The 54648-nt window shown below is 57.0% G+C and carries 62 protein-coding genes (2 of these 62 only partly in view); 29 read left to right on the top strand and 33 right to left on the bottom strand.

The window, feature by feature from the left end; genetic code table 11:
* On the top strand, window positions 1-334 hold the 3' portion of the coding sequence (locus tag ACR0L9_RS02955) for a J domain-containing protein (protein WP_480894702.1). Its footprint begins 329 nt before the window's first position; 334 of the gene's 663 nt are visible here — the last part of the coding sequence; its start codon lies off the left edge, out of view; its stop codon occupies window positions 332-334.
* A 61-nt stretch (window positions 335-395) separates the two neighbouring features.
* Here the strand turns inward: ACR0L9_RS02955 and ACR0L9_RS02950 are convergent, their stop codons facing one another.
* Window positions 396-914 (bottom strand): YHS domain-containing (seleno)protein, encoded by a 519-nt coding sequence (locus ACR0L9_RS02950; protein WP_170420652.1) that lies wholly within the window; start codon window positions 912-914, stop codon window positions 396-398.
* 243 nt (window positions 915-1157) lie between these two features.
* On the opposite strand from ACR0L9_RS02950, the gene yghU reads away from it, so the two are divergent.
* Complete coding sequence (gene yghU, locus ACR0L9_RS02945) at window positions 1158-2033, top strand: glutathione-dependent disulfide-bond oxidoreductase (RefSeq protein WP_170625217.1); 876 nt, start codon at window positions 1158-1160, stop codon at window positions 2031-2033.
* A gap of 9 nt (window positions 2034-2042) precedes the next feature.
* Here yghU and ACR0L9_RS02940 read toward each other — a convergent pair whose 3' ends face one another.
* Together ACR0L9_RS02940 and ACR0L9_RS02935 are read right to left on the bottom strand one after the other, a co-directional pair.
* Entirely contained in the window at window positions 2043-2831 is a 789-nt protein-coding gene (locus ACR0L9_RS02940) for an SseB family protein (RefSeq protein ID WP_480894699.1), read from the bottom strand.
* A complete protein-coding gene (locus ACR0L9_RS02935; RefSeq protein ID WP_480894698.1) occupies window positions 2824-3411 on the bottom strand; it encodes a uracil-DNA glycosylase family protein in 588 nt (195 codons plus the stop codon). The genes ACR0L9_RS02940 and ACR0L9_RS02935 overlap by 8 nt, the downstream gene beginning before the upstream one ends.
* Before the next feature lie 208 nt (window positions 3412-3619).
* On the opposite strand from ACR0L9_RS02935, the gene ACR0L9_RS02930 reads away from it, so the two are divergent.
* Genes ACR0L9_RS02930 through ACR0L9_RS02915 form a run of 4 tightly spaced genes read left to right on the top strand, consistent with a single transcriptional unit; the run spans window position 3620 to window position 8194 of the window.
* Window positions 3620-4279 (top strand): ABC transporter ATP-binding protein, encoded by a 660-nt coding sequence (locus ACR0L9_RS02930; protein WP_170392311.1) that lies wholly within the window; start codon window positions 3620-3622, stop codon window positions 4277-4279.
* Window positions 4257-5843, top strand: a complete 1587-nt coding sequence (locus ACR0L9_RS02925) for a KpsE/RkpR family capsule polysaccharide export protein (protein ID WP_480894697.1) — start codon at window positions 4257-4259, stop codon at window positions 5841-5843. The genes ACR0L9_RS02930 and ACR0L9_RS02925 overlap by 23 nt, the downstream gene beginning before the upstream one ends.
* Window positions 5844-5848: 5 nt before the next feature.
* On the top strand, window positions 5849-6682 hold the full coding sequence (gene kdsA / locus ACR0L9_RS02920; protein WP_480894695.1) for a 3-deoxy-8-phosphooctulonate synthase: 834 nt from the start codon (window positions 5849-5851) through the stop codon (window positions 6680-6682).
* A 15-nt stretch (window positions 6683-6697) separates the two neighbouring features.
* On the top strand, window positions 6698-8194 hold the full coding sequence (locus tag ACR0L9_RS02915; protein WP_480894693.1) for a phosphomannomutase/phosphoglucomutase: 1497 nt from the start codon (window positions 6698-6700) through the stop codon (window positions 8192-8194).
* A gap of 51 nt (window positions 8195-8245) precedes the next feature.
* On the opposite strand, the gene ACR0L9_RS02910 is transcribed toward ACR0L9_RS02915, so the two are convergent.
* A complete protein-coding gene (locus ACR0L9_RS02910; protein WP_480894691.1) occupies window positions 8246-10174 on the bottom strand; it encodes an AsmA family protein in 1929 nt (642 codons plus the stop codon).
* A gap of 93 nt (window positions 10175-10267) precedes the next feature.
* Here ACR0L9_RS02910 and rimO point away from each other — a divergent pair, with 93 nt between their 5' ends.
* A complete protein-coding gene (rimO, locus tag ACR0L9_RS02905) occupies window positions 10268-11665 on the top strand; it encodes a 30S ribosomal protein S12 methylthiotransferase RimO (RefSeq protein WP_480894689.1) in 1398 nt (465 codons plus the stop codon).
* Between the two features lie 16 nt (window positions 11666-11681).
* Here the strand turns inward: rimO and ACR0L9_RS02900 are convergent, their stop codons facing one another.
* Window positions 11682-12038, bottom strand: a complete 357-nt coding sequence (locus ACR0L9_RS02900; RefSeq protein WP_480894687.1) for a diacylglycerol kinase — start codon at window positions 12036-12038, stop codon at window positions 11682-11684.
* A 135-nt stretch (window positions 12039-12173) separates the two neighbouring features.
* Window positions 12174-12362, bottom strand: a complete 189-nt coding sequence (locus ACR0L9_RS02895) for a hypothetical protein (protein WP_255611743.1) — start codon at window positions 12360-12362, stop codon at window positions 12174-12176.
* 215 nt (window positions 12363-12577) lie between these two features.
* Here ACR0L9_RS02895 and ACR0L9_RS02890 point away from each other — a divergent pair, with 215 nt between their 5' ends.
* Window positions 12578-12820 (top strand): CDGSH iron-sulfur domain-containing protein, encoded by a 243-nt coding sequence (locus tag ACR0L9_RS02890; protein WP_170401738.1) that lies wholly within the window; start codon window positions 12578-12580, stop codon window positions 12818-12820.
* Window positions 12821-12823: 3 nt separating this feature from the next.
* Here ACR0L9_RS02890 and ACR0L9_RS02885 read toward each other — a convergent pair whose 3' ends face one another.
* From ACR0L9_RS02885 to ACR0L9_RS02865, 5 genes are all read right to left on the bottom strand, one after another.
* Window positions 12824-13081, bottom strand: coding sequence for a DUF6455 family protein (locus tag ACR0L9_RS02885; RefSeq protein WP_480894685.1), 258 nt, complete (start codon window positions 13079-13081; stop codon window positions 12824-12826).
* Window positions 13082-13085: 4 nt separating this feature from the next.
* The gene (locus tag ACR0L9_RS02880; protein WP_370644304.1) at window positions 13086-13349 is read right to left on the bottom strand and encodes a DUF6455 family protein; all 264 of its coding nucleotides are present in this window, start codon (window positions 13347-13349) and stop codon (window positions 13086-13088) included.
* A 17-nt stretch (window positions 13350-13366) separates the two neighbouring features.
* Window positions 13367-13618: a DUF6455 family protein gene (locus tag ACR0L9_RS02875; protein WP_170420623.1), complete on the bottom strand. Its 252-nt coding sequence runs from the start codon at window positions 13616-13618 to the stop codon at window positions 13367-13369.
* A gap of 68 nt (window positions 13619-13686) precedes the next feature.
* The gene (locus tag ACR0L9_RS02870; protein ID WP_170392333.1) at window positions 13687-14055 is read right to left on the bottom strand and encodes a YigZ family protein; all 369 of its coding nucleotides are present in this window, start codon (window positions 14053-14055) and stop codon (window positions 13687-13689) included.
* Window positions 14055-14756 (bottom strand): M48 family metallopeptidase, encoded by a 702-nt coding sequence (locus ACR0L9_RS02865; protein ID WP_480894683.1) that lies wholly within the window; start codon window positions 14754-14756, stop codon window positions 14055-14057. The genes ACR0L9_RS02870 and ACR0L9_RS02865 overlap by 1 nt, the downstream gene beginning before the upstream one ends.
* 121 nt (window positions 14757-14877) lie before the next feature.
* On the opposite strand from ACR0L9_RS02865, the gene ACR0L9_RS02860 reads away from it, so the two are divergent.
* The 3 genes from ACR0L9_RS02860 to ACR0L9_RS02850 all read left to right on the top strand — a co-directional run bounded on the left by ACR0L9_RS02860 (window position 14878) and on the right by ACR0L9_RS02850 (window position 16536).
* Window positions 14878-15126 carry a hypothetical protein gene (locus ACR0L9_RS02860; protein WP_170392337.1) on the top strand — a complete coding sequence of 83 codons (249 nt, stop codon included), beginning with the start codon at window positions 14878-14880 and terminating at the stop codon, window positions 15124-15126.
* 136 nt (window positions 15127-15262) lie between these two features.
* A complete protein-coding gene (locus tag ACR0L9_RS02855; protein WP_170392339.1) occupies window positions 15263-15841 on the top strand; it encodes a nitroreductase family protein in 579 nt (192 codons plus the stop codon).
* Window positions 15838-16536, top strand: a complete 699-nt coding sequence (locus ACR0L9_RS02850; RefSeq protein WP_170732989.1) for an EI24 domain-containing protein — start codon at window positions 15838-15840, stop codon at window positions 16534-16536. The genes ACR0L9_RS02855 and ACR0L9_RS02850 overlap by 4 nt, the downstream gene beginning before the upstream one ends.
* A 1-nt stretch (window position 16537) precedes the next feature.
* On the opposite strand, the gene ACR0L9_RS02845 is transcribed toward ACR0L9_RS02850, so the two are convergent.
* Together ACR0L9_RS02845 and mce are read right to left on the bottom strand one after the other, a co-directional pair.
* Window positions 16538-16813: a DUF1467 family protein gene (locus ACR0L9_RS02845; protein WP_170392343.1), complete on the bottom strand. Its 276-nt coding sequence runs from the start codon at window positions 16811-16813 to the stop codon at window positions 16538-16540.
* Window positions 16814-16818: 5 nt separating this feature from the next.
* Entirely contained in the window at window positions 16819-17223 is a 405-nt protein-coding gene (mce, locus tag ACR0L9_RS02840; protein ID WP_010441821.1) for a methylmalonyl-CoA epimerase, read from the bottom strand.
* 134 nt (window positions 17224-17357) lie between these two features.
* On the opposite strand from mce, the gene ACR0L9_RS02835 reads away from it, so the two are divergent.
* Window positions 17358-18074, top strand: a complete 717-nt coding sequence (locus tag ACR0L9_RS02835; RefSeq protein ID WP_170609476.1) for a response regulator — start codon at window positions 17358-17360, stop codon at window positions 18072-18074.
* Between the two features lie 232 nt (window positions 18075-18306).
* Here ACR0L9_RS02835 and aspS read toward each other — a convergent pair whose 3' ends face one another.
* The 4 genes from aspS to ACR0L9_RS02815 form a co-directional block, all read right to left on the bottom strand.
* Window positions 18307-20082, bottom strand: coding sequence for an aspartate--tRNA ligase (aspS, locus tag ACR0L9_RS02830; protein ID WP_480894680.1), 1776 nt, complete (start codon window positions 20080-20082; stop codon window positions 18307-18309).
* Window positions 20083-20161: 79 nt separating this feature from the next.
* Window positions 20162-20833 carry a CPBP family intramembrane glutamic endopeptidase gene (locus tag ACR0L9_RS02825; RefSeq protein ID WP_480894678.1) on the bottom strand — a complete coding sequence of 224 codons (672 nt, stop codon included), beginning with the start codon at window positions 20831-20833 and terminating at the stop codon, window positions 20162-20164.
* Entirely contained in the window at window positions 20830-21477 is a 648-nt protein-coding gene (locus ACR0L9_RS02820) for an aminotransferase class IV family protein (RefSeq protein ID WP_480894676.1), read from the bottom strand. The genes ACR0L9_RS02825 and ACR0L9_RS02820 overlap by 4 nt, the downstream gene beginning before the upstream one ends.
* Window positions 21432-22559 carry an aminodeoxychorismate synthase component I gene (locus ACR0L9_RS02815; RefSeq protein WP_480894923.1) on the bottom strand — a complete coding sequence of 376 codons (1128 nt, stop codon included), beginning with the start codon at window positions 22557-22559 and terminating at the stop codon, window positions 21432-21434. Before ACR0L9_RS02815 ends, ACR0L9_RS02820 begins: the two co-directional genes overlap by 46 nt.
* A gap of 177 nt (window positions 22560-22736) precedes the next feature.
* Here ACR0L9_RS02815 and carB point away from each other — a divergent pair, with 177 nt between their 5' ends.
* Together carB and ACR0L9_RS02805 are read left to right on the top strand one after the other, a co-directional pair.
* Window positions 22737-26081, top strand: coding sequence for a carbamoyl-phosphate synthase large subunit (gene carB, locus ACR0L9_RS02810; protein ID WP_170625208.1), 3345 nt, complete (start codon window positions 22737-22739; stop codon window positions 26079-26081).
* A gap of 102 nt (window positions 26082-26183) precedes the next feature.
* Window positions 26184-26594 (top strand): VOC family protein, encoded by a 411-nt coding sequence (locus ACR0L9_RS02805; RefSeq protein ID WP_170401773.1) that lies wholly within the window; start codon window positions 26184-26186, stop codon window positions 26592-26594.
* On the opposite strand, the gene ACR0L9_RS02800 is transcribed toward ACR0L9_RS02805, so the two are convergent.
* The 3 genes from ACR0L9_RS02800 to ACR0L9_RS02790 are packed head-to-tail and all read right to left on the bottom strand — an operon-like array spanning window position 26595 to window position 31148.
* A complete protein-coding gene (locus ACR0L9_RS02800; protein WP_480894673.1) occupies window positions 26595-29636 on the bottom strand; it encodes an efflux RND transporter permease subunit in 3042 nt (1013 codons plus the stop codon).
* 10 nt (window positions 29637-29646) lie between these two features.
* Window positions 29647-30684 (bottom strand): efflux RND transporter periplasmic adaptor subunit, encoded by a 1038-nt coding sequence (locus ACR0L9_RS02795; RefSeq protein ID WP_170564087.1) that lies wholly within the window; start codon window positions 30682-30684, stop codon window positions 29647-29649.
* Window positions 30681-31148: a MarR family winged helix-turn-helix transcriptional regulator gene (locus ACR0L9_RS02790; protein ID WP_170420601.1), complete on the bottom strand. Its 468-nt coding sequence runs from the start codon at window positions 31146-31148 to the stop codon at window positions 30681-30683. The genes ACR0L9_RS02795 and ACR0L9_RS02790 overlap by 4 nt, the downstream gene beginning before the upstream one ends.
* Window positions 31149-31302: 154 nt before the next feature.
* Between ACR0L9_RS02790 and ACR0L9_RS02785 the strand changes: the two genes are divergently transcribed.
* Both ACR0L9_RS02785 and ACR0L9_RS02780 read left to right on the top strand, forming a co-directional pair.
* Entirely contained in the window at window positions 31303-32427 is a 1125-nt protein-coding gene (locus ACR0L9_RS02785; RefSeq protein ID WP_480894671.1) for a beta-ketoacyl-ACP synthase III, read from the top strand.
* Window positions 32428-32584: 157 nt separating this feature from the next.
* A complete protein-coding gene (locus ACR0L9_RS02780) occupies window positions 32585-33184 on the top strand; it encodes a hypothetical protein (protein ID WP_480894669.1) in 600 nt (199 codons plus the stop codon).
* A gap of 121 nt (window positions 33185-33305) precedes the next feature.
* On the opposite strand, the gene ACR0L9_RS02775 is transcribed toward ACR0L9_RS02780, so the two are convergent.
* The gene (locus tag ACR0L9_RS02775) at window positions 33306-33767 is read right to left on the bottom strand and encodes a hypothetical protein (RefSeq protein ID WP_170392365.1); all 462 of its coding nucleotides are present in this window, start codon (window positions 33765-33767) and stop codon (window positions 33306-33308) included.
* A 355-nt stretch (window positions 33768-34122) separates the two neighbouring features.
* Between ACR0L9_RS02775 and ACR0L9_RS02770 the strand changes: the two genes are divergently transcribed.
* Window positions 34123-34701, top strand: a complete 579-nt coding sequence (locus ACR0L9_RS02770; protein ID WP_170401790.1) for a thymidine kinase — start codon at window positions 34123-34125, stop codon at window positions 34699-34701.
* Here ACR0L9_RS02770 and ACR0L9_RS02765 read toward each other — a convergent pair.
* From ACR0L9_RS02765 to ACR0L9_RS02745, 5 genes are all read right to left on the bottom strand, one after another.
* Window positions 34698-35648: a 2-hydroxyacid dehydrogenase gene (locus ACR0L9_RS02765; RefSeq protein ID WP_170594589.1), complete on the bottom strand. Its 951-nt coding sequence runs from the start codon at window positions 35646-35648 to the stop codon at window positions 34698-34700. The genes ACR0L9_RS02770 and ACR0L9_RS02765 overlap by 4 nt on opposite strands.
* On the bottom strand, window positions 35648-35986 hold the full coding sequence (locus tag ACR0L9_RS02760; RefSeq protein WP_170392371.1) for a tRNA-binding protein: 339 nt from the start codon (window positions 35984-35986) through the stop codon (window positions 35648-35650). The genes ACR0L9_RS02765 and ACR0L9_RS02760 overlap by 1 nt, the downstream gene beginning before the upstream one ends.
* Window positions 35979-36794: a pyrroline-5-carboxylate reductase gene (gene proC, locus ACR0L9_RS02755; protein WP_480894666.1), complete on the bottom strand. Its 816-nt coding sequence runs from the start codon at window positions 36792-36794 to the stop codon at window positions 35979-35981. Before proC ends, ACR0L9_RS02760 begins: the two co-directional genes overlap by 8 nt.
* Before the next feature lie 33 nt (window positions 36795-36827).
* Window positions 36828-37328, bottom strand: coding sequence for a type III secretion system chaperone family protein (locus ACR0L9_RS02750; protein WP_010441802.1), 501 nt, complete (start codon window positions 37326-37328; stop codon window positions 36828-36830).
* 314 nt (window positions 37329-37642) lie between these two features.
* Entirely contained in the window at window positions 37643-37891 is a 249-nt protein-coding gene (locus ACR0L9_RS02745; RefSeq protein ID WP_170512483.1) for an accessory factor UbiK family protein, read from the bottom strand.
* 97 nt (window positions 37892-37988) lie between these two features.
* Here ACR0L9_RS02745 and lgt point away from each other — a divergent pair, with 97 nt between their 5' ends.
* The 4 genes from lgt to ACR0L9_RS02725 all read left to right on the top strand — a co-directional run bounded on the left by lgt (window position 37989) and on the right by ACR0L9_RS02725 (window position 42201).
* Window positions 37989-38876: a prolipoprotein diacylglyceryl transferase gene (lgt, locus tag ACR0L9_RS02740; RefSeq protein WP_480894664.1), complete on the top strand. Its 888-nt coding sequence runs from the start codon at window positions 37989-37991 to the stop codon at window positions 38874-38876.
* On the top strand, window positions 38873-39940 hold the full coding sequence (locus ACR0L9_RS02735) for a class I SAM-dependent methyltransferase (RefSeq protein ID WP_480894661.1): 1068 nt from the start codon (window positions 38873-38875) through the stop codon (window positions 39938-39940). The genes lgt and ACR0L9_RS02735 overlap by 4 nt, the downstream gene beginning before the upstream one ends.
* Window positions 39937-40695: a peptidoglycan editing factor PgeF gene (gene pgeF / locus ACR0L9_RS02730; RefSeq protein WP_170392381.1), complete on the top strand. Its 759-nt coding sequence runs from the start codon at window positions 39937-39939 to the stop codon at window positions 40693-40695. Before ACR0L9_RS02735 ends, pgeF begins: the two co-directional genes overlap by 4 nt.
* 723 nt (window positions 40696-41418) lie before the next feature.
* Window positions 41419-42201 carry a Hint domain-containing protein gene (locus tag ACR0L9_RS02725; protein WP_170392383.1) on the top strand — a complete coding sequence of 261 codons (783 nt, stop codon included), beginning with the start codon at window positions 41419-41421 and terminating at the stop codon, window positions 42199-42201.
* Window positions 42202-42319: 118 nt separating this feature from the next.
* Here the strand turns inward: ACR0L9_RS02725 and ACR0L9_RS02720 are convergent, their stop codons facing one another.
* Window positions 42320-42820 carry an Lrp/AsnC family transcriptional regulator gene (locus tag ACR0L9_RS02720; protein ID WP_170392385.1) on the bottom strand — a complete coding sequence of 167 codons (501 nt, stop codon included), beginning with the start codon at window positions 42818-42820 and terminating at the stop codon, window positions 42320-42322.
* 227 nt (window positions 42821-43047) lie between these two features.
* Between ACR0L9_RS02720 and trxB the strand changes: the two genes are divergently transcribed.
* The 4 genes from trxB to ACR0L9_RS02700 all read left to right on the top strand — a co-directional run bounded on the left by trxB (window position 43048) and on the right by ACR0L9_RS02700 (window position 48126).
* Window positions 43048-43989: a thioredoxin-disulfide reductase gene (gene trxB / locus ACR0L9_RS02715; protein ID WP_170512491.1), complete on the top strand. Its 942-nt coding sequence runs from the start codon at window positions 43048-43050 to the stop codon at window positions 43987-43989.
* A 1-nt stretch (window position 43990) separates the two neighbouring features.
* On the top strand, window positions 43991-44449 hold the full coding sequence (locus tag ACR0L9_RS02710; RefSeq protein ID WP_480894659.1) for an RES family NAD+ phosphorylase: 459 nt from the start codon (window positions 43991-43993) through the stop codon (window positions 44447-44449).
* A 102-nt stretch (window positions 44450-44551) separates the two neighbouring features.
* Window positions 44552-46207 (top strand): adenylate/guanylate cyclase domain-containing protein, encoded by a 1656-nt coding sequence (locus tag ACR0L9_RS02705; RefSeq protein ID WP_480894658.1) that lies wholly within the window; start codon window positions 44552-44554, stop codon window positions 46205-46207.
* A gap of 200 nt (window positions 46208-46407) precedes the next feature.
* Window positions 46408-48126 (top strand): bifunctional sulfate adenylyltransferase/adenylylsulfate kinase, encoded by a 1719-nt coding sequence (locus tag ACR0L9_RS02700; RefSeq protein WP_170609491.1) that lies wholly within the window; start codon window positions 46408-46410, stop codon window positions 48124-48126.
* Between the two features lie 72 nt (window positions 48127-48198).
* Here the strand turns inward: ACR0L9_RS02700 and ACR0L9_RS02695 are convergent, their stop codons facing one another.
* The 3 genes from ACR0L9_RS02695 to ACR0L9_RS02685 all read right to left on the bottom strand — a co-directional run bounded on the left by ACR0L9_RS02695 (window position 48199) and on the right by ACR0L9_RS02685 (window position 49804).
* On the bottom strand, window positions 48199-49077 hold the full coding sequence (locus tag ACR0L9_RS02695) for a PhzF family phenazine biosynthesis protein (protein ID WP_480567349.1): 879 nt from the start codon (window positions 49075-49077) through the stop codon (window positions 48199-48201).
* 83 nt (window positions 49078-49160) lie between these two features.
* A complete protein-coding gene (locus tag ACR0L9_RS02690) occupies window positions 49161-49385 on the bottom strand; it encodes a DUF1150 family protein (protein WP_170392397.1) in 225 nt (74 codons plus the stop codon).
* Window positions 49386-49390: 5 nt separating this feature from the next.
* Window positions 49391-49804 carry an Hsp20 family protein gene (locus ACR0L9_RS02685; protein ID WP_010441788.1) on the bottom strand — a complete coding sequence of 138 codons (414 nt, stop codon included), beginning with the start codon at window positions 49802-49804 and terminating at the stop codon, window positions 49391-49393.
* A gap of 165 nt (window positions 49805-49969) precedes the next feature.
* Between ACR0L9_RS02685 and ACR0L9_RS02680 the strand changes: the two genes are divergently transcribed.
* From ACR0L9_RS02680 to ACR0L9_RS02665, 4 genes are all read left to right on the top strand, one after another.
* Complete coding sequence (locus tag ACR0L9_RS02680; RefSeq protein ID WP_010441787.1) at window positions 49970-50194, top strand: YdcH family protein; 225 nt, start codon at window positions 49970-49972, stop codon at window positions 50192-50194.
* Between the two features lie 76 nt (window positions 50195-50270).
* Entirely contained in the window at window positions 50271-50756 is a 486-nt protein-coding gene (gene purE, locus ACR0L9_RS02675) for a 5-(carboxyamino)imidazole ribonucleotide mutase (protein ID WP_170392399.1), read from the top strand.
* A complete protein-coding gene (locus ACR0L9_RS02670) occupies window positions 50753-51508 on the top strand; it encodes an NAD(P)-binding domain-containing protein (RefSeq protein ID WP_170818832.1) in 756 nt (251 codons plus the stop codon). The genes purE and ACR0L9_RS02670 overlap by 4 nt, the downstream gene beginning before the upstream one ends.
* Before the next feature lie 2 nt (window positions 51509-51510).
* Entirely contained in the window at window positions 51511-52578 is a 1068-nt protein-coding gene (locus ACR0L9_RS02665; protein ID WP_170392403.1) for a 5-(carboxyamino)imidazole ribonucleotide synthase, read from the top strand.
* Between the two features lie 62 nt (window positions 52579-52640).
* Here the strand turns inward: ACR0L9_RS02665 and ACR0L9_RS02660 are convergent, their stop codons facing one another.
* The 3 genes in view from ACR0L9_RS02660 to ACR0L9_RS02650 are tightly spaced (at most 38 nt apart) and all read right to left on the bottom strand, a layout consistent with a single transcriptional unit that may run on beyond the window.
* Window positions 52641-53792 carry an alpha-D-ribose 1-methylphosphonate 5-triphosphate diphosphatase gene (locus tag ACR0L9_RS02660; protein ID WP_480894655.1) on the bottom strand — a complete coding sequence of 384 codons (1152 nt, stop codon included), beginning with the start codon at window positions 53790-53792 and terminating at the stop codon, window positions 52641-52643.
* The gene (locus ACR0L9_RS02655) at window positions 53789-54562 is read right to left on the bottom strand and encodes an alpha/beta fold hydrolase (RefSeq protein ID WP_170818834.1); all 774 of its coding nucleotides are present in this window, start codon (window positions 54560-54562) and stop codon (window positions 53789-53791) included. The genes ACR0L9_RS02660 and ACR0L9_RS02655 overlap by 4 nt, the downstream gene beginning before the upstream one ends.
* A gap of 38 nt (window positions 54563-54600) precedes the next feature.
* Window positions 54601-54648: the end of a DMT family transporter gene (locus ACR0L9_RS02650; RefSeq protein ID WP_480894653.1), read on the bottom strand. It continues 795 nt past the right edge of the window; the window shows 48 of its 843 coding nt (coding positions 796-843); its start codon lies beyond the right edge, outside the window; it ends in the stop codon at window positions 54601-54603.

Raw genomic sequence — 54648 nt, 5'->3', positions numbered from 1 at the left:
ATCGGAACTAGGTGAACCGGACGCCGCCAAAAGCGCCCGCGAATCTTCGGACCATGTTCCTGATGCAATCGGATGCTTCGGGCGCGATCTTACTTACTTCGTTGCATCGTCAGTCTGCGAAGGGTCTAACCGCGTTGCATTGCCAACCTCGGTCCTTTCCGGCTACCGCAAGTCAGAAACAGAGATTCTGACCTTTCGGTCCAAGGGCTCGGGCTCCGGTGAGATTGTCATTCCTGACCCGATACGCGAGAGGAAATTTCCCGGTGCCAAGAGTGTAACAATACGGTTCGAAGCGGATCAACACATGCGGGATATGTTCGAGTTGGCGGGGTGAGAGAACCCGCCAGCGAAAAAAGCCCGGCCTTAGTGGCCGGGCTTTCTTTCATTAATCGGAATCAGTTGGAAATCGGGCCTTCTGATGTGAATTTCGGGATCACGCTGGTCGAAGCGGCATCCCCTTCGATTCCGGGCCAGTTGCCTTCCGCCAGGTCGATGTTGGCCGGAACATCCTCTTCCCAGAAACCAACAACAACATCAGTGATGTTCAGATAGAGCTTGTCATCGACAATACGCCACAGATTTGGGTTGCCCGGAACCTTGCCGCCTTTCGACACGCCGTATGCACAATGGCCATCATATTGCGGTGCGTAAAAGGCCGGGTTTTCCAGAAACTTGTCACGGTTCTCTTCGGTCGCAAACGCCCAGGTTACACCATTATAGTCTGCGGTGATGTCGGCCCGACCGCGAACAGCCTCGGGTTGCGACTGGCCTAAGGGCACCTGATCCAGGCTGCGGTAAGCAACAACGTCGTATCCCGATACGGCAAATCCGGTGCCATCAACATATTGTTCTCCGGCGAACGCGGGCACGGCAAAAGCCATCGTCGCGGCAAGGGTCAGCGCAAAGCGTTTCATGTGATTGGTCCTCATGTCCTTACGGTTTCTGGTCACCCGAACTGCGGGTCTGGTCAAACAATAGGTAATTTTGGCCCGGCGCGAAGACCCCCTCGCGCCGCTGTGAAAACCAGAGGGGTTTTGTGAGGTGAACGAGGTGCAATGTTACAAATATCTCGCCACATCCGGGGTTGGACTTTGAGTTTTGCAATATTAGCTGTGAAGGCGGCGGCGTTTTGGCCAAATGATGCAGAAAGGCAAAAGATGAGCGAACAATCCACTTACACACCCCCAAAAGTCTGGACTTGGGACAGCGAAAGCGGGGGACGCTTTGCCAATATAAACCGGCCCATAGCTGGTGCGACCCACGAAAAGGATCTTCCGGTCGGGAAACATCCGCTCCAACTGTATTCGCTCGCCACCCCGAACGGCGTCAAGGTTACGGTCATGCTGGAAGAGCTGTTGGCATTGGGCCATTCCGGGGCCGAATACAATGCGTGGCTGATCAACATCGGTGAAGGTGATCAGTTCAGCTCGGGCTTTGTCGGGGCCAATCCTAACTCGAAGATACCGGCGCTGTGGGATCATTCAGGTGAAACACCTGTGCGCGTTTTCGAGAGCGCCTCCATCTTGCTGCATCTCGCTGAGAAATTCGGTGAGTTTCTGCCCGCCAGCGGTGCCGAGCGGACAGAAGTGATGAACTGGTTGTTCTGGCAAATGGGCAGCGCGCCATATCTGGGCGGTGGCTTTGGCCACTTCTACGCTTATGCGCCTGAGAAATGGCAATATCCGATCGACCGTTTCGCGATGGAGGCCAAACGCCAGTTGCATGTGCTGGAACTGGAACTTGCCGATAAGCCTTATATTGCAGGTCAGGACTATACCATCGCCGACATGGCGATCTGGCCGTGGTACGGGCAGCTTGTTCTGGGCCGTCTATACGATGCGGCAGAATTCCTGGATGTCGAAAGCTATGAAAACGTGATGCGGTGGGCCAAAGCCATCGATGCTCGCCCCGCCGTTCAGCGCGGCCGGATGGTCAATCGTGCGTTTGGAGAGCCGCATACGCAGTTGCACGAACGCCATGACGCCAGCGATTTTGAGACGCGCACGCAGGACAAACTGGAAGCGGCAGACTAACGCCCTGCGCTACTTCAATATTGGGGGCCGCTCGGGATCACTGCCCGGCGCGGCCCTTTCCATTTGGGGCGCTTGAGGCTGGGGCAAATCGAACCGCAGCCCAACCTTTGCCAAGGCAGAAGTAGCCGGATCCTGCACTTCAAAAAAGCCAACATCCAGCGCTCCGGCCTCGATCCCCGAAAAGGTCAATGCCTCGGATACGGCGCGTGCAAGCGCTGGCTGCGCGCCTTCGACCGCTGAAACAAAACCCAATAAATGGCCCTGCCCCCCATCTTCAGTCTTTGTCCCAACCAGAAACGCCGCCGCAGCCAGACCTGCAGCCGTCGCCAGCTTTGCATCAAGCGCGGTCAACAGAACATCTGGCAGACCGGAGGGCGGATAGAATTCGGCAAGTCGCTGCTGCACCTCCTTAGGACCATGCTGCAGCGTGTCAGACAACCAACCGAGCGCTTCAGCGGGGATCAACATCGACGACGGTGCAACATCAAGGTTCAGACCCAGCCCGACCCCCTGCCCCGACAACATCCCTGAAAGAACACGACCCGACAGAGCGACATAGGGGACCGGCCGACCCGCAAATGCCGCCAGTCGTTCCTCAAGATCAAACACCAGAACAAAACGACCATCCGCCACATCGAACAGCTCGGGCGAGATGTTTTCATCCTTCGCTTCCTCGGTCAGCATCAGGAACAGCTCGCTATCGGCCAGTCTTTCGAAAAAGCGTAGTCGAGCGTTGTCGTCTTCCGGGGCCGCCTGCATGGCGTCATGTGCAGCATCCAAAGCTGTGGCTTCAGTCATTCAGAACCTCGTGCACCCGTTTCTGTAGCACCGGCAACAGCTCGGCCTCGAACCAGGGGTTTTTCTTCAGCCAAGCCGTATTGCGCCAGGACGGGTGAGGCAAGGCAAAGACGCGCGGCGCATGGTCTCGCCAAAGACTAACAGTCTCGGTGACCGGTGTGTTCACGCCAAGATGATATTTATGGGCATGACCCCCGACGAGGATCGTCAACGGTACTTCTCCCAACGCAGCCATCACCTTGTCATGCCAGGTGCGCCCGCATATCGGCGGCGGAGGCAGGTCGGCCTTGCGCTCATTGTATCCGGGGAAGCAAAACGCCATCGGCACGATGGATACGCGCGAACGGTCATAAAATGCGTTCTCATCCAGTCCCAGCCAATCCCGCAGCCGGTCACCCGAAGGGTCGGTGAAAGGCTTCCCTGAAGCATGGACGCGCGCGCCCGGTGCCTGACCTGCGATCAAAATGCGCGCACCGGGGCGAAACCAGACCACCGGGCGCGGCTGGTGCGCAGTCGCGGTCTGCGCGAACCTGTCCGCACACAAACGGCAGGCTTGGATGTCCTCAATCAGCGAATTCATCGGATCAACAGGCTTTTGCAATGTTCATCGATGAAGATAGGCATCATCTACCCTCGAGCCAATGAAACCGTCCTTGCAACACATCAATGTCATGAACGCGGATGCGCATTGATCATTTGTTTCATATTTCGACATAATGTGGCCAACATGGATCGGTAGCACACCGATCCTCAAACCGTCAAAACCCCGAGCGATCTGCAGGCCGCACATGCTGGAATTCGAAAATGTCAGCAAGTCTTTCTGGACCGGAACCCGCCGCAAGGTGATTCTGGATCGGGTCTCGTTCCGGGTCGAGCTTGGAACATCTCTTGGCGTGCTGGCCCCGAACGGAACCGGCAAGACCACGTTGATCAACATGATGGCAGGGCTGGAAAAGCCCGACGAAGGCGTGATTCGGCGCGACTGCCGCGTATCCTTCCCCATGGGCTTTGCAGGAGGTGTGGCCAAGCGCCTGTCCGCGCTGGAGAACGCACGCTATATCGCGAAGATCTACGGCATGGATCCCGACTATGTCGAAGCCTACTGCAAATGGCTGTGCAACTTGGGTGAGTATTTCGACCAGCCGCTCGGAACCTATTCGTCAGGAATGCGGGCCCGGTTTACATTTGCACTGATGCTGGCCCTGGATTTCGATATGTATCTGATTGACGAGGGGATGCCCTCGACAACCGATGTTGAGTTCAACAAGAAGGCGGGCGACATTCTGAAAGAGAAGCTGCGCACGACAACCTTGGTGATCGTATCGCACAACCCTTCGCTTCTTGAAAAATTCGCGCGGCAGGCTGCGGTATTGGTAGACGGCCAGCTTTACATGTTTGAAACCTTGGAAGAGGCAAAGCAGCTCTATGACTACCAAACCCAAGGCTAGGAAATACAATCCCGACCGCACGGCACGCGGTTCTGGCACTGCCGAGGCACGCTCGGACGCCATTTCGCGCATCCGAAAGGCGACCCAAGGCACAGACTCGGCTGAAGACACTCAGCAACCGGGCAACGAGTTGGATGCGATCAAACGCGAAGGTCTGACAGGGCGGCAATTGCGCGTCGCGCGGCGTTTGGCGCACAAGAACGGGCTTGCGGCGACGTCTGACTACGATGCGGTCCGGCTGTTACGAAAGAAAGGAATTGATCCGTTTCAGCGCACAAACCTGCTTGATCTGGCAGCTCCTGACAAAGGCAAGCCAACTGGTGATGACGCCGCGCAAGACAATATAAAGATTCACCTGCCGCAAACGACCAGAGACTCGCAGAAGAACCTGCCAGGACCCGAACTCAGCCCGGCCGAACGTCGTGAATATGAAATCGGGCAGATCCAGAAAGACATCGCCCGCCGCCGCCGCCGCAAGCTTGCCGGGCTATTCGCACGATTGACGGTGTTCGTATTCATTCCAACGTTTATCGTGGGCTACTATTTCTATCGCGTGGCGACGCCGATGTATGCCAGCGACTCGGTGTTTTCGATCTTGCAAGCGGATGGCGGCGGTGCCTCGTTCGGTGGATTTCTGGCGGGCACGCAGTTTGCGACGGCGCAGGATTCCGTGTCCACTCAGGAATTTCTGGAATCCAAGGATGCATTGGAACGGCTTGAGCGTGATGTCGGATTTACTGAGTTTTTTCGGCAGGATTGGATAGACCCGATCCAACGATTGCCGGCTGATGCGACGCTTGAAGAAACCTACAAGCTTTATAAGCGTATGATCACAATCGGATATGATCCTAGTGACGGCGTCATCCGAATGGAGGTCGCAGCGCCGAGCCCCGAGATAGCGGTCGATTTGTCCAGGCGGCTTATCTCTTACGCGGAAGAGACCATCAATGGTCTGACTGAATTGAAACGCGAAGACCAGATGCGCGATGCCTTGGCGAGTTTTGAGGCTGCGCAAGAGGCACGCAGACAGGCTCAGGAAGACCTGATCGAACTGCAGCTACAAGGTGCGATACTGGACCCGCAAAGTGTGATCGCCAGCCTGCGAGGAAGGATCGATCAGTTCGAATTCGAGCTGCAGGACAAAGAACTACAATTGGCCGCGCTTCTTGATAATACGCGCCCAAACCAGGCCAAGGTGGATGGTACACGGGCGGATATCGCGCGGCTGCAAGCGGTCCTTGATGAGTTGAATGCCGAGATGCTGGATGTGTCGGCGGGCGAAAATTCGCTGGCGCGTTTGAGCGTGCGAATCCAGATGGCTCAGGCCGATCTGGCGGCGCGTGACATGATGCTGCAAACGGCAATGCAGCAAATGGAAGCCACGCGGACCGAGGCCAATCGGAAAGTGCGGTATCTGACCGTCTCGGTGAACCCGGTCGCCAGCCAGGAACCCAGCTATCCGCGCAAGTTCGAAAATACGATTTTGGCATTCCTGTTATTTGCTGGTATCTACCTGATGATCTCGCTTACCGCGTCGGTCCTTCGTGAACAGGTATCCTCGTAAGACTCATGAAACATGTAAAAATAGCCGACCTGACGGTTGGCAACGACCTTCCGCTGACAATCATTGCCGGCCCTTGCCAGCTTGAAACCGCCGATCACGCCCAAATGATCGCCGGCACCATGAAAGAGGCATGCGACGCCGTAGGTGCGCAATATGTGTTCAAGGCCTCGTATGACAAAGCCAACCGGACCTCGCTGTCCGGCAAGCGCGGCATGGGCATTGAGTCCGGGCTGCAGGTGCTGGAAGATATCCGCAAGACCATGGGCATACCGGTACTGACCGATGTCCATACCGAAGCGCAATGCGCGATTGCGGCTGAGGCGGTCGATATTCTGCAAATCCCTGCGTTTCTGTGTCGTCAGACGGACATGCTGCTGGCGGCGGGCAATACCAGCAAAGCGGTCAACGTAAAAAAAGGGCAGTTTCTTGCCCCGTGGGAAATGCCGAATATCGTCACAAAGATCGAAAGCACTGGCAATCAGAACATCCTGCTGACCGAGCGTGGAACTTCGTTTGGCTACAATACGTTGGTCGCGGACATGCGGTCGCTGCCGCAGATGGCGCAAACCGGATATCCGGTCGTCATGGACGCGACCCACTCGGTGCAACAGCCCGGCGGCCAAGGTGGTTCCTCGGGTGGACAGCGTGAGTTTGCGCCGGTGATGGCGCGCGCCGCTGTATCTCTGGGCGTCGGAGCCGTTTTCATAGAAACCCATCAGGATCCCGACACCGCCCCCTCAGATGGGCCGAACATGATCCCTCTGGATCAAATGGGCCATCTGGTTGACACATTGATGCGATTTGATGCGCTGGCCAAAAAAAACCCAATTCAGATTTAACGATTGAGATTTGTGATGACCAAGCCTTTGCCTGAGGTGACCCCAAACACCTGGAGCTTTCTGCGCGATCCGATGATCAAGCCCACGGGCTTTCGCGAATATGACGCGCGGTGGAAATACCCCGATGAGATCAATCTGCCAGGCATGACGGCCCTGGGTTTGGGTCTGGGCACACAGATGCTCAAACGCGGGATCGAACCCGTGATTGCAGTGGGAAATGACTATCGCGATTATTCCCTGTCGATCAAAAACGCTCTGATCGTTGGACTTATGCAGGCGGGTATTCAGGTGAAAGATATCGGCCCAGCGCTCAGCCCGATGGCGTATTTCGCGCAATTCCACCTGGACGTACCGGCGGTTGCGATGGTCACGGCAAGCCATAACCCGAACGGTTGGACCGGCGTCAAAATGGGCTTTGACCGCCCACTGACCCACGGCCCTGACGAAATGTCGGAACTGCGCGATATCGTCTTGAATGGGGAAGGCGTCGCGCGCCCGGGCGGGTCATATGAATTCGTCGACGGTGTGAAAGAAGCCTATATCGACGATCTGGTCGGTGACTTCAGAATGTCACGTCCGCTGAAAGTGGTCTGCGCCACCGGAAACGGCACCGCCGCCGCCTTCGCGCCCGAGATTTTCGAAAGGATCGGGGTTGAGGTTGTGCCCAGCCACACACGGCTGGATTACACATTCCCCAATTACAACCCGAACCCGGAAGCCATGGAAATGCTGCATGACATGGCCGACACAGTCAAATCCAGCGGCGCGGACCTGGCGCTAGGGTTTGATGGTGATGGCGATCGTTGCGGTGTTGTGGATGACGAAGGCGAAGAGATATTTGCCGATAAGGTCGGCGTCATCATGGCCCGTGATCTGGCCAAGCTGCATCCAGGTTCGACCTTTGTAGCCGATGTGAAATCCACTGGGCTGTTCGCCAGCGATCCCGAGTTGCAAGCGCTTGGGGTCAAAGCCGACTACTGGAAAACCGGCCATAGCCATATGAAGCGCCGCGTCAAGGAAATCGGTGCGCTGGCTGGGTTTGAGAAATCGGGACACTATTTCTTGGCGGAACCGGTCGGGCGCGGATACGACTGCGGAATGCGCGTGGCGGTGGAAATCTGCAAACTGATGGACCGCAACCCGGACAAAAGCATGTCAGACCTTCGGAAAGCACTACCAAGGACATGGTCGACACCCACCATGTCTCCGTACGCAGCGGATACGGAGAAATACGATATACTGCAGCGCCTGGTCGGCAAATTGGTTGCCAAAGCCGACGCCTACGAACGCTTCGCAGGGCGGGCTATCAAAGAGGTCGTGACCGTCAATGGAGCCCGGGTCATTCTGGACAATGGCAGTTGGGGACTCGTCCGCGCGTCATCCAATACACCCAATCTGGTCGTCGTCTGCGAAAGCAGCGAAAGCGAGGATGAAATGCGCGCGATCTTCGCAGATATCGACGCCGTCATTCGAACTGAACCCGGCGTGGGCGAATACGATCAGACAATCTAACTGACACTATGAAGGGCGCCCATTTCGGCGCCCTTTGTTATCGCGCTTAGATCAATCCCCGCCAAACAGCTTGAGCAGGCCTTTCTTGGCCTCATCCTCAAGCTTGTTCTTCAGCGCGTCTTCGATGTGATCGGAATCCGTCACCGTGGTATCCAGTTCTTTACCAACCTTTTCCAAAACCTTCTTCTTTGCGTCGTCTTCCAGTTCTTTAACTTTGCCTTCGGCTGCCGCCTCAATGACTTTGGTAAGGTCCGGTTTGATCGACGGGTCGCTCCACGGACCTTTAATTCGGACGGGTACCGATATCCCCTGCCCTGAGTTGGCGCGCAGGGCGACCGGTGTGAACAGATAATCGATATCGCGAGCTCCTAAGCCGATGCGGCCCGTACCGTCCGCCCGGAAATTATCCAGCTGCATCAACAGGTCCTTGTTGGTCAAGTCGCCATTCTTCATCGTAAAGCTCGCCGTAAGGCTGTTGAATACGGTCGTACCACCCGATCCCTTTCCCCGCCCCATAAGGCGGTCAAGATCCAGTCCCGAGATAATGCCCCGCCCGACCTCGATATCTCCTTTGCCGCTGAGCGATCGCATGATCTGATCTTCGCTCTGTCCGACGCCCAGAAATTCAAGATTGCCTGAACCGGTGCCCGAAAGCCGTTTGATATCCCCCAGCGTTTCGAGCGCCTCGTTGATATCGATATTGGCGGCTTTCAGATTTCCACCAACCGACAGACCGTTGCGATTATTGGCGACCACCTGGCCATTCAATTGCCCCGAGAACAGCGAGGCCGGGTGCATCTGCAATACAGCCCGCGACCGATCAAGGCTGAGTGTGAGATCACTTTTCCCAAAGGTCATACCCGGAACCGCAATCGAGGTGGCTTGCAAGCGGATCTTGCCATTTGCCAGCGCCAGAAACGACGCATCAATTGGGGCTTTTGACCACCCTTCCGTATCTGAGGTGCCGTCAGAAGCGTTGCCTCCGCTTACCTTCGATAAGTCGAGATCGCCTGCGTTCAGACGCGCAGTCATCTGGGGTGGATTTGAAATCTGGATATCAGCTTCCCCCTCAAGCCGGTTTTGATCCAGAACCGCGATCATGTTGCGCAATGAAATCCGCCCGTCCCGGGTATAGGTCATCTGCCCGGATACGCTCGCGACCTGTCCTAGTCCCTCCGGAACGGTGACTCCTCCCTGACCAAACGCGGCCAGCATCCTTTGGGTGTCCTTGGCCGTGACCGTCGTCTTGCCATCCATTTCGCCGGCCAGATTCACCCGGCCCGAGAACTGAATATCTCCGCCAGGCGCGGTTAGGCTCAGCTGCAACGGCGTGACAGCGCCGCTGGAAAATGCGGGCAAGTCGGGGATAGTAAGGTCCACTGCGACGCTGCCTCCGGGGACGGACATACTGGCTTGCATTTCCATTGGGGCCGTTACGTCAGGCCAGCGGGCCGAAAGATCGACATCGGCAAAATCCATACTAACCGCGCCATTCTCAAGATAGATTAGGCGCGCATTGGTCAGTTCCAACCGCTCGAGCGTGATGGGTCGGCTTTCAACGGCTTGCGCCGTAGCGCCCGTTTGCGAGGAGTTACCTGGCTGATGTAGCTCCCAGTTGCCGCGCCCATCGGCGCGTTCAAGGCGTAGAACCGGGCTATCGGCCAACACCCGTTTGATCCGGATATTCCCAGACAACAACGCCGAGGCATCGACCCCAACCGCGAGGCTTTGGGCGCTAAGCATCGGTTCCGGCCCGGCCCAAGGCGCATTGCCAAATGTCACAGGGCCGGTTTCCATCCCCAATACCGGCCAAAATGACAGTTTGACGTCACCGGTCAACTCGAGATCGCGGCCTGTTTGCGCCTTGACTTGTTCAGCAAGTATTGTCGCCAGTTTTTCGCCTGGCATCAGCAGCAAGGCACCAATGACCAGCCCGAAGGCTGCAACTATGAGAAATAGAAAACGAATGAGCCACTTCATGGGTCTGCCTTTCCGGCCTTTCTGCTCTGTTTCAAGTCAGCCCCGAGCGGGCGGGATTTGCAAGGGGAAGCTTTCCCCTCTATATGCCCGGCCATGAACACGAACCCACCGAACCTCCGCCCCGATCTAGCCCCAGAGGCCCGGATCGCCGAGACGCCCCGCCGTGGCCAACCGACCCTTGGAATGGTGTCGCTGGGTTGTCCAAAAGCGCTGGTTGACAGCGAACGTATCCTGACCCGGTTGCGGGCCGAGGGGTACGGTATTTCGCCGGACTACACGGGTGCTGATGCCGTTATTGTGAATACCTGCGGGTTTCTGGACAGCGCCAAGGCCGAGTCGCTGGACGCAATTGGCGAGGCATTGGTTGAAAACGGCAAGGTCATTGTGACCGGCTGTTTGGGGGCTGAGCCTGACTATATCCGGGAACACCATCCGCGCATTCTGGCGGTTACAGGACCGCATCAGTACGAACAGGTGCTGGACGCAGTACATGCAGCCGTACCACCCGACCCAAACCCTTATGTCGATCTGCTGCCCGCTTCGGGCGTCAAACTTACCCCGCGCCACTATAGCTATCTCAAGATTTCCGAGGGCTGTAATCATAAGTGCAAGTTTTGCATCATCCCCGACATGCGCGGTAAACTCGCAAGCCGCCCGGCCCATGCAGTGCTGCGCGAGGCCGAGAAACTGGTCGACAGCGGCGTGCGCGAACTGCTTGTGATCTCACAGGATACCTCGGCCTATGGGCTGGATCGTAAGTATGACGTGAACCCATGGAAAGATCGGGAGGTGCGCAGCCATATCACCGATCTGGCGCGTGAACTGGGCCAGTTCGATGCGTGGGTCAGGCTTCATTACGTCTATCCCTACCCCCATGTGCGCGATTTGATCCCGCTGATGGCAGATGCGGGTAGCAATGTGCTGCCGTATCTCGACATTCCATTCCAACATGCGCATCCCGATGTTCTGAAACGTATGGCCCGCCCTGCCGCCGGGGCAAAAACTCTGGACGAGATTGCCAACTGGCGCGCTATTTGTCCGGATATCACTTTGCGGTCCACGTTCATCGTCGGCTACCCCGGCGAAACCGAGGCAGAGTTCCAGACGCTCCTGGACTGGATGGACGAAGCGCAGTTGGATCGTGTCGGCTGTTTCCAGTACGAAAATGTCGATGGCGCCCGCTCGAACGACCTGCCGGATCATGTCCCGGCCGAGGTCAAGCAAGAGCGATGGGAGCGTTTCATGGAGAAAGCTCAGGCCATTTCTGAGGCCAAGCTGGCAGCAAAGGTTGGCCAAAAACTCGATGTCATCGTAGACGAGGTGGATGAAGAGGCCGCGACCTGCCGTACCAAGGCCGATGCTCCAGAAATCGATGGTAACTTGTTTATCGACGAAGGCTTCGAAGGCCTGAAACCCGGGGATATCGTCACGGTCGAGGTAGATGACGCCGGAGAATACGACTTGTGGGGGCGTTTGCACCCCTCGGCGTAACGAAAGGCGTCTGTCCCTAGAGCAAGCCGATCAAAATCACGATCCACGCCACTCCGGCAGCGACTGCAGACAACGCCACCGCTGCACTTGCTGCATCCTTGGCTTGCCCCGCCAACGCGTGGTGCTCGGTCGAGGTGTGATCGACGGCACGCTCGATGGCCGTATTAAATAGCTCGGCCACCAAGACCAGAATGCCCAGAGCAAGGATCAGCGCCCGTTCTGCCGTACCTAGAGGGAGTGCAAGCGCCAATAAAGCTGAAATCAGGTTGGCCCAAACCCACCCACGAAACGAATACTCTTGCCGCCAGGTTGTAGCCAGGCCCTGCCAGCTCCAGCGGGTACGATCCTTTAGGTGGTCAAAGAATTTGCGCATGGGGTTTCCGATCAGTCATCCTGCAAGAAGACGTCCGCGACCCACGGCAGAAAGGCAAGAAAAAACCGCCTCGAGGGCGGTGTTCTTTTTAGAGGTGCGCAGGCGGCCCTGCGATCAGAACCGCCTGCTGAATACTTATTGGGTGACCGGGTTACATACGGTCTGGCCTGCTTCGGTTGTGGCCAGTTCATAACCTGCCGAGCAACTGGGTGTACCAAACTTGTCATAGTCGGGCTGGATGTAAACCGGGGTCGGTTCCTCTTGCTGCGAGCACGCAGTCAATACAACGGCCGTGGCGCAGATAGCAGCAAATTTCAGTTTCATGTCCATCAATCCTCTATTACTTTTCTGATATTGCCCAGTTTTTCGGGGCCGGTATCAGAATAGGACCAAGAATTTCATATGGCAACCGAATCGATAACGCATTCGTGAATAAAGGCGAAACCACGCTGGAAAGCGGGTTTTCATTCGCAGTCTACCTTTTTTGACAAAGAGCCCTAAACTTTGACTTCGACATCAGCCAAAGACGGAGTAGCCACATGTCAGACGCCCCGATCATCGCCCAGAAATCGCCCTATCCGGTCGAAGTGACCGAAGGAAAAACCTATTTCTGGTGCGCCTGTGGCAAATCCAAGCGGCAACCGTTTTGCGATGGTTCGCACAAAGATACGTCGTTTGAACCCGTAAAATATACTGCTGATGCCAGCAAGAAGGTCTTCTTCTGTGGCTGCAAGCACTGCGCCAACCCGCCGTTATGCGACGGAACGCACAATAAGCTCTGAAAGTCAGGTCAAGTCGTTCAAAACCTGAGCATTGGCACAAAAATCAGGCGCTTTCTCAGCCAGTCCTTGTTGTGCAGCAAGCCATATCTGACAACGTTCGTCGCATATTGCGCCCCGGCATCGGGTCACCATCTGAGCGTAGTCGGCAGGTGTCAGTTTCCCTTCGGCCATTGCTTCGGTCAGAGAAATCCCTAAGGATCGCGCGACCGAGCGTGTCAGCCAAAAGTGTTTTTCGATCTCGCCCAGTGATGTTCGATCCATTTGATCACCTTTGCTTGCTGACCCTCAAGGTGGCGAACCTGTGTCGGTTTGGGCAGGTGCAGGGCGCGCTTTCCGCCGTTTCGTTCTCGTTCAACCAGTCTGGGCATGCCCGCGCCCATTCGCACCCGCGGCAGAGCTGAACCATATCTGCCCATTCCTGTTGGCTCAGGTGCCCGTCGCGATGTGCGGTGGCAAGGTCGGCTCCCGTCGCCTGTGCCATTCGCAATACAAGGCGAAGATGGGTCATGATCCGTCCAAGTCGTGGCACGGTACCCCCCTTTGGCGTTACGGCTTGAGCCTGTTCAGCAGCTCGTGATTGCGGCAGTATTCAGGTGTGTCGGGCGCTGTCAGGTTCTTGGCCAGAAAGGCCTTGCAATGGCCCGGATTCGGGCATTCCGTGCACCGCAATACCGCGTCCGAGATTTCGTCGAACTGTAAGGCCCCTTCGATGGCAACTTCTTGCAAATCTACGCCCAGCGTCGTGGCCATCCGATCTACAAGGTCGGCGTGACGTCGCAGCGTTTCACGATCAGACATGCGGTTTCCTTTTCCATTCACTCTATGGAAAGGGTAACGCATGCCCCGCACAGTGCCCTTGACACAGGTCAATGCCCGGTTGCCAGCTGGTCCAGATAGGCCCGCGTGGCGTCCTGCACGCGGCGAAAGCGGTCCCCGCCCAGCTTCTTGCCACCGTACCAGCGTGTCACGATGATTACGTGATCCGTCAGCTCGGCCCGCTCCATCATCCGCAAAATGACCATTGCCGCGCCAGACTCTCCGTCATCGGCCTTGAGCGCACCGTTTGGCAAGATGGCTGCCCACGTGTTGTGAGTTGCCTTCGCATATGCCTTGTCGGATTTCAGTTCCGCCAGTACCGCATCGACATCAGCACGACTGGTGACCCCCGCGCCCGTCACAGCATATTTCGACCCGCGATCACTGAGAACGACACCCAATCGGGTTAAGTTGACCATTATCGTAATCCCAGTTCCCGCGCCGTTTGCAACACAACTTCGACCCGCTGGGCATTGGGAGGGTGCGTGGCAAGGAAACGATCACCCGGATCAGGAATGCGTTGGAAGAAAGCCATCCCGGCCAGCGGGTTATACCCCGCCGAGTAAGTGATCTGTGTCCCCAGACGATCCGCTTCCAATTCGAACTCACGCGTGTAGTTCTGCACCCCGACCTCAGCGCCCAGCGCCTGTGCGCGCTCAATACCTGCATCGTCCGCGCCCTGATTGCGCGCGAGTTCACCGAATATCCGCGCGCTCTCTTTGGCGTTCTGCGCCTGCCGGGCGATGTGACCCAAAATATGGTGGGCGGCCTCATGGCTCATGACAAAGGCCATCTCGTCCGCGTTCTGCGTTGCATCGATCATCGGCTGTGTAAAAACGACCAGCGGCCGCCCATCCTTGTCCAAGGTCTGAAACGCGTTCGCTGGGGCATTTGACGAGAGATCAACCAAAATCACGAAATCACAATTGGCAGTCCTCGATTGGCGGCGGCATTCCCGGCTTGCGGTCGTTCCGACAGCCCGGCTGACCTGCTCGAATACGCGCGCCCTGTCCTTTTGTCCGGATGACGATGGCTGCCATTGATCGGCCGGGATCGCGATAACAGGCGACATATCGCAAGCCGCCAAGAGCATCACCAGCAACAGGGCAAGACGGCGCATTCACATTCCTTTCGGTCACTCTGTCGGCAGACAAGCATAGCGCGGCATTTAAGGCCGGGCCACAGCCGATTACAGCTTGCAACGGGTTGCATTGCGATCTTATGCCCTGCACTCTGCACATATGTTTTCAATTGAACACGAATTCGACTCGACGGTGATTACGCTGGTGGACGAAGGCGCAAAGCCTTTGCAAGAGGATGTCGTCATCAACAACTTCGCTGAATGCGTCACGCTCGAGCAGTTGGACCCGCGGACCGATCAGATTCAGAAGATTACCCTATCACCAGAGCAGGTACGCGATCTGGCCGCTGCGCTGGATTTGCCCGAGGGCGTTTATCAGATACGTGAGTCCGAGAGCACCAAAGACTAGTGGTTCCTTTTGGATCTTGCGTCTGATCACAAGCAGCAATTCAGATTGAATTTGTCGCCTTTTGATGAGCAGTTTGCCCTTGAAAGAGAACAGTATGCCTCCGACATACAGGCTGCCATGTGAAGGAAGTTAACATATGACCCTGAAGAACCAAGCTGCGCTGGATTTTCTGCACGCGCGCCGGTCTCGTCCGGCCAAAACGCTGGTAGCCCCGGCCCCGACCCGGGAAGAGCTGAGGCCGCTGCTGACTGCTGCAGCGCGCAGCCCGGACCACGGAAAGCTGGAACCCTGGCGTTTTGTTGTTGTCGAGCATGGGGCCATGCAACGCCTTGCAGATCTTACAGAAACTTGTGGTCTCGCCTTGGGAAAATCGCCCGAAGATATCGCCAAGGCGCGCAGCCAATTCGAAATGGGCCATTTGGCGGTTGCTGTTATTGAGGTGCAGAAACCTTCTGACAAGATACCGGCAATTGAACAGACCTATTCAGCGGGTGCGGTATGTCTGGCTCTGCTGAACGCAGCGCTGGCCGCAGGTTGGGGGGCCAATTGGTTGTCCGGCTGGCAATCGCATGATCGCGAGTTTTGCGAACAGGGGCTTGGCTTGGCCGAAAACGAGAAGATTGCAGGCTTTATCCATATCGCAACCGAAGGTACGACCCCGCCCGAACGACCGCGCCCCAATGTGGCGGCACTAACCCAATGGGTTTCCGAATGATCATCATCCAGTCGTTTCTACAGGCGCTGGGACAGATCGGCGACCCAAGATTCCGCAAGGTACTTCTGTTGGGTGTTGGCCTGACATTCGCGTTGTTGGTGGCTGCCTATGCCGGCTTTTTGTGGCTGATCAACGCGCTGGTCGGCGATCAGGCCACCTTGCCAATACTGGGTGAGGTGACATGGCTGAACGACCTGCTCAGCGTGTCATCATTCCTGCTGATGATGGTGCTGTCGGTGTTTCTGATGGTCCCCGTTGCGTCAGCCATCACCTCGATGTTTCTGGATGAGGTCGCACAGGCGGTTGAGGATAAGCATTACCCCGGTCTGCCGCCGGCTCAGCGCATCCCCTTTGGCGATGCGCTAAGGGATACGCTCAGTTTTCTGGGTGTACTGATCGTTGCCAACCTGTTGGCATTGATCCTCTATGCACTCTTCACGCCATTCGCGTTGTTTATCTTTTGGGGTATGAACGGGTTTCTTCTGGGGAGAGAATATTTCACCCTGGCTGCGATGCGCCGACTGGGGCGCGAGGGGGCGCGAAAGCTGCGCGCAAAGCACGCGACAACCATTTGGGTCGCCGGTATTCTTATGGCGGTCCCGCTCTCTGTGCCATTGGTCAACCTGTTGATCCCGATCCTAGGAGCGGCGACCTTCACGCACATTTATCACGGTCTGTCGGGTAGCCAAACCTGAGCTACTCGCGCGGTTCCAGTTGGTTCAGCCAATCGAAATCGCGCACGCTGATTACGCCGGAGATAATGATGCCTGCAATGATCGCCCACAGCACGACCGATATCCCGGTGGTAATCCACAGCTTCTTCTTCATGTGATGGACTTCCGGCGCACCTGCATGAGTGCCCGGAACAATATCCCCCAGATCCCCCTGCGTTTTGATGCGCACAGGCAGAACAATCAGCAAGGTCAGAAACCAAATTACAGCGAAAAGAACCAGAGCGGCGGTAATGGTCATCGACTTCAGACCTGCTCCAGCTCAACGAGGCATCCGTTGAAATCCTTCGGGTGCAGGAACAACACCGGTTTGCCATGCGCTCCGATCTTGGGTTCACCCGATCCCAGAACGCGCGCACCGGTCTCTTTCAGATGATCGCGGGCCGCGATGATATCCTCGACCTCATAGCAGACATGGTGGATGCCGCCTGATGGGTTCTTTTCCAGAAACCCGTTGATCGGGCTGTTCTCACCCAGCGGATACAGCAATTCGATCTTGGTGTTGGGTAGTTCAATAAAGACCACGGTGACCCCATGATCCGGCTCATCCTGTGGAGCGCCGACTTTGGCGCCAAGCGCATTGCGATACTGGGCCGATGCGGCCTCCAGGTCGGGAACAGCAATGGCTACGTGGTTAAGGCGACCAATCATGGGACTCTCCTTCCTTCTGCGTTGCAGCGGTTATGGGGGCAGTATACCCAAAGGACAAGTGCGCCAAATCGTCGTTAACCCTGTATTAGCCAGAAGTTCCTAGCGTGAGGCATCTGCTAAACAGGAGTTCTGCCATGGACGATTCGGGACCTTTCGCCTCTCCAGCGCTGGCCACCAAGATGCGACCGCTGCTGGGCCAAACAATCCTTGTGGTCGAAGACAGCCGCTATGCATGCGATGCAATACGATTGATGTGCTTGCATAGCGGTGCGCGTATCCGTCGTGCGGATTGTCTGAAATCAGCGCGGCGCCATCTGCAAATCTATCGTCCCTCGGTCCTGATCGTCGATATGGGTCTTCCAGACGGGTCCGGCGCTGACCTGATAGCCGAAATGACCCATGCTGTACCCCGCATCGGTGTCATTCTCGGGCTGTCTGGCGATGACAGCATGCAGGTTATCGCCAGACGCGCAGGGGCAGATGGGTTTCTGGCCAAACCCCTGACCTCGGTCGCTTATTTCCAGACCTCCATACTTGAACTTCTGCCCGAAGATCGCCGCCCAGTAGGTCTGGATTTCGTCAGGGATAATATCGTTCAGCCCGATCCGCTGGCTTATCGGGACGACATGGCCCATATCGCCGACGTGCTTACCGGCCCCACTGATCAGCGCGCATTGGATTATGCGGTACAATTCCTGCAAAGCGTTGCGCGAGACGCCGAAGATACTGTGCTTGCCGAAGCAGCCCGGGACCTCGCCCAATCTCGTGCGCAGGGGACACCGGTCACCGCCCAGGCTGCACGGATTGCGGGTCTGGTTCAGAATCGGCTCGAACGGCAAGAGGCGATCTGAGATGCTGACCGCTTACTTTATTACCGCATCGATTCTTTGCATCTGGGTCTATCGCCTGACACGAGAGACGGCCAAGAGCATCCGCAATCGTCGGGATGCCGCAAATCCACTGGATTGAGCTGAGCTTGTTTTAAGCCCACCACGCAACTCAGATTTGCGTGGCGCGGCGAATACACCGATTGTTTTGCACTGCCCCAAACGTAAACCGCCCGCTCAGGGCGGGCGGCTAGATTTAGTCTTGCGGGATGATCCTGAGACCCAGTTCCATCAACTGATCCGAGGTCGGATCGGATGGCGCGTCCATCATCAGGTCTTCAGCGCGCTGGTTCATCGGGAACATCATGACTTCGCGGATATTAGCCTCATCCGCCAATAGCATCACGATCCGGTCGATACCTGCGGCACAGCCGCCGTGCGGCGGGGCGCCGTAGTGGAAGGCGTTAAACAAGGCGCCAAAGCGGGATTTGACTTCGTCTTCGCCGTACCCTGCCAGTTCAAAGGCCTTCAACATAATCTCAGGCTTATGATTCCGGATCGCACCTGACACCAGCTCGTAGCCGTTGCAGGCCAGGTCATACTGATACCCGCGTACGTCCAGAGGATTGCCCTGCAGCGCCTCCATTCCCCCCTGCGGCATCGAGAAGGGGTTGTGTTCGAAATCAATCGCACCGGTTTCTTCGTCCTGCTCGTAGATCGGGAAATCGACGATCCAGGCAAAGGCAAAGCGGTCTTTCTCGGTGAGGCCAAGTTCTTCGCCGATCACATCACGCGCTTTACCAGCGACCTTTTCGAAGGCTTTTGGCTTACCACCCAGGAAGAACGCGGCATCACCGACGCCCAGACCCAATTGCTGACGGATCGCCTCGGTGCGTTCGGGGCCGATGTTCTTGGCCAGTGGACCTGCGGCCTCCATACCCTCGCCCTGATCACGCCAGAAAATGTAACCCATACCGGGCAGACCTTCTTTCTGGGCAAATGCGTTCATACGGTCACAGAATTTGCGGCTGCCACCGCTCGGCGCTGGGATAGCGCGGATTTCGGTGCCTTCCTGCTCCAACAGTTTCGCGAAAATCGCGAAGCCAGAACCGCGGAAGTGGTCAGAGACCACTTGCATCTTAATGGGGTTCCGCAGGTCAGGCTTGTCGGTGCCGTACCACAGGGCTGAGTCCTTGTAGGAAATCTGCGGCCACTCCTGATCGACCTTGCGCCCGCCCCCGAACTCTTCGAACACACCGGTCAGCACGGGCTGGATGGTGTCGAACACATCCTGCTGCTCGACAAACGACATCTCTAGATCGAGTTGATAGAAATCCGTGGGCGATCGGTCTGCACGCGGGTCTTCATCGCGGAAGCAGGGTGCAATCTGGAAATACTTGTCGAAGCCCGACACCATGATCAGCTGTTTGAATTGCTGCGGGGCCTGCGGTAGGGCGTAGAACTTGCCCGGATGTAGTCGCGAGGGGACCAGAAAGTCGCGTGCGCCTTCGGGCGACGATGCGGTAATGATCGGTGTCTGATATTCACGGAATCCCTGATCCCACATCCGGCGACGCATGGATGCGACAACGTCCGAGCGAAGGGTCATGTTTTGCTGCATCGCCTCGCGTCTTAGGTCGAGGTAGCGATAGCGCAGACGTGTTTCCTCGGGGTATTCCTGATCGCCGAACACCATCAACGGCAATTCGTCGGCAGCACCAAGAACCTCCAGCTCACGCACATAAACCTCGATCTCGCCTGTCGGCAGTTTCGGGTTAATGAGATCAGCGTCGCGGGCTTTGACAATGCCGTCGATGCGGATGCACCACTCGGACCGTACCTTTTCCAGTTCAGCAAATGCCGCACTATCGCCGTCGCACAAAACCTGGGTCATACCGAAATGGTCGCGCAGGTCGATGAACAGTACGCCGCCGTGATCTCGGACACGATGCACCCAACCGGACAGGCGGACGGTTTCACCGACATTGGCGGCGGTCAGAGCGGCGCAGGTGTGGCTGCGATAGGCGTGCATGGATCATATCCCTTCGGGCGCAGAATTCGTCGCGCCGATACACCCCGTCAGGCATGGAAAGTCAAGGCGGGTCGCGCCGTCAAAACGGCCTTTGCACGTTGCCCGAGTAGAAATAGACGCCCAGCCCTGCCGCAAAGATAATATTACCGGCAATTGCGTGCAGAAGAACTGCGTAAAAGAATGATCCGCGCTTGCGGTAGGCCCAGGTGAACAGGAGGCCTCCGACGAAAGTCATGATGGCTACGACCCAGCTCCAGTACATGAGGTGCGCAAGCGAAAACAGGCCAGCGTTCAAAAGGTATGCGGCCCGCCCTTCAGGTAGGATCGCGTGATAGCGTCGGAAAAAGAGAGAGCGGAAAAGCAGCTCTTGTGGCAGAGCGGACAACAACGGGTAGCCGATACAGATGAATATCAACATCTCTGGCCGATGCAGCAGCAAAACAAAGGCTGCATCCGGTCGCGCCCACAGCACCAGGGCGGAACAGAAGGTAGCCATGAACAGGGTAAATGCAAAGACTTCGGTCCACGACCAGTTTCGCCAGCCATACCAAAGCTCCGCCCAGGAAAAACCGGGCGTATCCTGCAGCAGCAGTATCCCCAGTCCGGTAAACGCAAAAAGCGAGGGGAACATCCAGTTTGGCGGGAACAATGTCGCGATGGCTATGGGAACCGCCACAAAAAAGAGCACAAACTCAATCCTGAGGCGTGAGTTGGTAACAGGGGTCTCCACCCATTCGGTATTTTTGCTCAAGGTGTCACAAGCTCCGCACGGATCAGCCCCCGAAGGGAATTTCCACAGTGGATAGATTGCGCGTTTTTTAGATCGGTCAAGGTCAGAACGGATTCGGTAACTTCTTTATTATCCAACAATTCCTCGCGCAAAACCCCGGGAAGCAATCCGCATCGCAGTGAGGGCGTCAGTCGTCTACCGTCGGGCATGGTCAGGAACAGGTTCGTGATAGTTCCCTCGCAAAGCTCATCCCGTTCGTTCAAAAACAAAAGCTCATCAACACTTAGCGGCAAGCCCGCCCGCGCCATGTCATAGACGGCCCGTCGGGTCGTTTTGTAACCCAGCCAGATATCCGATGATGATAGTCTCTGTTTGGCCAAATCCACACGCCAGACGGACGGATTGGCAGCCAATTCTCCGGACGTCAGTTCAAATTTGCCATCCGCGTCCAAGGTCAAACGGCAGCGCAATGCAATCTCACCCAAACTCGCATCCAAAATCGTCCAAGCGGCGGTTCGGTCAAAATCAATGCCGAACTTCTGTGCTGTGCGCGCCATGCGGGCCAAATGACGATCAAGCCTGACGAACCCCTGCCCCGGCCTGTAGGCCAAAGTTTCGATCAGACGGAAATCAGGCTCAGTTGGTGGGCGAAGCGGGCTTTCCATAGCGCCTCCTCATATTCCGATGGCGCGGTGCTGTCCCAGACCAGCCCGCCGCCTACGTTAAGGGTCGCCTTGCCACCTTCAACCATGAGGGTCCGGATGGCCACGTTGAATTCCGACCGACCGTCCGGGGCCGCCCAACCGATGGTTCCGCAATAAACATCGCGAGGCCAAGGTTCCAGTTCGGACAGGATCTCCATCGCGCGAATCTTTGGCGCTCCGGTGATTGATCCGCACGGGAACAGGGCGGTCAGAATATCCGAAAGGCCTACGCCAAGGTGTAACTGCGCCTGCACAAGCGAGACCATCTGATGGACAGTCGCATAGGTCTCAACCTTGAACAGCTCGGGTACTTTCACCGATCCGGCCAGCGCGACCCGGCTAATATCGTTGCGCAGCAGATCGACGATCATCAGATTTTCGGCCCGGTTTTTTTCATCCGAAGACAGAAAAGCGCGTCGACGCTCGTCTTCGACCGGGTCCTCACTGCGCGGTTGCGTTCCCTTCATCGGGCGCGTTTCGATCTTGCCCTCGGCGTCGGTTCGGAAAAAAAGTTCCGGCGAACGGCTCAGCAGATCAGGCAGCCCCTCCTGCTCAACCAAGGCGCCGTGGCCGACGGGTTGACCAGCCGCAAGCGCCGCATAAAGCGCGACGCTGTCTCCGGTTACATCGAGATCAATTGGGAAGGTCAGATTTGCCTGATAAATGTCACCCGCACCAATCGCCTCATGCACCGTACGAAAGGCCTGCGTATATCGCGCCTCGTCCCAGCGGGGCTGAAACGCAGTGACACTGCCCGACGCCTTTGGCAGTCCAACGCGATCCGGTGCGTCAAACACACCGAAACACAGTAGCGGCAGGCGTCGTCCTTCTGGCAGCCGGTCTGCCAGACGGGGTTCTAGCACGTAGCCCAGCTCATAACTTGCGTACCCTGCCAGCCAGGCCCCATCCGCGCGCGCCTGATCCAGCGCTGCCAGAGCCTGGGGCACCTCCGCCGCGTTATCCGCGCGGATAATCCGGGACGGACGCTCAAACCGGGTTACGCGCCCAGCTGGTCCTTGATCGAAACGAATACGCAATTGCATCCTCATTTGCCGTGCTGCGCGGTATAGAGAATAGCGCGCCAAGGGAAAGAGGGGAAAGCGGCAATTTCAAACCCGTTTCCGATACCTCTTGCACCTTTTCGCGCGGTCCCTATAACGCAGGACAATTTGGGCGCTGGGGCGGTGCCCTGACTCGCGGACAATTGAAGGGGCCAAGCCATGCCGAGAAGAACCGACATCCAGTCGATCATGATCATCGGGGCAGGCCCCATTGTTATCGGTCAGGCCTGCGAGTTCGACTATTCCGGCGCTCAGGCATGTAAGGCGCTGCGCGAGGAAGGCTATCGGGTCATTCTGGTGAACTCGAACCCTGCAACGATCATGACCGACCCGGGGCTAGCCGATGCGACCTATATCGAGCCGATCACGCCCGAAGTTGTCGCCAAGATCATCGAAAAAGAACGCCCCGATGCCCTACTGCCCACTATGGGCGGACAGACCGGCCTGAACACCTCGCTGGCGCTGGAAGAGATGGGCGTGCTGGATAAGTTCAACGTCGAGATGATCGGCGCCAAGCGAGACGCGATCGAAATGGCCGAAGACCGCGCCCTGTTCCGCGAGGCGATGGATAGGTTGGGCATCGAAAACCCCAAGGCCGAGATCGTGACGGCCCCCAAGGATGAGAACGGCAAGAAAGATCTCGACGCCGGTGTGGCTCTGGCGCTTGAAACCCTCGAAACAGTTGGTCTGCCCGCCATCATCCGCCCCGCCTTTACGCTGGGCGGCACAGGCGGCGGTGTCGCATATAACCGCGAGGATTATATCCATATTTGCCGCTCGGGTATGGATGCGTCCCCCGTCGGTCAGATCCTGATCGATGAAAGTCTTCTGGGGTGGAAAGAATACGAGATGGAGGTGGTGCGCGACACCGCTGACAACGCCATCATCGTGTGTTCCATCGAAAACGTCGACCCGATGGGCGTGCATACCGGTGACTCGATCACCGTGGCCCCTGCCCTGACGCTGACCGACAAAGAATACCAGATCATGCGCAATCACTCGATTGCGGTGCTACGCGAGATCGGCGTGGAAACCGGCGGGTCAAATGTGCAGTGGGCGATCAACCCGGTTGATGGTCGTATGGTCGTGATCGAGATGAACCCGCGTGTGTCCCGCTCTTCTGCGCTGGCCTCGAAGGCGACCGGTTTCCCGATTGCCAAGATCGCCGCAAAACTGGCCGTTGGGTACACGCTGGACGAGCTAGACAATGACATCACCAAGGTCACCCCAGCCTCGTTCGAGCCGACCATAGACTATGTTGTCACCAAGATCCCGAAATTTGCCTTTGAGAAATTCCCCGGTTCCGAACCCTACCTGACCACCGCGATGAAGTCGGTGGGTGAGGCCATGTCCATCGGCCGCACCATTCACGAATCGATGCAAAAGGCTCTGGCCTCGATGGAGTCGGGTCTGACAGGCTTTGATGAGATCGAAATCCCCGGTCTGAACGTCGGAGTCTGGGAAGAAGCCGACGACAAGGCCGCCGTGATCAAGGCGATCAGCCAGCAGACCCCCGATCGTCTGCGCACAATCGCGCAGGCCATGCGTCACGGCCTGACCGACGATGAGATTTTCGGCGTCACCAAGTTCGACCCGTGGTTCCTGGCCCGCATTCGTGAGATCATTGAGGCCGAGCGTCAGGTGCGCAAAGATGGTCTGCCGGTTACCGAGGACGGTATCCGCAAACTGAAAATGCTTGGATTCACCGACGCGCGTCTGGGCAATCTGACCGGCCGTGACGAAGACAACGTCCGCCGCGCCCGCCGCAATCTGGGTGTGAATGCCGTCTTCAAACGCATCGATACCTGCGCTGCGGAATTTGAGGCGCAGACCCCCTATATGTACTCGACCTACGAAGCCCCGATGATGGGTGAGGTCGAATGCGAGGCGCGTCCAAGCGACCGCAAAAAGGTCGTCATCCTAGGCGGTGGCCCGAATAGGATCGGTCAAGGCATCGAATTCGACTACTGCTGCTGTCACGCCTGTTTCGCGCTGACCGAGGCGGGCTACGAAACGATCATGGTCAACTGCAACCCCGAAACGGTCTCAACGGACTATGACACCTCGGACCGTTTGTATTTCGAGCCGCTGACCTTCGAACACGTCATGGAAATCCTTACGAAGGAACAGGAAGCCGGTACGCTGCATGGAGTGATCGTTCAGTTTGGCGGGCAGACCCCGCTGAAACTGGCCAATGCGTTGGAGGCTGAAGGTATCCCGATCCTCGGTACCACGCCCGACGCGATCGACCTCGCCGAAGATCGTGAGCGTTTCCAGGCGCTGGTCAATGAACTGGGCCTGAAGCAGCCGAAGAACGGCATCGCCTCGACCGACGAAAAGGCGCTGGAGATTGCCGAAGAAATCGGCTTCCCGCTGGTCATCCGCCCCTCCTATGTTCTGGGCGGCCGCGCGATGGAAATCGTGCGCGATATGGATCAGCTACGCCGCTACATCAATGAGGCCGTGGTGGTCTCGGGCGATAGCCCGGTTCTTCTGGACAGCTATCTGGCCGGTGCGGTCGAACTGGACGTGGACGCGCTGTGCGACGGTAACGACGTGCATGTTGCAGGCATCATGCAGCACATCGAAGAGGCTGGCGTGCACTCGGGCGACTCGGCCTGTTCGCTGCCGCCTTATTCGCTGTCGAAAGAGATCATCGAACAGATTAAGGATCAGGCGTTCAAGCTGGCCAAGGCGCTGAATGTCGTCGGCCTGATGAACGTGCAGTTCGCCATCAAGGATGACGAGATTTACCTGATTGAGGTCAACCCTCGTGCCAGCCGCACCGTGCCTTTTGTGGCTAAAGCCACTGACAGCGCCATTGCCTCTATCGCTGCGCGTGTAATGGCCGGTGAGAAACTGGCGAACTTCCAGAAACGCCCTCCGTACAAAACGGTCGATGACACCAAAATCGCCGACCAGATGACGCTGGCCGACCCCGACATGCCGTGGTTCTCGGTGAAAGAAGCCGTTTTGCCTTTCGCCCGCTTCCCCGGCGTTGACACCATCCTGGGCCCTGAAATGCGTTCGACCGGAGAGGTCATGGGCTGGGATCGCGACTTCCCGCGCGCTTTCCTGAAAGCACAAATGGGGGCCGGTATGGTGCTGCCCAGCGCAGGTCGTGCGTTTATCTCGATCAAGGATGCGGACAAAGGGCCGGATATGCTCGAAGCAGCGCGTGTTCTGGTTGAGCAAGGCTTTGAGCTTGTTGCGACCCGCGGCACACAAGCCTGGCTGACTGAAGAAAGTGTGCCGTGCGGCGTGGTCAACAAAGTGTACGAAGGCCGCCCGGATGTGACCGACCTGATGAAGGACGGTGGCGTGCAGCTGGTCATGAACTCGACCGAAGGCGCACAGGCGGTGGAAGACAGCCGATCAATCCGGTCGATCGCGCTGTATGACAAGATTCCCTATTACACCACAGCCGCAGCAAGCTATGCCGCCGCGCTGGCGATCAAGGCGCAGGCCGAAGGCGATGTTGAGGTGAAATCGCTGCAGGGCTAAGCCCCGGCAACGATATGAATGAATAGACCCCGGCCTCGGCCGGGGTCTTTTTTCTTCCCCTCCTTGCCCATCGCCCACATGATGGGCGGGGAAGGAGTGCTCATGGACCTCTACACCACATACGGAAGCAACGACCTGCCTCGGGCTATCCGCTTTTATGATGCGATCTTCGCGGTTCTTGGCCAGCCGCGCCTGCCCGGTTGGATTGATGGCTGGGCCGGATGGGGTTCCGACCCCGACAGCGGCACCGGGTTTTGGATCTGCAAACCTTTTGACGGAGCCCCCGCCAGTACCGGCAATGGCACGATGATCGCCTTTCCCGCCAGAAGTGCCGATCAGGTCCGGCGTTTCCATGCCACGGGTTTGAAAAACGGCGGTGCAGATGAAGGCAAACCTGGTGTCCGCCCCCATTACGAGCCCGGATTCTATGTGGCCTATCTGCGCGACCCCGATGGCAACAAGCTATCCTGTTTTTATTACCATTATGATCCAAAGGAGGATTCGGGCGGATGATCAACCAGCAGCCAGACGTCGCTTTTCTTCACGGTTGAAAAACAACATGTAGAAGACAGGTGCGGCAACCATGGTCAGGATCGTGGCAAAGGCCAGACCGCCCATGATTGTGACTGCCATGGACACAAAGAACGCATCCGTCAGAAGCGGTGCCATCCCCAGAATCGTCGTGATCGCCGCCAACATTACCGGGCGCAGACGCGAGACAGAGGCCACAACAATCGCAGGACGCAGGGCTTTACCAGTAGCGCGGACCAGATCGATTTCTTCGACCAGTACAATGCCGTTCTTGATCAGCATGCCTGAGAGACTTAACAGCCCCAATAGCGCTGTGAAGGTGAAGGGCAGACCTGTTCCAAGCAGACCGATAACTACGCCATTTACGGACATCGGGACCAATAGCCAGATAATGACCGGTTGCCGGATTGCATTGAACAGCAATACGGAAATCAACACCATAATCAGCAAGCTCAGCGGCAACTGCCGCCCAAGGCTGGCCTGAGCGTCGCCTGAATCCTCGAACTCGCCCCCCCATTCCATACGATAGCCGATCGGCAGTTCCATCGCTTCAATGGCACTGCGTACTTCGGAGTGGACCTGCGCGGCGGTCATGTCAGGGGGGATGTCCGCGCCAACAGTGATGGTCAACACCCGGTCACGGCGATGAACCAGCGTATTGAGCGCCTTGTAGTCGAAGCCGTCCACCATCTGCTCGATTGGAACGAAACGTTCCGACTGATCGGAGTAAACTACCTGATCGACGATCGAATAGTCTCCATCCGCCGGGCGGCGCAAGATGATCGGGATCTGGCGGTCGCGCTCGCGCAAAACGCCGCCCGTGATGCCATCGGTCGAAAACTGCAACGTAGCCGCAATGTCTTCGCGCGATACGCCTGCTGTTTGGGCGCGCTCCGTGGCATAGATCGGCTGCACGGCCAATTCCTGCTCACGCCAGTCGTGATGCACATGTAGCGCATTCGGAGATGCGGCTGACATGCGCTGTACCGCTTCTTCGGCCAGTTGACGCAGAACAACCGGATCACTACCCGAGAACCGAGCCTGGATTGGATCGCCGCCACCGGGACCAAAAATCAGGCGTTTGGTGCGGAACTCGCCTTCGGGGAACTGGGCTGAACCGAACTCCTCAAGATCGGCTTGCAAGGCAGGAATGTCGTCCAAAGCCTCGGTGCGGATGATCATATGTCCATAGCTTGGGTTTGGCTTCTCGGCAGCGTAGGTCAACATGAACCGCGTGGCACCCTGCCCGACGAATGTGGCAACCGAGACGACGTCATCACGTTCGGCCAGCCAGTCCTCGAATACGGCCATATCTTCCGCCGTGCGGGCGATCGGCGTGCCTTGTGGCAGCTTGTAGTGCACGAAGAACAACGGCGTGTTCGAGTTTGGGAAGAATTGCTGTTTCATCAGTCCAAAGCCCGCAAAACAGACGACTGTGACCCCGATCAACCCGGCCACTACCAGCCATCGGAACCGAAGCGCCCAGTTCAGGATTGCACCGTAGACGCGGAACAGGATGCCGCCATAGGCATCCACCTCACCCTCTTTGCCCTGCTTGAAGAAATAGTGCCCAAGCAAAGGTGTCACCGTGATGGCCAGAACCCAGCTCAGCAGTAGTGAAATGCCGATCACGGCAAATAACGAGAACAGGAATTCCCCGGTCGCGTCAGGACTGAGCCCGATCCCGGCGAAAGCCATGATCCCGATCACCGTCGCGCCCAGAAGTGGGATCTGCGTTTTTGACGCAACCTCTTCCGCAGCATCGCGCGAGGATTTTCCCCGCAACATCGAAATCTGCATTCCTTCGGCTACCACGATGGCGTTGTCGACCAGCATCCCCATGGCGATGATCAGAGCGCCCAGCGAGATCCGTTCCATCTCGATCGAGAACATCGACATGAAGAGCAAAGTACCCACAACGGTCAGCAACAGTGTGGAACCCACGACGATGGCCGCACGCCAGCCCATGAAAATGCCCAGAACCGCGACCACGATGCTGACTGACATGGCGAGGTTCAGCAGGAAGGCGTTCGAGGCCTCATCGACAACAACATGCTGCTGATAGATGGGCAGGATTTCGACACCAAAGGGTATTTCGGAATCCAGTTCGGCCAGTTTGGCATCTGCACGCTGCCCGACTTCGACGATGTTTTCAGTGGCCAGCCCAGCGATACCCAGCGTGAAAGCTTCAGCGCCGTTGAATCGGATCATGATATCGGGATCATTCTGCCGCCCGCGATAGACATCTGACATATCAAACAGATTGATCACCTGCCCCTGCGATCCAACCGACAGGCCGGCGATCGCCGACACGCTGTCCGAGCCCTCGGCCGTCAAGATCGTGGTGCGGTCACTATTGGATCGCAGCGAACCCGAAGCGTTGACCGAGTCTGCGTTTGCGATAGCTTCGTTGATCGCCTGCAGCGGAACGTTCTGATTGACCGAGATCGACAGGTCCGGCTCAATAAAGATCGCCTCATCCGGCAAGCCCTGAACCTCGACATCTGCAACACCGCTTACCGTCAGCAATTCGCGGCGAAGGAAGGTCGCCAGTTCGTGCTTCTCGGCGTCAGAAAACCCTTCTGCCGTAACGGCATAGAACAGGCCGAACACATCCCCGAACCCGTCATTCACATAAGGCGCACCCACGCCCGAAGGCAGACCGCGTGCTGCATCGCGCACCTTGGCGCGCAGACGGGTCCAGATGTCGGGCAACTCACTGCCGTCATAGGTGGATTTAATCTCAACCTCGATCAGCGACTGTCCCGGCTGGTTGACCGAGGTGATGACATCCACCTCGCCCATCTGCTGAATGGCAGATTCCAGCGGTTCTGAAACCTCCAGCGCCACCTGTTCGGCAGTCGCACCGGGATATTGCGTGGCGATCACCGCCTGTTTGATGGTGAAGGCCGGGTCTTCAAGGCGACCTAGCGACGTGAAACCCCAAATGCCGCCGAACAGGGCAATCAGGATGAACAGCCACGTATAGAGAGGCCGGTCGATCGAAGCGCGTGCGATGCTCATGAAACCGCCCTCAGTTCGAGAAGCCGACAAAGCGGCGGACAGTTTGACCATCGGACAATGCACCCCCACCGGCGACGACGATTTCGTCTCCATCCGTCAAGCCGGTGAGTACGCGGACATCGCCGCTCTGCGTAGGTTCAACAGTCACGGGAACCCGGCGGACGGTGCCCTCGTCGGCGCCAGCCGGCGAGAAGACCAAAACGCCCAGCGCGCCGCTGGCATCAGCAACTACCGCCGTTGGCGGGATGATGATCCCGGTGCGTTCATCCTGCACCTGCACCGTGACGGTCACGGAGGAACCGGGAAGAATCTGCAATCCCTCGGGCGGTGTCAAACCGAACTGGATGCGAAAGGTCTGGCCCACGCTTGAGGATTCAGCATCGAATTCCCTTATTTCCAGCGGAAAGATCTCATCGCTGACAGGGAACTTGGCAGTAATCGTGATGTCGTCCTGCTGTCCGGACCGCTGAAATAGGATTTCGGGCACATCCACCTCGATACGCAGTTCAGACATATCGTGAATCCGCACGATCGGAGTACCCGCAGAAACAGTTGTAAACGCCTCAACTGCGCGGCTTGAAACCAGCGCGTCAAACGGAGCGGTCAGCGTCGCATGCTCCAGTTCATATTCTGCATCTCGAACAGCAATCGCAGCCAATTGCGCAGCTGTTTCGGCATCATCGACGGCGACCTGGCTGGCTGCGGTACCACGCAGACGCGACAGGCGGGCGAGTGTTCGATCCGCCTGATCTTTTTGCAAGCGTGTCCGGTCGCGCTGCAGTTCGAACGGTTCCTGATCAAGGCGGGCAATCAACTCACCCTTTGGGATTACAAAGCCTTCGGTCACAGGCATCTCAACGATCTGCCCTGCGACCTGAAACGCCAGATCAACGGTCTGACGAGCGGCGATCCGACCAAAGAATTGGCGCGAAAAGCCGGGAGAGGTTTCGCTTACCTGCATCAGTTTCACAGGCTTGGCAGGCTCTTGCGCCATGGCAGGCGCAGTCAACAAGGACAGTGCGAGGCAAACAGAGGTCAGGAGTTTCATTTCGTCAATCCCTCGGGAATTCCGGTTTTCAGAATGTTGTCACGGATTTTGTGAGCCAGCCGTGCGAACTCGGCGGTTTCTTCGGTGTTCAGACCCGATGCGCTGTGGAAAAGCTCACCCGCCACGGCCACCAGCATATTGCGGGCCTCTTCGCCCTGTTCGGTCAGCACCAAAAGCCAGGCGCGACGGTCTTCGGGATCACGCTGTCGGGTCAGGTGCCCCGCCAGTTCAAGTGCATCGGCGGTCGCCGTAATCGTTGACGGCACTGTCAACATATCTGCGGCCAGCACTCCCATACGTTTGGGCACATCGAGCTTGATTAGCATGTGGCATTCCTGATGGCTCAGGTCTGTTTCGATGCTGTCAAAGCTCTCTTCCAGTTTCCAATAAAGCGCGTAGACCCCCATCATCGCCTGAATCTCAGGGCTGAGGCGTCCTAACCGCATGCTGATATCGTCTGACATGATTCTTTTCCGTGCGAGTCGCGGCGAAATATACTTCGAATTTTGAACTATTCAAGTTATGAAGCGAGGGGCGATGCATTCCCTTGGGTCAACACATCTTGATCAATACGAATAGGGACTGCATTTTGTGCAGATCATGAACTCAGGGCCAGCCATGTACACTCCTGCCATCACCGGGACCGGTGTCTATACACCAGAAAACATCATAACCAACGCCGAACTGGTGGAAGCGTTCAATGCCTATGCCGACCGGATGAACGTCGAAAACGCGGATGCGATTGCAGCGGGCGACATGGAACCGAAGCAGCATTCCTCGGAAGAGTTCATCCTGAAGGCATCAGGGATCGAAAACCGGTATGTGATGGACAAGACCGGTGTTTTGAACCCCGAGATCATGCATCCCGCGCTGCGCCAGCGTAGCGACGACGAGCCTGGGATCATGACCGAGATGGCGGTGGATGCGTGCCTTAAGGCGCTAGCACAAGCGGGGCGCAGCGCCGAGGATGTCGATTTGGTGATCTGCGCCGCTTCGAACCATGAACGTGCTTATCCTGCAATTGCGATCGAGATTCAGCAGGCATTGGGGATCAGCGGATTCGGGTTTGACATGAACGTGGCCTGTTCCTCGGCCACATTCGGCATTCAGGCGGCGGCGGATATGGTGCGCTCGGGCTCGGTCCGGGCGGCGCTGGTCGTCAACCCCGAGATCTGCTCGGGTCATCTTGAGTGGCGCGACCGGGATTGCCATTTCATATTTGGCGATGTCGCGACCGCTACTCTGATCGAGCGGATCGAAGACGCCCAAGGCCCACATTTCGAGATTGTCTCGACCCGGTGCGCAACTGCGTTTTCCAACAATATCCGCAACAACAACGGCTTCCTCCGCCGATCGCGCCCCGATGGCCTGGTGGATCGCCGCGACATGCAGTTCATGCAGAATGGTCGCAAGGTGTTCAAAGAGGTCCTGCCCATGGTCAGCAAACATATCAGTGACCATATGGAGGCAGAGGGCATCAGTAGTGATGATCTAAAACGCCTCTGGCTGCATCAGGCCAACAAAACGATGAACGACTTCATCGGTAAGAAGGTTCTGGGGCGTGAGCCAGAACCGGGTGAGCAACCCAACATTCTGCAAGACTACGCCAATACCTCATCCGCCGGGTCGATTATCGCCTTCTCGAAACACTCAGACGATCTGGATGCGGGCGATGTGGGCCTGATTTGCTCGTTCGGAGCCGGGTATTCGGTGGGTTCCGTGATCGTCAAACGGCATCAATAAGCGCGCGCCTTAACTGCGCTGCTGGAATCGCTGCAAGACCAAACCGCTTTCTCAAGAATTATTCAGACGGGCTCAACGGCTCCTTCATCTCTGACCGACACATCGAAACCCGGATGCCCTGCGCATCCGAGTGATGTAGTTATGGGAGCCCGCTGTTATGGGAAATAATATTCGCTTTGGACTGGCCGCGCTGGTTGCTGCACCTTTCATTGGGGTCATGGCGACCGGCGCGGCAATCGCAGAACCGCAAACCTGTACAGTCAACACCGCGCGTGTTGCCGCCAATGAAGGCGATTTTGACACGCTCTGCGGCTGTTCGCAGGTAACGCGAGGATTTGTATCACATCTGCAAACACGATCTGATTTTGCTTCGATTCTGCAGAACACTTCGGCGCAATGTCCCGGGCTGACCCAGCTATTGAGCGATCTGCCCACAGCATCGATCTCTAACACGAATGCCGGGGAAGATCGCAGCAGCGATCCATCCTCCAACTCGGGTGACGCAAACGGAAGCGGAAGTTCGGACAACAGTGGAGGTAGCCCAGGCAACAGCGGAGGAAACTCTGGCGGCAGTAGTGATCCGGGTGATGGCGGAAACAGTCCAGGCGACGGTGGAGGCAAAGGTGGCCACGGCGGAGGTGACAAACCCGGTAAAGGCGGTGGCAAAGGTGGTCACCACGGGGGTGACAAGCCCGGAAAAGGCGGTGGCAAGGGAGGTGACAAGCCCGGAAAAGGCGGGGGAAAGGGTAAAAAGTAGCCCGAAACCAAGACAGAAATGAAAGGATCTGTGCCTCGCGAGTGGCTCAGGTCCCATTATTGGTCACGAATGGGGACGACTTACCGAGATAGCGCTCTCCCATTTGCCCTGTGCGGGACAGTCAGCTAACGCTTTCCTCTTCCAGATGCAGCTTCATCTCAATCAGCACCTGCTGCAGCATACTGGTTTCTTTCAACAGTCGCTTGGCCTCGTTCACCGTGATGATGCCATCTTCTATCGCCGACTGATATTCCGTCATCAGCATGGCAAACCGCTGGCTCAGCGCAATGACATCGGAATTTACCCCGCCCGTACGTGGGCTGTCCGAGTTTCGTCCATCGTAAGAAAGCGTGATATTCTTCAAATCCGCCAATGCCGCAGTCACGTGCGGATAGGCAGCCGCGTTTTCCAACCGGGCAACAGCATCCACCGGCATGAACCGGTCAGAATGTTCTGCGTTGTCTGAATAGTACCTGCCAAGCGTGGCTTTGGATTTCCCGGTGATCTCGCACGCTGCTTCGATTCCGACATCCTTAACCAATGCTTCGGTATGCTTTTTCAGATAGGCCCCGATATCTGCCATTTTGCTACCCTTGTTACCTGCGCCCTGCCCCCTCTGCCTGTCCATGCTGGGGGAAAGGGTAGGGAAATTTCCCATATTCGATTCATAATTGAAATGGCAATAATTGACTATCCCTCAGATATGCAGGGATTTTGTGAGTGAGTGGCGGCCGTTCGAGCCGGTAAAGAGTGTATGCGGGGCAGGATTTTAGCCTTGCATTGTATAGGCCACTTGTAGGCCGACGACGCCGCTGTCGCGAAGGCGAGGTAATCCATCCCCAAGAGCATTTGCTCAACCTCAGCTGTAGCGATGGTGGCGTCGATTTACCCCCATGAGACGGCTTGCCCAGGCAGCACATGCGAATTAGACCCACGGCATGGCAAAGCTCTATTTCAACTATTCGACTATGAACGCGGGCAAATCGACCGTGTTGCTGCAGGCCTCGCATAACTATCGCGAACGCGGCATGGATACCTACCTGATGACAGCCGCCATTGACGGACGCGCCGGTGAGGGGCGGATCGCATCAAGAATCGGAATCTCGGAACGAGCGGACATGTTTCGTCCCGACGACAATGTGTTTGCCATGATCGAAAACCGCCTGACACAAGGGGGCATCGCCTGCGTATTCATTGATGAAGCCCAGTTTCTTTCGGAAGAGCAGGTCTGGCAACTTGCGCGCGCCGTAGATGATCTGAAGGTCCCAGTGTTGACCTACGGGTTGCGGGTGGATTTTCAGGGTAAACTGTTCCCCGGGTCGGCAGCATTGTTGGCTCTGGCCGATGAGATGCGCGAAGTACGCACCATCTGCGAATGCGGGCGCAAGGCGACGATGGTGATTCGTCAGGATGAAAACGGAAACGCCATCACCGAAGGGGCGCAGGTCCAGATTGGCGGGAACGAGACTTATGTCTCGCTCTGCCGCAAACACTGGCGCGAGGCGGTGGGTTCCTAAACCGGGTTGGGTAACGTTCGCCCGGCCACGAACGCCGCGACATTGTCCAACGCCATGTGACCCATATCGGTGCGTACCTCTTCGGTCGCGGTGCCGAGGTGGGGCAGCAGAGTCACATTTTCCATGTCACACAAGGCCTGCGGCACCTTGGGCTCGAACTCGTAGACATCCAGCCCAGCGCCAGCAATCTGACCCGCATGAAGCGCTTGGATTAAGGCGGCTTCGTCCACAACTTCACCGCGCGCAATGTTTATCACAATGCCCGAGGGCTTCATCGAAGCCAAAATCTGCGCGTTGACCAAGTGTCGTGTTTTAACTCCTCCGGGGACGGCTATGACAAGAAAATCCACTGCCGCAGCCAATGCATTGAGTTCAGGGATGTACTCTGCTTGGAAGTCCAGCTGTTTTGGACCGCGTGATTGATAGGCGACGGCCATTTCAAATCCGAAATGACACCTCCGAGCAATAGCCTGTCCTATGCGGCCCATTCCAACGATGCCCACCTTTTTGCCGGTCACGTGGTGGCCCAGCATCTGTGTAGGATGCCACCCCTGCCACTGGCCTGACCTGACCAACCTTTCCCCCTCACCTGAACGGCGGGCCGTAGTGAGCAAAAGTGTCATGGCAATATCGGCGGTGGCATCGGTGACGGCACCCGGCGTGTTGGTAACCGCGACTCCGGCAGCATGTGCGGCGTCCACGTCGATATGATTGTAACCAACGCCAAAATTTGCCAGCAGTTTACAGCGAGGCTCTGGCACCTTAGCAAAGATCTCTGCCGAAAACTGATCGCCCAACGTTGGGACCACAACGTCAAACTCAGTCAGCGCCCGCAACATTTCTTCATGCGTCATAGGCGTGGTTTCACTGCGGAATTCCACATCGAATTCGGCACGGGCGCGCACTTGGACAGCCGAAGTCATCGGTCGGGCAATCAGCAGTTTCATCAATGCATCCTTCCACCGATGGGCACAGCGCCATCGGGGCCTATCAACACGATCTCACCGTTTTCGTCAGGAAGACCCAACACCAATACCTCGGACATGAATTTACCGATTTGGCGCGGGGGAAAGTTGACCACGGCCATCACCTGCTTGCCCACCAGCGTCGCCGGATCGTAGTGCGCGGTGATCTGGGCTGAAGTTTTGCGCTCACCGATCTCATCGCCAAAATCGACCCACAGCTTGATCGCGGGCTTGCGGGCCTCCGGGTACGGCTCGGCGCGTATCACCTCACCTACACGAATGTCGACTTTGAGAAATTCGTCGAATGAAATCTCACTCACGAGACAACTCCTTAGATCGGTCGGTTGCAGCTTTGACGGCACGATGTAGCAGGTCTGGGAAACCCTCTTCTTCATGCATCAACACCTCCAGTGCGGCCTGAGTGGTGCCGTTGGGAGAGGTGACGTTGACCCGCAATTGAGACGGATGCTCGTCAGCGGCCATCGCCAACGCCCCTGCCCCAGCGACGGTTGATTTGGCTAGCTTCATCGCCAGTTCCGGCGGTAAGCCGTGCGCTTCGCCAGCTTGCGCCAGTGTTTCGATCAGGTGGAATACATAGGCCGGGCCCGAACCGCTGACCCCGGTGACGGCATCCATCTGCGTCTCATCATCCAATCGAACCGTCTCACCAATGGCCGAAAGCAGGTCTTCAGCCAGTAGGATATCCGCGTCCGAGGTGTTGGCATTCCCAATCAGCGCCGTGATCCCCTGCCGAACCGCCGCAGGCGTATTTGGCATCGCACGGATGATCGGCGTATCTGCCCCAAAGACGTTCTCGAAAGTGGCCAGCGACGTACCCGCTGCGACCGATATGAAAAGACTGTCACCATTGCCCAGCGCTTGAATGGCTGGCAGGGCTTCGCCCATCATCTGTGGTTTGACCGCTACGAGTACAACTGCGGGTGCCTCGGGGAGAGGAGTGTTGATGTTGACGCCCTGCGCCTTCAGCCAATCCGAGGGGTAAGGATCAATCACCCAAACAGATGCTGCGGGCAGGCCATGTTCCAACCAACCCGCAAGCATTGCTGAACCCATCTTGCCGCATCCCAAAAGCACAAGCCCCTGTTCTGCAACTCGCGAGATATCCATGATTGCCCCTCCCCTATGGTTCGGGGCAAAGCTTTACGCGCGGCCGTAGGCCTCTGCAATGGCGACTTGCATCGCCTCTTCGGGGTCTCGGTTTCCCCAGGTCACCAGTTGGATCGCGGGGTAATAGCGCTCGGCGCTCAGTACCGCCGCGGTGATCATGGTATCGATCTGTTCCGGGCTGGCCGTCTGACCACCGGCCAGCACCAAGCCATAGCGATAGACCATCAATTTCTGATTGGCCCAGTAGGTAAACGCCCCGGCCCAACACTGATCATTCATCTTGTTCAGTAGTTCATAAAGCTCGGTTTCGCGCTCGGCCGGAGGCTCCATCTCAAAGGAACACACCATGCGGAGCGTTTCATCGTAATTCGACCAGGCCAAAGTTATCGAATATGTGCGCCACTGTCCTTCGACAGCCATCGCAATCTGATCATCCCCGATCCGGTCAAAATCCCAGTCGTGATGTTCTGCAAGATGTTCAACAATGTCGATCGGATGAAGGTCTTCTTCGAGATACTGCTCGGAAAGGGCCATAATGCCACCTCACTAATCTCTAGCATTTTGGGGCTGGCAGCGCCCCAGCGCTAGTTGCCTGCTCTACAAGCCGGGCTTCCCCAGTCTGCCTGTACTAAATATGGTGCGATGTGAGCACAGCTCTGGCAACCCTATTTATTGGGGATAACAGCAATAAGTTGTGGACAGTTGGCAACGCCGATCAAAATATTGGCGTTGGATGCAGCTTTGTCTTGATAAATTTCTGCAGAGCGGCAAAATGCACGACACTGCACAATCCAAGTTCGGATTGCGCGGCGGATGCTTTTACTCAAAATCTTAAATTCCTGCGGACGCTACTTGTCCAGCTTCGCCTCGAGCGCGGCAATTCGCTGTTCAAGTGCACCGTTCTCTTCGCGCGCTTTCTGCGCCATGGCACGCACAGCATCAAATTCTTCACGGGTTACGAAATCCCGGTCGGCCAGCCAGCGGTCCATCATGGATTTCATCGCATTCTCGGCCTCTTCTCGTGCCCCCTGCGCCACACCCATGGCATTGGTCATCAGTTGAGACATATCGTCCAGAATCTTGTTACGGGTTTGCATGGGCTTTCTCCGATTTCGCGATTGCTCTCTATATGGGTAAAGATTGGCCCGGGCTCAAGGTTGACTTGCCACGCAAACCCCGGGCAATGAGACGCACATGCAGGCTGTTTTGAATTTCCCCGATCTGTCACCCGAAATTTTCTCGATCTCTCTGTTCGGGATGGAGTTTGCGCTCAGGTGGTATGCGCTGGCCTATATCGTCGGCATCCTGATTGCTTGGCGCATGGCGCTGATGGCGCTTAGGCGGCCTGTGCTTTGGGCTGATGACACACCACCGATGCAACCCGATCAGCTTGAGGATTTGGTCACCTGGATCATACTGGGTGTAATTCTTGGTGGTCGATTGGGGTTCGTCCTTTTCTATCAACCCGCATATTATTTTGCGTATCCACTGGAAATTCTGATGGTTTGGCAGGGTGGCATGGCCTTCCATGGCGGCCTGTTAGGCGTGGTGATCGCCACGTATCTGTTCGGCAGGCGCCACGCTACACCGATTCTTTCGCTGGGTGATCTGGTTGCCTACACAGTGCCGCCTGGGTTGTTGCTGGGACGATTGGCGAATTTCACCAATGCCGAGCTTTGGGGTCGACCCAGCGAATTGCCATGGGCGGTGATCTTTCCCGGAACTGCGGCCCAGGATTGCCCCGGCGTTGTTGCGGGGATGTGCGCCCGCCACCCTTCGCAACTGTATGAGGCAGCACTTGAGGGTCTGATCCTCGGGGCGATTCTGATATGGCTGGCCTACCGGCGCGGCGCGTTTCAAAAACCAGGTCTGGTTATGGGCGTATTTCTGGCTGGCTACGGCGCATCGCGGTTTTTTGTCGAATTCTTCCGCCAACCCGATGCGCAATTTGTATCGCCCGGGAATCCGCTAGGGCTGGCGTGGCATGTTGGCGGATATGGATTGACGATGGGGCAACTCTTGTCGCTACCAATGATTGCACTTGGCTTTTGGTTCGCAATTCGGGCACAACGCAGATCATGAACCTGAAGGATCGTCTGCTCCTGCGCATCCAGAATGATGGCCCTATGACCATCGCCGACTACATGACCGAGTGCCTTATGCACCCGGAACTTGGGTACTACACAACCCGCGATCCGCTGGGCGCTCAAGGCGATTTCATTACAGCGCCTGAAATCAGTCAGATGTTCGGAGAGCTTATAGGACTGTGTCTGGCGCAATGCTGGCTGGTACAAGGCAAACCCGAAAAGTTTGTTCTGGCCGAGCTTGGCCCTGGTCGTGGCACCCTGATGGCAGACATCCTGCGCGCCACTCAAAGTGTGCCTGGCTTTCACAAAGCGGCCAAGATCGCATTGCTCGAAGCTTCACCTGTATTGCGCGACGTACAAGCCAAGGCACTGCAAGGGTATGAACCTCAGTGGATCGAGGCAATTTCTGATCTTGAATATCTTCCTCTGTTTCTGGTGGCAAACGAGTTCTTTGATGCCCTGCCCATCCGCCAGTTCCTGCGCGAAGGCGAAGGTTGGCGCGAGAGGTTAGTTGGCAAAAATGGTGCATCGCTTGCGTTCGGTCTTGGTGCGCAATCGGCACAAGCTGCGCTCAGCGAACGTGTCGAGGATACGCAGGACGGAGATCTGGTAGAACTGTGCGCTACTGCCAGTTCCATTATGTACTCTGTTGCCGGGCAGATCGCTCGTAACGGCGGAGCCGCGCTGATCATCGATTATGGTGACTGGCGCTCGCTTGGCGACACATTGCAGGCGTTGCAAGCTCATGAACGTGTCGATCCCCTGGATCAGCCCGGTCAGGCGGATCTGACCACACATGTCGACTTTGAGGTCTTGGCGAAGGCGTCTCATGCTTCGGGCTGCGCATATACAAAACTGACCCCGCAGGGGGTGTTTCTTGAACGGCTCGGGATCACTGCGCGCGCGCAATCGCTTGCCGCCCCTCTCAGCGGGTCACAGCTTGAGACGCTGGTCACTGCACATCGACGGTTGACGCACCCCGACGAAATGGGAAACCTGTTCAAAGTACTGGGCCTTTATCCGCCAAACGCCACGCCGCCACCGGGACTGGAACCATGACACTGGAAATCATTACCTCAGACATGCTGTCCCCCGTACGACACGGGTTCTTCAGCCGCCGCGGTGGCGCATCTTCTGGTATCTTCGAAGGACTCAACTGCGGAACCGGGTCGACAGATTTGACTGAGGCCGTAGCTTTGAACCGTCGGCGCGTCGCCGATGCGATGGAAGTGGCACCTGAGGCGATGATCGGTGTGCATCAAGTGCATTCGCCGACCGTGATTGCAGTCGATGGGCCGATGACGGGTGACAAACCTAAAGCTGACGCGGTTGTCACATCAACGCCGGGTTTGGCGCTTACAATATTAACCGCTGATTGTCAGCCGGTGCTGTTCGCGGATCCTGACGCAAATGTGATCGGGGCCGCACATGCAGGTTGGCGCGGCGCGTTGGATGGTGTGCTGGAATCAACACTGGACGCGATGGAAGCGCTCGGAGCCAACCGGGATAACACAGTTGCCGTAATCGGCCCCACGATTTCACAACGCGCTTACGAGGTCGGCTCAGAGTTTCTGGACGACTTCCTTGCTGACACGCCAGAGAACGCGCGTTTTTTTGCAAATGGCAAAGGTGACCGGATGCATTTCGACCTGCCCGCCTTTGGCCTGCATCGTCTGCGCGAAGCTGGTATCGGCCAGGCCGAGTGGGTCCGTCACTGCACCTATTCCGACCCCGACAGGTTTTATTCCTACCGGCGTTCGACCCATGCCAAAGAGGCCGACTACGGCAGATTGATTTCCGCTATCAGGTTGTAAATCTGGCCCAGATTAAGGCAGCTTTGCCCAGTTTCTGCCACATTTCTTGTGTTTATCAGAGTCAGAATCGTCTCAAATTTTCGCCAATGCACAGACGGTTACCCCAAGTGGGGTCGTCATGGCATGGGCGGAAGCAACTAAGAGGTACCTGTAACCTTCAATTTGTCCTCAATTCAACCCGGATCAGCCTTATAGGCGCCGCAAATCAGCGTCACATTGGCTTCATAAACGGGAACAGGGCGACCGCCCTATCGAAGCAGGACAATGGATATGAAATCGAAATCACGCTTTCTCAGCGCCGTTTTTGCGGCTGTCAGGGATCAAGAACCAGAAATGCCCTGGAAGCGGGTTTCAAGTCACTCAGTCAGAGTTGCACGCCGTTTGGCGGCGCGACGCTGACACAGCAACCCCAAAAGACCAGCTGCCGGTCTCGGAGGGCAAACGCATACCGGATGAAGCTCCGGTTCGGTGTGTGGGGTCGCAATCAGGACTGCGACCAGGGTTCGGAGCGTGTGTGTGCAGGCAATTGCAGCCTGCGGTTTACGAGTTTGTCTGGGGGGTCAAGAACTTGACCAAAACACTGGTGTTTTCTGATGCGGCGCTGTGCATTCGCGGCGACCGGCCTGTGTTTACCCATCTGATTACAGACAAAGAACAAGGTCGTCCGGCGATATTGCACGGGGGTTCAAGCCGTCGGACGGAATTTAGAGGGGACGGAATACCATGACTATTCCAAATTCTCTGGCCCGCGCTGCCAGAAACGCGGTCGAGACGTCAGCGCTATTGCGCGATGCGCCTCGTCCCGCGACAAAACAAAAAGCACAGCTTCGACGCTATGAAGTGTGCAGTCTGCTGAAAAACGGGGATATTTCACAGACACGCCATATCGCGCCAGCTTTGCCGATGTTTGAAGATGCATTTTGTGCGTTCACGCGCGGATCGTTGGTCGAGACGCCGCAAGGCCAGATGGCGATCGAAGATCTGCTGCCGGGTGATGATGTCCTCACTCAGGACGGATCATCGGAAACCGTGCTTTGGAAAGGGTCTGTCACGCTGATACCCGGACGCGAGGATACGCGCGGGCGAACCCGGCCGCTGACACGGATCATGGCCGACACGTTCGGGATGCAAAAACCGATGTCGGGCGTCATCACGGGCCCCGCCGCACGTCTGCTGGGTACGCCTACGCACATGCGTCATTTGAACGGCGGGCAGCCCATGCTGACACCCGTCAGTGAGTTTCAGGATGGAATGGGTATCATTGAGACGCTGCCACCGACTCCGGTCGAGCTGTTTCATATCTGTGTCGCCCGACATTCCGTGATTCGGGTCGATGGCCTGCAATTCGAGACCTATCATCCGGGCATCAACGCAGTCCGAATGATCAGTCACTCTTTGCGTTCGATCTATTTGAATCTATTCTCACATATCGAATCGTTGAATGATTTTGGGCCGTTGCTCTTGCCAAGAGCCGGAGATGGTGAAATTGACGCTATGACAGCGTGAACTGGTTAACTATTACTGCAAGCGTGGGGCATTATGCAGATTTTACTCAGTTGGGTTTTAACCCTTGCACTGGCAGCGATGCTGCCACCCTGTCCTGTGGATCAAACAAGAAGTAGGTTCAGGCCGTCCGGTTCATCCGGTCTTCCAGTACGTCAAATGGTACGCCTGGCTCGTCTTTTGCGCCTCGGATAACAAGCGAAGTCTTGACGCTGGCCACGTTTGGCGTGGTCAGCAACTCGCCTGTCAGAAATTGCTGAAAACTGCTGAGATCCGGTGCGACGCATTTCAGGATGAAATCAACCTCGCCATTCAGCATGTGGCATTCGCGAACCAATGGCCATTCCCGACACCGGTCTTCAAAAGCGCTGAGTTCGGATTCAGCCTGACTTTCAAGTCCGACCATGGCAAAGACCTGCACTTCGAACCCAAGCTCGCGGGCGTTCACCTCGGCATGATAGCCGCGAATGTACCCCGAATCTTCCAGCGTCCGCACCCGTCGCAGGCAAGGAGGAGCGGATATTCCTACGCGCTTGGCAAGCTCAACATTGGTCATACGGCCATCGGCCTGCAGTTCCGCAAGAATTTTGCGGTCGATTTCATCCAACCGGGTCGTGACCATCGAATGCTCCTGAGTTTTTCAGTTGTTATATCAGCAGCCCCGGGAGGCGCAATAATATTTCACAGCCACGCAATTTTCGTTATTTCAGATACATAATTGGCCGCAAAGCCAATCATTAGGCACATCACGGACCTGCAATATGAAGGGGCTTTAAGCCCTGCCTTGCGGTCGCTATATCGATCCGCACCGGACAACACGTCCGCCGAGGCAGTTTGAGTGAGGATACCATGGCCGAAACACGACACACCAAGGTTCTGATCATCGGGTCGGGACCTGCTGGATACACCGCGGGCGTTTATGCAAGCCGGGCCATGTTGGAACCGATCCTGGTGCAGGGTATCGAACCCGGTGGACAACTGACCACCACAACCGAGGTGGAAAACTGGCCGGGTGATACCGAGGTTCAGGGGCCAGACCTGATGGTTCGGATGCAGGATCACGCCAAGGCAATGGGATGCGAAGTGATCGGCGATATCATCAGCGATCTCGATCTAAGCCAGCGTCCCTTCACAGCCAAAGGCGACAGTGGCACCGTCTACACCGCCGACGCGGTGATTCTGGCAACGGGCGCACGAGCCAAGTGGTTAGGCATTCCCTCGGAAGAGAAATTCAAAGGGTTTGGCGTATCAGCCTGTGCCACCTGTGACGGCTTCTTCTATCGCGGTCAGGAAATCGTTGTGATCGGCGGCGGAAATACTGCCGTGGAAGAAGCGCTGTTCCTGACCAACTTCGCAAGCAAAGTCACTCTGATCCACCGCCGCGATGAGTTGCGAGCTGAAAAGATCCTTCAGGATCGGCTGTTCAAGAACGAAAAGATCGAGCCGCTTTGGTTTCACGAACTGGATGAGGTGATCGGAACCGATGCCCCGCTGGGTGTGGAAGGCGTCAAGGTCAAGAATGTAAAGACCGGCGAAATCACGGAGATTCCGTGCAAAGGCGTATTTGTCGCTATCGGCCACGCTCCGGCAAATGAGCTGGTCAAAGATACGCTGGAAACCCACATGGGTGGCTACGTCGTGACCAAGCCGGGCACGACGCAAACTTCGGTTCCGGGAGTTTTCGCTGCCGGAGACCTGACCGACCACGTATACCGTCAGGCTGTGACAAGCGCCGGTATGGGCTGCATGGCCGCCCTGGATGCAGAACGATTCTTGGCGGAGAACGACTAAGATGATCACAGAATTCTCCGGCCTCGTCTGGAGAATTCTGTTCCGCACCCAATCGGGTGACCCGCTCTCATCGGCCCGTGCCCCCGAAGGACGGTTTCATCATTCTGGCCAATTCGCGCTTTATGCGTCGCTTAGCGCTGAAGGGGCCGGGATCGCCATTCGGCGCTATGTCTCGCAGTGCGACCCTCCACGGACGATCCATCGCTTGAAGATATCCAAGGCGCAAGTATTGGATTTGCGAGGGCAACCTTCTGCCTCGATCGTCTGGCAAGACATGCGGGCAACCGGCATACTCTCTCCAACATGGCGATTTTCGGACAAGGCCCGCACATACGGCGCGGATGGGCTGCTATATAGTTCGCGCTCGCGCCCTGAACTGAGCCATCTGGTATTGTTCAACGCAGAACACCAGATAATACAAACCGCAGGCGCCCCCTGCGACTGGTTCCCCGAAAGGTGACCGCGCCTATCTTGACCGGCACCCGGCACCGTATCAGGATCAACCGCAGTAACGCGAAGAACAGGTGAGCTTTTGGAAAACGTTCTTTGGCGCGGCGGATGGATGAGCCGGCTCAGAATCGCAAGCGGCCTCGTGCTGTTTGTCTTTGCGTTCTTTCATTTCATCAATATCGGCCTTGGTCTGTTTCACACTGATTTGCTGCACGGGATGCAGGGCGGACGTAAAGCTGTCAGCCGTAATGAGATCGGCAGCGTCGTGATATATGGCGCATTGCTGCTGCACATGGGACTGGCGCTTGTCTCACTCGCGCAGCGCCGCACGCTCAGAATGCCTTCCAGCGTCGCGCTTCAGGTTATTCTTGGATTGTTGATCCCGCTGCAGCTTATCTCACATCTGGTTCAGACCCGATACGCGCATGAGATTTTAGGGGTGAATGATGAAATGGGTTACATCATCATTCTGATGTGGCCCAGCACCGCGATCTGGTTTCAAAGTCTATTGCTTCTGTTGGTGTGGGTCCACGGATGTATAGGGCTACATATGTGGTTACGGTTGACCACATGGTGGCGCGCGATGGTTCCATATCTGATCGGTCTCGCCGTCTTTGTACCGGGCTTCGCCTTCGCGGGCCTTCTGACCGAGGGGCGGCGTATCTGGGCCGATTTTGCCGACCCCGATCTACGAGAACAGTATGTCGAATACTATAACTGGCCTTCGCAAGAAGAGTTTCAGTCTTTGTTTTCCGTCACAGACTATACGCAGTGGGTATTCTGGGCCGCGCTTGCACTAACAGGCTTGGTCTATCTCGGGCGCAAGCTTTGGCGGCGGCGGCATTCGGTGCGGGTGCGCTATGTCAACGGTCCAGAAGTTGTTTCGGAGAAAGGCATGACCCTTTTGGAGATGTCGCGCGCAAACGGCATCCCACATACCGCGCTGTGTGGCGGCAAGGGGCGCTGCACGACCTGTCGCGTTGTGGTTGAAGATGGCGCCGATCAGTTGCACCCACCAACCGAAGTTGAAGCCCGCAGCCTGAAAGCGATCAGCGCGCCAGAGGGGACCCGCCTGGCCTGCCAGATGCGGCCGTCCGACCCGCTCACGGTGTTTCGTGTTTTCCGCCCTGACGGCGCGCGTGATCGTGCGCATGCGAGCCAAGGGCAAGAACGGCAACTGGCGGTTCTGTTTCTGGACATGCGCGGGTTCACCGCCCGCACAACGGGGCAATTGCCGTATGATATCGTGTTTCTGTTGAATCGTTTCTTCGACGCAATTGTCCCGGCAATCACGGCGCAAGGCGGGGTTGTTGACAAATACATGGGCGATGGGTTGCTGGCGATGTTTGAAACAGCTAACGCCGCAAGTTCGGCAAGCGCCGGTCTAAGGGCGGCGGCTGGGATCGGGCAGGCATTGGAGCGTTTCAATCAACAGCTTGAAGCAGAAGGCAGCCAGCCCGTACGTATCGGCATGGGCCTGCACCTAGGTGATCTTGTGTTGGGCGAAATTGGTGCAGCTAAACACGCGCCGCGCACCATCATAGGAGACGCGGTAAATGTTGCCAGCCGTTTGGAGGCTGAAACCAAAGCGTTGGGGGTCGAACTCCTTGTATCGGACAAGGTTTTGGACGCGGCTGGATTACAATGTGATCCCCGCGATCTGCGGGAATTCAGCCTGCGCGGTGTCTCTGAACCTGTCCCCGCCCTGCCCGTCAGGCACGCAGCCGACCTTGAGTCGCAAACCTCACCACTGGAACAGATTGCCTGAGAATGCGCCTAATGAGCCTGAGCGGCGGGATTTTTTCAATAACCTGAAACAAAAAACAGAAAACCGTTCCATTTCGAGAAAAAACCACGCATTTCATCCTTAGTTTTTGCAAGTCTATGGACTTCACCCTCAGGCCGAGGCACATGCCCTGCAAACACCCTTGAAACAAATGCCAACAGAACTGCGATAAGAGTTTTCCGATGACGATGTTAAGCAATCTAGCCCCTATCTCTGAACTGTATGTTTCCTACGAGTCTGCGCAGAAACTGAAGATAGAAGCTGCTGATCTGACCAGCTGGGATCTTAAGCCCCGGCAGATTTGCGATCTGGAACTGCTTATGAACGGCGGGTTCAATCCGCTCAAAGGTTTCCTGAGCGAAGCGGACTATGACAACGTGGTCGATAACATGCGCCTCGCCGACGGGACACTTTGGCCAATGCCGATCACCCTGGATGTTGATGAGGATTTTGCCGCATCGATCGAGCTGGGCCAGGACATTGCCCTGCGCGATCAGGAAGGCGTGATCCTCGGCACCATGACCGTGACCGACCGCTGGACACCAGACAAGGCGCGTGAGGCGGAAAAGGTCTTTGGTGCTGATGATGATGCGCACCCGGCTGTGAATTACCTGCACAATGTAGCGGGCAAAGTTTATCTGGGCGGCCCGGTCACTGGCATCCAGCAGCCCGTGCATTACGATTTCAAAGCCCGCCGCGACACGCCGAACGAGCTGCGCGCCTATTTCCGCAAAGTGGGCTGGCGCCGGATCGTTGCGTTCCAGACCCGTAACCCTTTGCACCGTGCGCATCAGGAATTGACCTTCCGTGCCGCAAAAGAAGCACAGGCCAACTTGCTGATCCATCCCGTGGTTGGCATGACCAAACCGGGCGATGTGGATCATTTCACCCGCGTGCGTTGCTACGAAGCCGTGTTGGATAAATATCCGGCCTCGACCACGTCGATGTCGCTACTGAACCTTGCGATGCGCATGGCTGGCCCGCGCGAGGCAGTCTGGCACGGGTTGATCCGCGCAAACCACGGCTGCACCCATTTCATCGTCGGTCGTGACCACGCAGGTCCGGGCAAAAACTCTGCCGGTGAGGATTTCTACGGCCCCTATGATGCGCAAGACTTGTTCCGAAAATATCAGGACGAGATCGGCGTCGAGATGGTCGATTTCAAACATATGGTCTACGTGCAGGAACGCGCGCAATACGAGCCGAATGACGAGATTCTGGACAAGGACAACGTCACGATCCTCAACATCTCGGGCACTGAACTGCGCCGCCGTCTGCGCGAAGGGCTGGAGATTCCGGAATGGTTTTCGTTTCCCGAAGTTGTTCAGGAACTGCGCAACCGCTTCCCGCCGCGCTCGCAACAGGGATTCACCGTGTTTTTCACCGGTTTTTCTGGCTCGGGCAAATCCACCATTGCCAACGCCTTGATGGTCAAGCTGATGGAGACCGGGGATCGTCCGGTTACCCTGCTGGACGGGGATATCGTGCGTAAGAACCTGTCTTCGGAACTGGGCTTTTCGAAGGAACATCGCGATCTGAACATCCGCCGCATCGGTTATGTCGCGTCTGAGATAACCAAGAACGGCGGTATTGCCATCTGTGCTCCTATCGCGCCTTACGCAACTACCCGTCGTGCTGTGCGTGAAGAGATCGAACAATTCGGTGCATTTTGCGAGGTGCATGTCGCGACCAGCATTGAAGAATGCGAGCGCCGAGACCGCAAGGGTCTGTACAAACTGGCACGTGAGGGCAAGATCAAAGAGTTCACGGGGATTTCCGACCCTTACGACGCCCCTGAAGACCCAGAGCTGCGCGTCGAGACCGAGAATGTCGAGGTTGACAACTGCGCACATCAGGTTCTGCTTAAGCTGGAAAGCATGGGGCTGATTGCAGCATCCTGATCACTTAAGACGAAAAAATACATCAAAGGCCCTCAGATTTCTGAGGGCCTTTTTCGCAGGTGCGGGTCTGGTTCAGTCGGGCAAATTCACCTGCCCGCGCATCAGGACATGGCCGCGCCCGGCAACTTTGATCCCCGTCATCGCATCCGAAGGTCCAACGCGTGTCACGGTCGCCTGACCGGGGCGGCCCATGTCATGGCCCTGTTCGGCGATGAATGTCTCTTTGTCCATCAGTCCGTGTTTCCAGAGATAGGCCGCCATCGCACCGGTGGCCGATCCGGTGAACGGGTCCTCCGGCGGGCTGGGGGGCGCCATCATCAGGCGCGAGAATGTGTCGCCCGTAGTCGTTGCGCCTTTCAGTGTTACAAGAAACGGTTCAGCCATGTCCGACCCCGAGAAACCGGCCTTTTCGGTAATATGACTGAGCAAAGCAACATCCAGCTTGGCAGCGCGCAGCGCCTCGTGATCGCGCAGGACCGTAATGCAAAAGGGCAGACCGGTTGAAACGAACTGCGGTGGAGAAATTACCACCTCTTCCGGCAGGCTGATGGCGGCAGCAACCAGATCTGCGGGCACATGATCGCCGAATTGCGGGGCGACCTGCGTCATTTCGATGTCATCACCATTCAGTTTGATCGATACAATCCCTGCTCCGGTCTCAAGCGTCAGAGCATCACCCTGAACCAACCCCCGTGATCGCATCGCTGCAACGGTTGCTATGGTCGGGTGCCCGGCAAATGGGATTTCCCGGCTGGCCAGGAAGTACCGGACCCGGATATCAGCGATATCGGATGGCTCGGTAAAAGTGCATTCAACCAGAGAAGTCTCGCGCACATATGCCAGGCAAACCGCGTCCGACAGCCTTGCACCCTCATGCACAACTGCGCAGCCGTTGCCACCAAAGGCCTGATCGCTGAACGCATCCACCCAATCGAAATCATACCAGCTCATCGCGCACTCCTGCGTTTCAATCAGCGGCACGATCACCGCTGAGGCAGAAAATGTCACGTCAATTCGGCGGAATGTTTGGTGGCCTAGTGAACGGCCACCGGGGACAGGTCATGTTCGCGTGCCAGTACAAAGGCCAGCTTGCGATCGGCCACCAATGCCAGTTGCTGCCCATCGGAATCGTGGACAGCATACAGCTGATCCAGATCGCCTGCCTGCTCGCGCAGATCTTGCGGCAGGTCGGCCACATCAACGGCCTTTACATAGACAATCCGATTGCCTTCGGCGTTGATCTCAATCGGTGTATTCATTGCTCTTACCCCTTCTTGATGTTGATTGTCTGAACCACGGTTTCAGGCACGGCGCGGGTCAGGTCCACATGCAGCAGACCGTTTTCCATGATCGCCTCGCCCACCTCGACCCCGTCAGCCAGCACAAACATGCGCTGGAATTGACGCGCCGCGATGCCACGGTGCAGGAATATGCGCCCCTCGCTGTCGTCGCGCTGACGGCCCCGGATCACCAACTGGCGATCCTCGATTGTAATCGACAGGTCCTCTTCCGCGAAACCGGCCACCGCCAAGGTGATGCGATAGGAAAAATCCGAGGTCTGCTCGATATTATAGGGCGGGTATCCTTCATTTCCGGCCTTTGCAGACCGTTCCAGAAGGCGTTCCAACTGCTCGAACCCCAAAAGATGCGGGTATGAGCCTAAGGTAAGTTTCGACACGTATTTTCGTCCTTCATTGTCAAAGCGACGTATTCTGCGGTCCCGATGTCGGCAACCGCGTGATATAGAATATGGGAAGATACAGGGATGTCCACAAGGTCTGGCCGGATAAACCCTGACACACTATCTTGTGTTAGAAGCACCACTTGAAACACTGAGTCGTCCATGAACGCACCCACCGATCTTTCGATGAAAACCGATGAAGTCCTGCGGGTGGAATTAGAGGTCTTTCGACGCCAGCACCGTGATTTGGACGAAGCGATCGAGGCCTTGCAGGCCAAGGGGACCTCGGACCAATTGACGATCAAGCGGCTAAAAAAGCAGAAACTGCGCCTGAAAGACATCATCCGTCTGATCGAAGACAGATTGACCCCCGATATCATCGCCTGAGACGCGCGTACCGCATTGCCACATATGCGGATTTGGCTATAGTGCGCGCTCTTTCCGATGGCAGGGGCGTAAGCGGATGAGCGATGTGAAAGTAGGGATCATCATGGGCAGCCAGTCGGACTGGCCCACGATGAAAGAGGCCGCCGATATTCTGGATGAATTGGGCATCGCTTATGAGGCGCGGATCGTCTCGGCCCACCGCACGCCGGATCGCCTCTGGGATTATGGTAAAACCGCCGTGTCGCGCGGCTTGCAGGTCATTATCGCGGGCGCGGGTGGCGCGGCGCATTTGCCCGGAATGATGGCGTCGAAAACACGTGTGCCCGTGATTGGCGTTCCGGTGCAAACCCGCGCGTTGTCGGGCGTAGATTCGCTCTATTCCATTGTGCAGATGCCCAAAGGTTTTCCGGTTGCGACCATGGCTATCGGTTCGGCCGGCGGGGCCAATGCGGGCCTGATGGCCGCGGGCATTCTGGCGCTGCAGGATGCCGCGCTTGCGGAACGGCTGGATGCCTGGCGCGAGGCCCTCTCTGCTTCGATCCCGGAAGAACCTCAGCAATGAGCCGTATCGGTTTCATCGGCACAGGCCACATCGCTGCGCCAATCGCGCGGCTGATGGCTGCAAAAGGTCATGATCTTTACGTCACCGAGCGCAATGCCCAAGTCTCCTCGGCTCTGCAGGCCGAGCTTGGGGTCCGAGTTGGCACTCCGCAAGACGTGATTGATGCGTCCGAGATCGTGTTTCTCTGCCTGCGCCCCCATGTGGCCGAGGACGTTCTGACCCCGCTAAGCTTTCGCGCAGATCAGAAGATTGTTTCGGTGATGGCCGCCGTCTCTGAGGAGCAGCTATCCGGCCTGTGCGCGCCGGCATCGGATTTTGTGCAAACGATTCCGCTGGGTTTCCTTCAGACAGGAGGTTGCCCGTTGGCCGCTTACGGCAACGATCGCCTCTTGGCAGATTTGTTCGAGCCCGAAAATCCTGTGGTCAAAGTTGCCAATGAGGCCGCGTTGAACGCCCACTTCGCCATCTGCGCCATGGTGCCAGGTATCCTGGATCTTATGGCAACAGGCACCGACTGGTTGGCTGATCAGACCGGTGACAAAGACCGGGCTGAATTCTACACCACGCAGCTTGTGTCAGGGTTTCTGACATCAATGCACAAAGAGCATGCGGGCCAACTGGCAGCCGAGCGTGACGCGCTTGCGACCGAGGGCACACTGAGCCTTCAGATGACGGATATTTTGCAATCCGAGGGCGCGCATGATGCCTTGCGTGCTGCACTGAGTGCCATTGGCAAGAGATTGGAGACATGACGATGTCAGATATGCTTACGCCCGGTGCGACAATCGGGATATTGGGGGGCGGTCAACTGGGCAGGATGCTCTCGATCGCGGCTGCACGGTTGGGGTTCAAGTCCCACATATTCGAGCCGGGCGCAAATCCTCCGGCCGGTCAAGTTGCAAATCAGGTCACGACCGCAGCCTATGATGACGCCGACGCATTGAAGGCCTTTGCTGAGTCGGTCGACGTGATCACCTACGAGTTTGAAAACATCCCCACCCAGGCGCTGGATCTGCTTGAGGCACACCGCCCCATTCACCCGGGTCGAGAGGCGTTGCGGGTCAGTCAGGACCGCTTGACCGAAAAGACATTTCTACAAGGCTTAGGCCTGCAAACCGCGCCCTTTGCAGACATCTCCGATTTGGACAGCCTGCGCGCCGCAATTGATGACATTGGCACCCCCGCTATCCTGAAAACCCGACGCTTCGGCTATGACGGCAAAGGTCAGGCCCGGCTGCGCGCACCCGAAGATGCCGGGGCGGCACTGGCTGATATGGCGGGCGCGCCGTCCATACTGGAAGGGTTTGTGGACTTCAGCCACGAGGTTTCGGTCATCGCAGCACGCGGTCTGGACGGGCAAGTTGCCTGTTTCGATCCGGGCGAGAATGTCCATCGCGATGGCATATTGCACACGACCACAATACCGGCACGCCTGTCTCCGGCGCAGCGGACAGATGCGGTATTGCTGGCCGCCAACATTCTCAACGCGCTGGATTATGTCGGCGTCATGGGTGTCGAATTGTTTGTGACGCCACAAGGATTGATCGTGAATGAAATCGCGCCGCGCGTTCATAACTCGGGTCACTGGACCCAGAACGGCTGCGCCGTGGATCAGTTTGAACAACATATTCGCGCCGTGGCCGGTTGGCCTTTGGGCGACGGTCAGCGCCACTCGGACGTCGTGATGGAGAATTTGATCGGGCATGACATGGACCGCGTACCCGAGCTTTCACGCGAACGGGACGTAGCACTGCATCTCTATGGCAAGGCCGAGGTCAAGGCCGGCCGCAAGATGGGGCATTTCAACCGGATTTCGCGATGAGGTAATCGCGCTTACGCGCGATGCCTCCGGCGGAGGTATTTTTTAGCCAGATGAAGCCGGGATCAGCTCAAGAAACGTGTTGCGATACTACCGGACATATAGCTGACACACCCGCCTGACAGTGTGGCAGCGACTTGGTGGGTTGCCGCATCGAGTATCACCAGATCAGCACGATATCCGGGCTGTAACGTTCCGCGATCCTTCAGGCCTAAAACCCGCGCGGGACCGGACGAGACAAGCGCCCAGGCGCCCGCAATATCCAGCAGGCCAGATTTTACCAACATCAGCGCAGCGCGGCGCGGGCTGGGGTAGTGGTAATCCGATGCCAATGCATCACACAAACCCATCGAGATCAGATCCACCGCGCTGGCATTTCCCTTATGTGAGCCGCCCCGCACAACATTGGGTGAGCCGAGGATGATGTGATCTCCGCCCGCCCGGGCACATTCGGCGGCTTCCAGCGTTTCCGGAAATTCCGAGATCATCACCCCGCGCTCGCGCCACTCAGCACGATCCTGCGGCGTTGTATCATCATGGCTGCCGAGCCGAATTCCTCGGTTCGCAAGGACAGTGCAAAGGCTGTCCAGTGCTGCAGGCACCTCGGCGCTGCGGTTGTGCATTGCCTTCAGCATCTCAAAATGCACTTCGGGATTCCGTCCCGCCTTCAGTGCCTGCCCCGTCAAGCGGGGTGGTTTTCGCCCCTCAGCCAGCCGGTCATGAGGTAGATGATCATTCAGAACCACATAAGGCACCTGCCAATCCGCGATACGTTCGGGCAGCCCGTCATAGTCGTCCAGCATATGGGTTTCGAAGCGCAGTTGAGGGATCAGTTGGGTTACAACATCATCCCGAACCGAAGCGATGGCGTCAAAAACCTGACCAGCAAACTCGGACCCGCGCACGCCGCCTTCCCAACTGTGGAACTGCGCCAGAACAGCTGTGGTTATTCCATTCGCGGCCAGTTCCGCCTCGACCGATAAAATGCCCTCTGCCATCTGCTTCATGGCACCGCGTCGGGGGGCAATGTGACGTTCAAAACCGTCGCCATGCAAATCAATGATGCCAGGCAGGATGAGGTATCCTGACAAATCAATCTGCCGCCCTGCCCTATCGGATTGAACGGTACCTTCGGCGATCGTCAGTTCAGCACGCGACACCCCTTCGCCGGGCAACAGAACATTCGCGCCGGTCAATGTCAGTTCCAACGAGTTCATTGAGTGGGCTCCGAGTCGGGTTCCGAGCAATCTTCCCCAAGACAGATCTGGTCGATGATATCCATCACCCCGTCAAGCCAGGTGATTTGTGGATCGAACTGTCCGAATTCGATGAAATGCAGGGTCTGCGCCATGACCCGCGGGTTGTTCATCATGAACGTATGCGTCACCGGCAAGACGATATGATCAGCCATACCCTCAACCTTTGTGGTCTCTATCGATACCTTGCCGTCATCTGGACCATCGATCAGAGACGAGAACAATGGGTTCAATGAGTTCTCGCCTGCAATCACCCCCAAATCGAAGTCCGCGGGCGGCAGGCGGCGTGGAATACCCTCTGGTCCGGTTCCCAACGCAAGCCCTGCAGGGCCATTCAGAAAGCCGAAAACCTCCCAGGCGCCAAGCTCGTCCACCAGTTGGCTGCCCTGATTAGGAGGCCCGAGCATGACAACCCGTCCCAGATTCTCGGGGTCGTTGTCCTGCAACCAATAGCGCAGCAGAATGCCCCCCATCGAATGAGCTACAACGTTAACCGTATCCTCTCCGCAGGCGGCGAACGCAGCTGGTAAAGTCTGGTTGGCGAGGTCTGGTATTGGTAGGTCTGTCGAAGGGTAACCTGGACGAACCACAGTGTAACCATGCGCATGAAAAAGCTGTTCCATGACGGTAAACGAGGCCTCTGTGCGCGCGAGGCCATGCAGAAGAACCACGCATTTCGCATTGGCCACCGCAGGCATAAGGCACAAGAGGAGAACAGCAAGAAATTTCATACACGCCAGATAAGGCCTAACCCAGGCCGAGGGAACCCCTAGCCACGGTTCCGGCGCAGCACCGCCAGTGCGATGCCGCCGAGTAC

The organism is Ruegeria sp. I3, from assembly GCF_056532525.1.
This window is presented reverse-complemented; position numbering and strand designations above follow the sequence as displayed.

Bases quoted from the DNA above. Each gene is read 5' to 3' on its own strand.
- ACR0L9_RS02950 (WP_170420652.1), bottom strand. From the start codon at position 914: ATGAAACGCTTTGCGCTGACCCTTGCCGCGACGATGGCTTTTGCCGTG.
- yghU (WP_170625217.1), top strand. From the start codon at position 1,158: ATGAGCGAACAATCCACTTACACACCCCCAAAAGTCTGGACTTGGGAC.
- ACR0L9_RS02940 (WP_480894699.1), bottom strand. From the start codon at position 2,831: ATGACTGAAGCCACAGCTTTGGATGCTGCACATGACGCCATGCAGGCG.
- ACR0L9_RS02935 (WP_480894698.1), bottom strand. From the start codon at position 3,411: ATGAATTCGCTGATTGAGGACATCCAAGCCTGCCGTTTGTGTGCGGAC.
- ACR0L9_RS02930 (WP_170392311.1), top strand. From the start codon at position 3,620: ATGCTGGAATTCGAAAATGTCAGCAAGTCTTTCTGGACCGGAACCCGC.
- ACR0L9_RS02925 (WP_480894697.1), top strand. From the start codon at position 4,257: ATGACTACCAAACCCAAGGCTAGGAAATACAATCCCGACCGCACGGCA.
- kdsA (WP_480894695.1), top strand. From the start codon at position 5,849: ATGAAACATGTAAAAATAGCCGACCTGACGGTTGGCAACGACCTTCCG.
- ACR0L9_RS02915 (WP_480894693.1), top strand. From the start codon at position 6,698: ATGACCAAGCCTTTGCCTGAGGTGACCCCAAACACCTGGAGCTTTCTG.
- ACR0L9_RS02910 (WP_480894691.1), bottom strand. From the start codon at position 10,174: ATGAAGTGGCTCATTCGTTTTCTATTTCTCATAGTTGCAGCCTTCGGG.
- rimO (WP_480894689.1), top strand. From the start codon at position 10,268: ATGAACACGAACCCACCGAACCTCCGCCCCGATCTAGCCCCAGAGGCC.
- ACR0L9_RS02900 (WP_480894687.1), bottom strand. From the start codon at position 12,038: ATGCGCAAATTCTTTGACCACCTAAAGGATCGTACCCGCTGGAGCTGG.
- ACR0L9_RS02895 (WP_255611743.1), bottom strand. From the start codon at position 12,362: ATGAAACTGAAATTTGCTGCTATCTGCGCCACGGCCGTTGTATTGACT.
- ACR0L9_RS02890 (WP_170401738.1), top strand. From the start codon at position 12,578: ATGTCAGACGCCCCGATCATCGCCCAGAAATCGCCCTATCCGGTCGAA.
- ACR0L9_RS02885 (WP_480894685.1), bottom strand. From the start codon at position 13,081: ATGGATCGAACATCACTGGGCGAGATCGAAAAACACTTTTGGCTGACA.
- ACR0L9_RS02875 (WP_170420623.1), bottom strand. From the start codon at position 13,618: ATGTCTGATCGTGAAACGCTGCGACGTCACGCCGACCTTGTAGATCGG.
- ACR0L9_RS02870 (WP_170392333.1), bottom strand. From the start codon at position 14,055: ATGGTCAACTTAACCCGATTGGGTGTCGTTCTCAGTGATCGCGGGTCG.
- ACR0L9_RS02865 (WP_480894683.1), bottom strand. From the start codon at position 14,756: ATGCGCCGTCTTGCCCTGTTGCTGGTGATGCTCTTGGCGGCTTGCGAT.
- ACR0L9_RS02860 (WP_170392337.1), top strand. From the start codon at position 14,878: ATGTTTTCAATTGAACACGAATTCGACTCGACGGTGATTACGCTGGTG.
- ACR0L9_RS02855 (WP_170392339.1), top strand. From the start codon at position 15,263: ATGACCCTGAAGAACCAAGCTGCGCTGGATTTTCTGCACGCGCGCCGG.
- ACR0L9_RS02850 (WP_170732989.1), top strand. From the start codon at position 15,838: ATGATCATCATCCAGTCGTTTCTACAGGCGCTGGGACAGATCGGCGAC.
- ACR0L9_RS02845 (WP_170392343.1), bottom strand. From the start codon at position 16,813: ATGACCATTACCGCCGCTCTGGTTCTTTTCGCTGTAATTTGGTTTCTG.
- mce (WP_010441821.1), bottom strand. From the start codon at position 17,223: ATGATTGGTCGCCTTAACCACGTAGCCATTGCTGTTCCCGACCTGGAG.
- ACR0L9_RS02835 (WP_170609476.1), top strand. From the start codon at position 17,358: ATGGACGATTCGGGACCTTTCGCCTCTCCAGCGCTGGCCACCAAGATG.
- aspS (WP_480894680.1), bottom strand. From the start codon at position 20,082: ATGCACGCCTATCGCAGCCACACCTGCGCCGCTCTGACCGCCGCCAAT.
- ACR0L9_RS02820 (WP_480894676.1), bottom strand. From the start codon at position 21,477: ATGGAAAGCCCGCTTCGCCCACCAACTGAGCCTGATTTCCGTCTGATC.
- ACR0L9_RS02815 (WP_480894923.1), bottom strand. From the start codon at position 22,559: ATGCAATTGCGTATTCGTTTCGATCAAGGACCAGCTGGGCGCGTAACC.
- carB (WP_170625208.1), top strand. From the start codon at position 22,737: ATGCCGAGAAGAACCGACATCCAGTCGATCATGATCATCGGGGCAGGC.
- ACR0L9_RS02805 (WP_170401773.1), top strand. From the start codon at position 26,184: ATGGACCTCTACACCACATACGGAAGCAACGACCTGCCTCGGGCTATC.
- ACR0L9_RS02800 (WP_480894673.1), bottom strand. From the start codon at position 29,636: ATGAGCATCGCACGCGCTTCGATCGACCGGCCTCTCTATACGTGGCTG.
- ACR0L9_RS02795 (WP_170564087.1), bottom strand. From the start codon at position 30,684: ATGAAACTCCTGACCTCTGTTTGCCTCGCACTGTCCTTGTTGACTGCG.
- ACR0L9_RS02790 (WP_170420601.1), bottom strand. From the start codon at position 31,148: ATGTCAGACGATATCAGCATGCGGTTAGGACGCCTCAGCCCTGAGATT.
- ACR0L9_RS02785 (WP_480894671.1), top strand. From the start codon at position 31,303: ATGTACACTCCTGCCATCACCGGGACCGGTGTCTATACACCAGAAAAC.
- ACR0L9_RS02780 (WP_480894669.1), top strand. From the start codon at position 32,585: ATGGGAAATAATATTCGCTTTGGACTGGCCGCGCTGGTTGCTGCACCT.
- ACR0L9_RS02775 (WP_170392365.1), bottom strand. From the start codon at position 33,767: ATGGCAGATATCGGGGCCTATCTGAAAAAGCATACCGAAGCATTGGTT.
- ACR0L9_RS02770 (WP_170401790.1), top strand. From the start codon at position 34,123: ATGGCAAAGCTCTATTTCAACTATTCGACTATGAACGCGGGCAAATCG.
- ACR0L9_RS02765 (WP_170594589.1), bottom strand. From the start codon at position 35,648: ATGAAACTGCTGATTGCCCGACCGATGACTTCGGCTGTCCAAGTGCGC.
- proC (WP_480894666.1), bottom strand. From the start codon at position 36,794: ATGGATATCTCGCGAGTTGCAGAACAGGGGCTTGTGCTTTTGGGATGC.
- ACR0L9_RS02750 (WP_010441802.1), bottom strand. From the start codon at position 37,328: ATGGCCCTTTCCGAGCAGTATCTCGAAGAAGACCTTCATCCGATCGAC.
- ACR0L9_RS02745 (WP_170512483.1), bottom strand. From the start codon at position 37,891: ATGCAAACCCGTAACAAGATTCTGGACGATATGTCTCAACTGATGACC.
- lgt (WP_480894664.1), top strand. From the start codon at position 37,989: ATGCAGGCTGTTTTGAATTTCCCCGATCTGTCACCCGAAATTTTCTCG.
- ACR0L9_RS02735 (WP_480894661.1), top strand. From the start codon at position 38,873: ATGAACCTGAAGGATCGTCTGCTCCTGCGCATCCAGAATGATGGCCCT.
- pgeF (WP_170392381.1), top strand. From the start codon at position 39,937: ATGACACTGGAAATCATTACCTCAGACATGCTGTCCCCCGTACGACAC.
- ACR0L9_RS02725 (WP_170392383.1), top strand. From the start codon at position 41,419: ATGACTATTCCAAATTCTCTGGCCCGCGCTGCCAGAAACGCGGTCGAG.
- ACR0L9_RS02720 (WP_170392385.1), bottom strand. From the start codon at position 42,820: ATGGTCACGACCCGGTTGGATGAAATCGACCGCAAAATTCTTGCGGAA.
- trxB (WP_170512491.1), top strand. From the start codon at position 43,048: ATGGCCGAAACACGACACACCAAGGTTCTGATCATCGGGTCGGGACCT.
- ACR0L9_RS02710 (WP_480894659.1), top strand. From the start codon at position 43,991: ATGATCACAGAATTCTCCGGCCTCGTCTGGAGAATTCTGTTCCGCACC.
- ACR0L9_RS02705 (WP_480894658.1), top strand. From the start codon at position 44,552: ATGAGCCGGCTCAGAATCGCAAGCGGCCTCGTGCTGTTTGTCTTTGCG.
- ACR0L9_RS02700 (WP_170609491.1), top strand. From the start codon at position 46,408: ATGACGATGTTAAGCAATCTAGCCCCTATCTCTGAACTGTATGTTTCC.
- ACR0L9_RS02695 (WP_480567349.1), bottom strand. From the start codon at position 49,077: ATGAGCTGGTATGATTTCGATTGGGTGGATGCGTTCAGCGATCAGGCC.
- ACR0L9_RS02690 (WP_170392397.1), bottom strand. From the start codon at position 49,385: ATGAATACACCGATTGAGATCAACGCCGAAGGCAATCGGATTGTCTAT.
- ACR0L9_RS02680 (WP_010441787.1), top strand. From the start codon at position 49,970: ATGAACGCACCCACCGATCTTTCGATGAAAACCGATGAAGTCCTGCGG.
- purE (WP_170392399.1), top strand. From the start codon at position 50,271: ATGAGCGATGTGAAAGTAGGGATCATCATGGGCAGCCAGTCGGACTGG.
- ACR0L9_RS02670 (WP_170818832.1), top strand. From the start codon at position 50,753: ATGAGCCGTATCGGTTTCATCGGCACAGGCCACATCGCTGCGCCAATC.
- ACR0L9_RS02665 (WP_170392403.1), top strand. From the start codon at position 51,511: ATGTCAGATATGCTTACGCCCGGTGCGACAATCGGGATATTGGGGGGC.
- ACR0L9_RS02660 (WP_480894655.1), bottom strand. From the start codon at position 53,792: ATGAACTCGTTGGAACTGACATTGACCGGCGCGAATGTTCTGTTGCCC.
- ACR0L9_RS02655 (WP_170818834.1), bottom strand. From the start codon at position 54,562: ATGAAATTTCTTGCTGTTCTCCTCTTGTGCCTTATGCCTGCGGTGGCC.